This is a genomic window from Kitasatospora sp. NPDC004614 (genome assembly GCF_042873675.1).
Classification (GTDB): domain Bacteria; phylum Actinomycetota; class Actinomycetes; order Streptomycetales; family Streptomycetaceae; genus Kitasatospora.
Genome location: NZ_JBIALR010000001.1, coordinates 652,690 through 709,288 on the forward strand (window position 1 = coordinate 652,690; position 56,599 = coordinate 709,288).

Below are 56,599 nucleotides of genomic sequence, written 5' to 3' on the forward strand. Positions count from 1 at the left end.
CATGGCGAACGTCCTGAAGCTGCAGAAGATGGTCACCGTCGAGGGCAACCCGATCGAGGACCAGGAGTCCATCAGCGTCTCGTCCTGCGACTCGCACTCCTGCTGACCCGAAGGGGCCTGACGGGCCCCGCGGAGCACTGACGCCCCACCGCACCGGCCGACCGGACGGCGGAAGAAAGAACCCACACAGAAGAGGAGCACACCATGGCGAACGTCCTGAAGCTGCAGAAGATGGTCACCGTCGAGGGCAACCCGATCGAGGACCAGGAGTCCATCAGCGTCTCGTCCTGCGACTCGCACAGCTGCTGACCCGAAGAGGTCTCCTGGGCCCCGGCGGAGCCGCGCCGCCGGGGCCCGCCCCTTTTCCCCGCACCACCCGTACGGAAGGGAAACGCCCGTGCTCTCCTGGCAATCGCTCCAGTACTACCTCCAGTTCGACCGGCGCTGGTACGAGACCGCCGAGCGCCACCGCCCCGCCCCGGCGCACCTCGCGGCCTTCCGTGAACTCGTCCCCGACGGCTGGGCCACCCGGCGGCGCGGCCTGTGGTTCATCGCCGACCCGCCCGGCCGCAACACCCCCGCGCAGGGGTGGAAGCTGCACGTCACCGCGGCGGCGGGGGAGAGCGAGGAGGTGCTGCGGCTCGCCCTGCCGGTGCTGTTCGCGCACAACGTGGCGTTCAAGTTCCTGATCGACCCGTGGTCGGTGGAGCTGACCAGCGGCAAGACCTTCTCCCGCACCGCCAGCGGCAAGTTCATCACCGTCTACCCGGCCGACGACGCCGAATTCCACGCGGTGGGCAAGGAGTTGGCCGAGGCCCTGGAAGGCCGCACCGGCCCGTACATCCTCTCCGACCGGCGCTGGCCCGGCTCGACGGCCGTCTACTACCGCTACGGCGGCTTCGCCGCGATCAAGCGGCTGCGGGCCGACGGCATCAACGACCTGATGATCGCCACCCCGGACGGCACCCTGGTCCCCGATGTCCGCAACCCGTACTTCGAGACGCCGCCGTGGGTCACCGACCCGTTCCCGCCCGAACAGGCCGAGGAGGAAGACGCGCTGAACGGCCGTTACGTGGTGACGGGCGCGCTGATGTTCGGCAACCGGGGCGGCGTCTACCTGGCGACCGACCGGGAGACCGACGCGCAGGTGGTGCTCAAGGAGGCCCGCCCGGGCGTGCTGGTCGGGCGGCCCGGACGGGCGGCCACCGAGGTGCTGGAGAAGGAGTACCAGGTGCTGTCGGAACTCGCCGACACCGGGTACTACGTGAAGCCGCTGGACTTCTTCCACGAAGCCGGCCACGCCTTCCTGGTCGAGGAGTACGTCGACGGGCCGCACTACAGCCGCAACTGCATCGCCACCAACCCCGTGATCACCGGCAAGCTGGACGGCGAAAGCCTGCGCACCTACTACCGCGCGCAGCGCGCGGTGTGGCGGCAGATCGCCGAGGCCGTCGCCGCCGCCCACCGCCGCGGCATCCTGCTCGGCGACCTCTCCTACACCAACGTGCACATCACCAAGGACGGCCGGGCCGTGCTGCTCGACCTGGAGGCCGCCGTCCGCGAGGGCATCGACCCGCACCTCGGCGTGCACACCATCGGCCTGGCCAGCCCCCGGCTGCGCGCCACCAACCGCTACGACCGGGCCAACGACTGGCACTGCCTCGGCGCGCTGATCTTCTCCTCCGTCATGGTGGTCAACAACACCATCGGCTTCCACCGCCCCGCCCAGGAGCGGTTCCTGGACGCGCTCACCGAGGACCTCGCGCTGCCCGCCGAACTCGCCTCGCTGATCCGGGACCTGACCGACCCGGAGGCCGTGGACGGCGACTTCGACCCGGACGAGCTGCTGAAGCGGATCGACGCGCTGCCGTTCGACGACCCCGCGCTGTGGACGTCCCCCGTTCCGCTCACCGAACCCGCCGACCGCCGCTACCGCGACCCCGAGGCCCTGCCCGGGCTGCGGGACGCCGACCTCGCCGCCACGGTCGAGGGCATCGCCGCCGAGATCGAGGCCGCCGCCGACGCGCAGCGCGCCGACCGGCTGTTCCCCAGCAACCCGCTGGTCCACCAGACCAACCCGCTCTCCCTCGCGTACGGCGCCACCGGCATCCTGTACGGCCTGCACCGGCTGCGCGGCAGCGTGCCCGACCGGCTGCTCGGCTGGGCGCTCGCCAAGGACGTCGACCCCGCCGCGTACCCGCCCGGCCTGTACCTCGGCCAGTCCGGCCTGGCCTGGGCGTTCGATGCGCTCGGCCACCCCGCCGTCGCCCGCGCCCTGATGGCCTCCGCCCGCCGCCACCCGCTGCGCAACGCCCTCCCCGGCATCCTGCACGGCACCGCCGGCCACGGCCTCGCCGCCCTGCACCTGTGGCACCGCCAGCACGACCCCGAACTGCTCGCCGACGCCGTCGCCGACGGCGAACACCTCGCCGCCACCGCCGTCCACGGCCCCGACGGCCCGCACTGGCCGCAGCCCATCGTCGGCGACGACCGGCTCCACACCCGGCTCGGCCACGGCCACGGCGGCAGCGGCATCGCCCTGTTCCTGCTCTACCTGCACCTCGCCACCGGCGAGGAACGCTGGTACACCCTCGGCCGCGCCGCACTCGGCCACGACCTCGCGCACGCCGCCACCCTCCCCGGCGGCACCCTCGGCTTCCCGTCCCGCACCGGCCCCGCCGAAGGCCGCACCATCCTGCGCAACTACTGGGACGAGGGCACCGCCGGCGTCTCGGTGGCCGTCGTCCGCTACCTCACCGTCCGGCCCGACGACGAGCAACTCGCCGCCGTCACCGAGGACCTGCTGCGCGACTCGGCCCGCCGCTACGCCGTCTTCCCGCACCTCGCGCACGGCCTCGCCGGACTCGGCAACGTCCTGCTCGACGCGGGCGAACTGCTCGGCGAACAGCGGTGGCTGGACGAAGCCCGCCGGGTCGCCGACGGCATCCTGCTCAGCCGGATCGAACAGGACGGCGAGATCCCCGGCGGGATCGGCTTCCCCGGCGAACAGGCCCTGCGGGAGAGCTGCGACCTGGCCACCGGCTCGATCGGCGTCGCGCTCTTCCTCGACCGGCTGCGCCTCGCCCGCCCCGGCACCCGCACCGACTTCCACTTCACCGTGGACGGACTGCTGCCGTGACCAGCGACGTGGCAACCGATGTACGACCGGCCCGGGACCGGCGCTTTCTGCGCCGGTTCCGGCTGGTCGGGGCGAACCCGATGTTCCGGCGGCTGTGGATCGGCCAGTTCACCTCCGAACTCGGCAGCTCCATGAGCGTGCTGGCGGTCCCCCTGCTGGCCGTCGCGGTCACCGGATCGCCCGCCAAGGCCAGCCTGCTCGCCACCCTCGGCTTCCTCGCCACCTGGCTCACCGCCGCCCCCTGCGGCCAGCTCGCCGACCGGATCCCGCCGCGCCGGCTGATGCTCGCCTGCGACACCGTCCGGCTCACCGCCGTCACCGCCGTCGCCGTCACCACCCTCACCGGCGGCCCGCCGCTGTGGCTGCTCGCCGTCACCACCGTCGTCTCCGGCACCGCGATCACCGCGTTCGGGCCCGCCGCCGGGAAGATGCTGCGCACCATCGTCCCCGCCGAGCAACTGCCCGAGGCGGTCGCCGCCAACCAGGTCCGCGGCTACAGCGCCTCCATCGTCGGCCCCGCCGCCGGCGGCGCCCTGTTCGGCCTGGCCCGGGCCGTGCCCTTCGTCGCGGACGCCATCAGCTACCTGGTCTCGCTGGCCTGCGTGCGCGGCCTGCCGTCCGGCGCCGGTGACGGCCCGACGGCCCGCGGCTGGCCCCGGCTGCGGGAAGGCCTCGCCGTCATCCGCCGCACCCCGTTCCTGCGGGCGTCCCTCGCCTACTCGGTGCCCGGCAACCTCGCCGTCTCGATGCTCATGTACATCCTGCTGCTGCGCCCCGGCGCGGCCGGCGGCGGCACCGGACTCGCGTTCAGCGCCGCCGCCGCCTGCGGACTGGTCGGCTCGCTGTTCGCCGCGGGCGCGCACCGCCGCTACGGCCTGTGGCGGCTCATGGCCGGCACGGCCGCGCTGCGGCTGCTCGCCACGCTCGCCGTCGGCCTGAGCGCCGGCCGGCTCGGCCCCGCGGCGGCCCTCGCCCCCGTCCTGCTGCTCGCCCCCGTGGTCGGCGCCGCGCTCGGCACCACCACCCTGCTGGTCGTCGACTACGACGTCTACGGCCGGGTCAGCGGCACCACCTCGTTCATCGGCGGCGCGCTCCAGCCGATCGCCCCGCTGGCCGCCGGCGCACTGCTCCAACTCGGGGGCACCGGCGCGGCGCTGGGCGTGGTGGCCGCACTGTTCGGCCTGGTGCTGGTCGCGGTCCTGGCGGGACGGCAGAGCCTGGACATCAGACTGGAGGGGAAGACCATCGTCCCGGCGGGCCGGGGAGCGAAGCCCGCACCGGTGACATGACGACCACCCCGGCCACCGAGGTCGGCGGCCGGGGCGGTCAGGGTCTTTCAGGCGGGCTGCTTCGCCGCCCCGTGCAGTTCGGCGGTGAGCGTCGGGTCGTGGATCAGGATGCGCTGGGTGAGGTGGGCGAGCTCGGGGCCGGGGTGGACGCCCAGTTCGTCGCGCAGGGTGCGGCGGGCGGTGTGCAGGACGGCCGCCGCCTCGGCCTGGCGGCCGCTGCGGTAGAGGGTGCGGGCGCGCAGGGCCCAGCCGGACTCGCGCAGCGGGGCCTCGGTGGTGAGCAGGGCGCACTCGGTGATGGCGAGATGGTGGGCGTCCAGGGTGAGCAGCGCCCAGGCGCGGATCTCCCGCGCGGTACATCGCAGTTCGGTCAGCCGCCAGCGCTCCGGGTCCAGGAAGGCCAGGTGGGCGAGGTCGGCGTAGGCCGGGCCGCGCCAGAGGACCAGGGCCAGGTCGGTGGCGGCGAGGGCCTCGGTGGGGCGGTGGGCGCGATGGGCGATGCCGGCCCGCTCGACGAGCGCGGCGAACTTCCGGGCGTCGAGCGCGTCCGGGGCGAGCCGCAGGCGGTAGCCGCCGGGCTCGTGGCGCAGCACGGCGGACTCCCGTCCGGCCGGGCGGTGGGGGTCCAGGGCGCGGCGCAGGTCGGCCACGCAGGTGTGCAGGGCGTGCCGCGGGCTGGCCGGCAGGCGGTCCTCCCAGACGGCGTCGATCAGATCCTGTTCGGGGACGACTGCGCCGCCCGCCGCGGCCAGCGCGGCCAGCACCGCGCGCGGCCGGGGCCCGCCGAGCCGCACCCGTACACCGTCGACCGTGGCGGCCATCGGGCCGAGAACCTGCACCGCTGTCTCTGTCGTGGTCGCATCCATGTACTGAGCCTGGCGCCGCCCGCCCCCTGGGCCCATCCGGCCGGACCCCCGTATTCCGCATCCCGCCCCCGGGTGCCCGCCCCCATTCCCCCGGGGGGTCGCCCGCCCCGCCGCCGGAATATGGGGGCCGGCCCCCATGTGGTGGGGGCTGCCGCCCGCCCATGCTTGCCAACATGACGGATTCCACAGCCACCTGGGGCCGGCCCGGCGAAAGCGCCTGGTGGGCACCGGCGTTGACCCTGACCGAACGCGTGACCGGCCCGGCCGGCGCCGCGCCGGGCCCCGTGCCCGACGGGGCCGCGGCGTCGGTGGATCGCCGGCTCGCCGTCTGGGAGCGGGAGCTCGACGGCCGCCTGGACGCCTGGCTGGCCGACCTGGGCGCGGACCGGGACCGGCTGCGGGCGCTGCTGGCCGAGCCGGCGGACCGCCTGGCGGCACGCGCCGGGGAGCAGCCCGACTGGGCGGTCTTCGTCCGGCGCGCGGTGGCCGCCGCGTCCGTCGGCCCGGAAGTGTCCGGCGACGGCTCGCGGCCGCGGGCGGAAGGGTTCGCGGCCGTGGTGGCCCCGTTCACCGCCACCGCGCTGGCCGCGCTGCGCGACGACCCGGACTGGAAGGCCGTCGGCGACCACGCGGAACTGGCCGCCCTCGAAGGGGACTTCGAGCAGAACCTGACGGCCCGGCTGGCGCGGATCGCCGGCCGGACCCTGGTCCTGGAACTGAACGTGGCCCGGATCGGCGGCGCGCTGCACGGGACGGACGGCACCGAGCGGTTCGCCGACTTCGTCCGGCAGGCCGCGACACCCGAACGGCTGGCCGCACTGGTCACCGAATACCCGGTGCTGGCCCGGCTGCTGGCGCACTGCTGCCAGGACACGGTGGCCGCCTGGACCGAACTGGCCGGCCGGTTCGCCGCCGACCGGGCCGCCCTGGTCGGGGAACTGTTCGACGGCGTCGACCCGGGCCGGCTGGTCCGGGTCCGGACCGGGGCGGGCGACCGGCACGCCCACGGCCGGACGGTGGCCGTCCTGCGGTTCGCCGACGGGCGGCGCGCGGTGTACAAGCCGCGCCCGCTCGGCGTCCACCGGCACTGGAACCGGCTGCTGCGGCTGCTCGGCGAAACGGCGCCGAACACCGCGCTGCGCACCCTCACCGTCCTGGACCGGGACGCCTACGGCTGGCTGGAGTTCGTCGAGCCGGGGCCCTGCTCGGACCGGCGCGGCGTGGAACGCTTCTACCGGCGGCTCGGCATGCAACTGGCGCTGCTGCACGTGCTCGGCGGCACCGACATCCATTACGAGAACCTGATCGCGGCCGGTGACCAGCCCGTCCTGGTCGACCTGGAGACGCTGTTCCACCCCGACCTCCGGCCGGCCGAGCCGCTCGGCGACGACCCGGCGCGCCGGGTGCTCGCCGACTCGGTGCAGCGGATCTCGCTGCTGCCGTTCCCGATGTTCGGCGAGCACGGCGCACTCGACGTCTCGGGCCTCGGCGGGGACGACGGAGCGCCGCTGCCGATGTCCGTGCCCGGCTGGGCGGACGCCGGCACCGACCGGATGCGGCTGGTGCGCGAGCAGGGCCGGCTGCGGCGCGCCGACAATCGGCCCCGGCTCGACGGGGCGGACGTCGACCCGCAGGAGTACACCGAGGCCCTGGTCGCCGGATTCCGGTCCGGCTACCGGGCGCTCGCCGACGCCGCGCCCCAACTCCTCGCCCCCGGCGGCCCGGTGGAGAGCTTCGCGGCCGACACCGTGCGCGTCGTGGTCCGCCCCACCCGGCGGTACGCGACGCTGCTGGAGGAGTCCACCCACCCCGACGCGCTGCGCGACGGCCTCGACCGCGACCGGCTGCTCGCCCTGCTCTGGCGCGAGTCCGCCGACGACCCGCACCGCCGCCCGCTCGCCGCCTCCGAACACGCCGAACTCTGGCGCGGCGACATCCCGCTGTTCACCGCCACCGTCGCCGACGGACGCCTGCACGCCGACGGCCGCCCCTGCGGCCCGGCCCCCGCCGACAGCGGACTCGACCGGACCCGGCGGCGGATCGCCGCCCTCGACCGCACCGACCTCTACGACCAGGAGTGGATCGTCCGGGCCGCGCTGGCCACCCGCTCCGCCGGACCCGGCGCGGCACCGGCCGCCCCGGCCGCGCGCTCGCGCCCGCCCGTCGCCCCCGACCCCGACCGGCTGCTCGCCGCCGCCTGCGACCTCGCCGACCGCATCCTGGCCCGCGCCCACGGCGACCGGCAGCGCGTCAACTGGCTCACCCTGGAACCGATCACCGACCGCCAGTGGGCCCTGATGCCGCAGGGCGCGGCCCTCGAAGGCGGCTACCTCGGCACCGCGCTGTTCCTCGGCCAGCTCGCCGCCCTCACCGGCACCGCCCGCTACGCCGAGACCGCGCGCCGCGCCGTCCGGGCCCTGCCCCCGCTGCTCGACGCACTCGCCAAGGACCCCGCCCACCTGGACGCCGTCGGCGCGGGCGGCTTCACCGGACTCGCCGGCATCGCCTACGGGCTGGCCCGACTGGACGCGCTGCACCTCGACGACACCGGCGTGCTCGCCGAGGCCGCCCGGGCGGCCGTCCGGCTCACCGCCCGCGCCGCGAACGCCGCACCGCCCGAAGACCCCGACCCCGACGGGCAGTTGCTCTCCGGCGACGCCGGATGCCTGGCCGCCGTACTGGCCGTCCACCGGCTCACCGGCGACCCGGCCGCCGCCGCCGTCGCCGACCACTGCGCCCAGCGGCTCGCCGCCACCCCCGACCCCACCCCCGACGGCGCCGCCTACCGCCGCTGGGCCCTGCACCGCTACGCCGCCACCGGCCGGAGCGTCCCGCTGCCCGAGCCCGCCCCCGCCGGGGCGCTCGGCCCCGGCGCCCGCCTGGCGGCCGCCCGCACCCCCGGGACGGCACTGCCCCCGGCGCCCGCCGGACCCGCCGCCGACCACAGCCTGCTGCACGGCGACAGCGCCACCCTGGAACTCCTGCTCACCGACCACCCCACCCGCGCGGCCACCCGGGCCGCCACCCTGCTCGGCGAGCTCGACCACGCCGGGCCCCGCTGCGCCACTCCCTCCGGCATCCCCACCCCGGCCCTGCTCACCGGCCTCGCCGGCATCGGCCACACGCTGCTGCGCCTCGCCCACCCCGCCGACGTGCCCTGCGTCCTGCTGCTGGAACCACCCCGCAGCTGACCGTCCGCGAGCCGTGGCAAAGCTCCCGCACCACCCCTGGTCCGACGCCCGTCGGACGGAACTTGCGTCACGGCAGCCCCACCCGGCCTGCCGATCACCTCACCACCCAGGAGGACCACCATGACCACCGCCACCCTCGTCGCCCCGTGGGAGCTCTCCGAGACCGCTGCCGCCGAGCGGACGCCGCACCCCGCCGGCGAGATCGTCCCGGCCCTGCGCGGAACCGAACTCCCGCGCATGCGGCGGGCGTTGGTGCTGGCCGGCTGGGTCTCGCCGGACCTCGGCACGATCGACATCGGCACCAACGACACGACCACCCCGTCCACTCTCACCTCCCTCTCGTTCACCCAGGACTGACGGGGTGCGAAAAGTCCCCATGGCCCGATGACGGCGCGGGCGGTTAGCCTGCGTGAATGCTCACCTCCTCCCCTTATGTCGTGGGTCGCGCCGAGGAACTGCGGGTCCTGCTCGACGGGTTGATCGACGCCCGTCGGCGGCAGGGGCGCGCGGTGTTCGTCGGCGGCGAAGCCGGTATCGGCAAGACCCGGCTGGTGGCCGACTGCGCCTACCGGGCCGTCGCGGACGGGATGGCGGTGCTGCGGGGCCGGGGCAGCAGTGCCGGGGCGCCGGTGCCGTTCCGGCCGATCGCCGAGGCGCTGCTGTCGCTGTTCCGGGTCAGCGGGCCGCCGCAGGACCCGGCGCTCGCACCGTACCGGTCCGCGCTGGCGGCGCTGGTCCCGGACTGGCGCGGTGAGCAACGCCCCGCCGCACCACCGTCGTTGACGGACATCGCCGAGGCGCTGCTGCGGCTGCTCGGCGCGGTCGGCCGGGAGGACCCGGAGCGGCCGCCGCGCGGCTGCCTGCTGATCGTCGAGGACCTGCACGAGGCGGACGCGGAGACCCTCGCCGTGCTCGACTACGTGATCGACAACCTCGACGGCCTGCCCGTCCTGCTGGTCGCGACACTGCGTCAACACCCGTGCCCCGCACTCGACCTGGCGCTCGACGCGGCCGCCCGCCGGCAGGCCAGACGGCTCGACCTGCACCCGCTGGACGGCGGACAGACCGCCGAACTCGCCGCCGCCTGCCTGTCCGCCGCACCCGGCGCACTGCCCGCCGCCGTGGTCGAACGGGTGGTCCGGGACGCGGGCGGAAACCCGTTCGTGATCGAGGAGTTGCTCAGCGGAATGGTCACCGCGGGGGCGCTGCGCCGCGACCCCGAGCGCGGGTGGGAGGTGTTCGGGGACCTCGGCATCGAGGTACCCACCACCGTGGTGCGCAGCGTCGTGCAGCGGGCGGCCCGGATCGACCCGGCGGGCCGCGAGATGCTCAACGTCGCCGCCGTGCTCGGACGGCGGTTCGCGCTGCCGGTGCTGCAACTGGTCACCGGGCTGGACGACCGCAGCCTGCTGATCCACCTGCGGGCCGGGATCGACGCCCGGCTGCTGTCGCCCAGCGGGCCGGTCGCCGACCGGTACGAGTTCCGGCACGCGCTGGTCGCGGACGCGCTGCTGGCCGACCTGCTGCCCGCCGAACGGGCCGCGATCGCCCGGCGCGCCGCCGGCGAGGTGGAGCGCGCCTACCCCGGACTGCCCGGCGAGTGGCGGCAGTTGGTGGCCGTGCTGCGCCAGTCGGCGGGCGAACCCGAGGCCGCCGCCCGGCTGTTCGCCGAGGCCGCCGAGGAGGCCCGGCAGGGCGGGGCGACCGAGTCCGCCGTCGCCCTGCTGGAACGCGCCCTGGAACTGGTCGGCGGGGACGGCGCCGCCACGGCCGCCGCCAGCGGGATCCGCGAGCAGCTGGCGCACGCCCTCGCCGACAGCGGCCGGTTCGACCAGGCCCGCGAGCTCGCCCGGACGCTCCCGCTGGGCGGCCCGGCCGCGCTCGGCGACGACCGCACCGCCGCCCTGCACCTGCGCCTGGCCCGCGCCGCCGTCACCGCCGGGCGCCTCGCGGACGCCGCCGAACAGGCCGCCCTGGTCCGCACCCTGCTCGGCCCGGCGGCCGGCTCCGAGCGGACCTGCGCACTCGAGGTGGTGGAGGCGCACCTCGCGCTGGCGGGCGTCGACGGCCCCACGGGCGACGGCGAGACCCGGACCGCCGTCGCCGAACGGCTGGCCCGCCGCGCCGCCGAGCGGGCCGAGGCCGCCGGACTGCCCGAAGTCGCCTGCCAGGCATGGCAGTTGCTCGCCCTGCTGGAACGCCGGAACGGCTTCGACCGCGCGGACGCCTGCCTGCGGCGGCTGCTCGAGCTGGCCGCCCGGCACCGGCTCCCCGGCTGGCAGGTGGACGCCCAACTGCGGCTCGGCGTCAACGAGTTCATGCAGGTCGGGGAGTCCGTCCAACTGGAACGGGCGCACCGGGCCGCGCTCGACCTGGGCGCGCTCGACCTGGTCCGCTCCGCCGAGGCGACGCTCGCCATGCACGCCGTCCTGCGCGGCGACTACGCCCGGGCCCGCGCACTCACCGACCAGGGCCTGGAGGCCAGCGCCCGGCTGCGCAACGTCGACCACCACCAGTTCCTGCTGCTGACCCGGGCGATGGTCGCCGCCCACCAGGGCCGACGGGCCGAAATGGCCGAGGTGCTGGCCGAGTTCGACCGCTGGGACGGCGCCGAGTCGCTGCAGCTGCCGCTCGCCCACGGCAACTGCCGGGCGGTGTGCGCGCTGCTGGAGGAGGACCGGGCGCTGGCCCTCGCCGAGTTCGACCGGGCCCGCCGCTGGGAGGCCCGGCACCCGTCCGTCTTCTACCTGAACGGCGCGCACGGCCTGCACCCGCTGCTGCGCGCACTGGCCGGCACCGAGACCGCCGAGGAACACGCCCGGACGGCCGCCGACCACGCCGCCGCGCTGGCCTGGAACCGGCAGTTCGAGCGGCTCGCGCACGCCGTCCACCTGGGCCGCGCCGGGCAGGCGGGCCCGGCCGCCGAGGCGGTCGCGGAGGCCGCGCGGGCGGCCCGCCCGTTCGAGATGGCCCGCCACCTGGGCCTGCGGCTGGTCGCGGAGGCCGCGCTCGCCGACGGCTGGGGCGAGCCGGTGGCGTGGCTGCGCAGCGCCGAGGAGTACTTCCACCGCGCCGGCGTACCGGCCGTCGGCGCCGCCTGCCGCCGCCTGCTGCGCGAGGCCGGGGCGAGCGTCCCGCAGCGGCGCACCGGCACCGAACAGGTCCCGGAGCAGCTGCGCGGGCTGCGGGTGACGGTGCGCGAGTACGAGGTGGTGCTGCTGGTCGCGCAGCGGCTCGGCAACCAGGAGATCGCCGCCCGCCTGAGCATCTCGCCGCGCACGGTGGAGAAGCACGTCGCCAGCCTGCTGGAGAAGGCCGGCCGCCCGAACCGGGCGGCCCTGGCGGACTGGGCGGCCGGCGTCACCGCCCCGTGATCAGAGCTCCGCCGGGCGCCCGATCGAGCAGACCAGTTCGCCGTCCTGCGCGTCCGCGACGATGGTGTCGCCGGGCTGGAGGTCGCCGGAGAGCAGCATGGTGGCGAGCCGGTTGTCCAGCTGGGTCTGGATGGTGCGGCGCAGCGGCCGGGCGCCGAACTCGGGCTGGTGGCCGCGGTCGACCAGCCACCGCTTCGCCGCCTCGGTGACGTCGAGTTCGAGGCCCTGGGCCCGCACCCGCCGTTCGGAGTTGGCGAGCATCAGGTCGACGATCCGCAGCAGGTCGTACTCGCCGAGCGCGTCGAAGACGATGATGTCGTCGATCCGGTTGAGGAACTCGGGCAGGAAGCGGGCGCGGAGTTCGGCCATCAGCCGGTCGCGGATCTCTTCGGTCTCGCCGCGGTGGGAGAGGATCAGCTGCGAGCCGATGTTGGAGGTCATGATGACCACGGTGTTGCGGAAGTCGACGGTGCGGCCCTGGGCGTCCGTCAGCCGCCCGTCGTCGAGGACCTGGAGCAGCGCGTTGAACACGTCGGGGTGGGCCTTCTCCACCTCGTCGAACAGCAGCACGCTGTACGGGCGGCGGCGGACGGCCTCGGTGAGCTGCCCGGCCTCCTCGTAGCCGACGTAGCCGGGCGGGGCGCCGACCAGGCGGGAGACGGTGTGCTTCTCCTGGAACTCGCTCATGTCGAAGCGCACCAGCCGGTCCTCGTCCCCGAAGATCAACTCGGCCAGGGCCTTGGCGAGTTCGGTCTTGCCGACGCCGGTCGGGCCGAGGAACAGGAACGAGCCGACCGGCCGGTTCGGGTCGGCCATGCCGGCCCGGCTGCGGCGGACCGCCTCGGAGACCGCGACCACCGCCCTGTCCTGGCCGATCACCCGGTTGTGGAGTTCGTCCTCCAGCTTGAGCAGCCGGGCCTTCTCGTCCTCGGTGAGCTGGGAGACCGGGATGCCGGTCTGCCGGGACAGCACGTCGGCGATGTCGTCCACGGTGACGGAGACGACGCCCTCGCGGCGCTCCTCGATCTCGGCGTTCTGCGACTCCAGGTCGGCGATCCGGGTCTTGAGTTCGGAGGCGCGGGTGAAGTCCTCGGCGGCGACCGCCTCGTCCTTCTCCCGGCGCAGCTTGGCGAGTTCGTCCTCCCGGCCGATCACCTCGGTGGAGCGGCCCAGGCCGCGCAGCCGGACCCGGGCGCCGGCCTGGTCCATCAGGTCGATCGCCTTGTCGGGCAGGAAGCGGTCGGAGACGTACCGGTCGGACAGGTCGGCGGCGGCGCGCAGCGCCTCGTCGGTGAAACGCACCTGGTGGTGGGCCTCGTACGAGTCGCGCAGGCCCTCCAGGATCTGCACGGTCTCCTCGATGGACGGCTCCGGGATCAGCACCGGCTGGAAGCGGCGCTCCAGGGCCGCGTCCTTCTCGATGTGCTTGCGGTACTCGTCGATGGTGGTGGCGCCGATGACGTGCAGCTCGCCGCGGGCCAGGGCCGGCTTGAGCATGTTGCCGGCGTCCATCGCGCTCTCGCCGCCGGCGCCCGCGCCGACCACGGTGTGCAGTTCGTCGATGAACAGGATGGTCGAGTCGGCGGCCTCGCGGACCTCGTCGATGACGTTCTTCAGCCGTTCCTCGAACTCGCCGCGGTACTTGGCGCCCGCCACCAGCCCGGACAGGTCCAGGGCGACCACCCGGCGGTCCTTCAGCGTGGCCGGGACGTCCCCGGCGATCACCCGCTGGGCGAGGCCCTCGACGATGGCGGTCTTGCCGACGCCGGGCTCGCCGATCAGCACCGGGTTGTTCTTGGAACGGCGGGACAGGATCTCGATGGTCTGCTCGATCTCCTCGGCCCGGCCGACCACCGGGTCCAGCTTGCCCAGCTTGGCGTCCTCGGTCAGGTCGCGGCCGTACTCGTCCAGGGTCGGGGTCTTGCTGTCCTCCTTCGCCGGGACGCCGCGCTCGCCGCGGGCCGCCGCCGCCTCGGCCCCGCGCCGCATCCGGGAGGCGTCGGCGCCGTGCGCGGCCAGCAGGCGGCCGGCCCCCGAGTCCGGGTCGTCCAGCAGGGCGGCCAGGATGTGCTCCGGCCCGATGTACGAGACGCCGGCGGCCTGCGAACGGGCGTGCGCCCCGATCAGCACCCGCTTGGCGGCGGGCGTCAGGCCCGGCTCCACGGACGGGTCGGCCTCGCCGGCCGGCAGCGTGCGGTCGATGGTCTCGGCGAGCGCGTCCGGGTCCGCGCCGGCCTGCGCGAGCAGCGAACGGGCCGGGTCCGTCAGGGTGGCCGCCCACAGCAGGTGCGGGGTGTCGAGGTCGGCGCTGCCGTCCTCCTGGGCGCGCAGTTCCGCGCGGGCGATCAAGTCCCGGGCGGACTGGGTGAGCAGCCGCCCGATCGGCACCCGCTGCACTGCGGGCGGGGAAGCGGCCGGGTTCAGGCCGAAGAAGCGATTCAGCAGTTCGGAGAAGGCGTCGTTGGAGCCGAGCGAGCCGAAGCCGGGCATGGTCATCGAGGGCACTCCATGGGCGGACGGGCAGCAGTCTCCAGAACTATGTCAATCCGTGCTATATGCCGCAAAACGGTGCGATCCGGACAGGCGGCGACTGCCGGGGACCCGCCCGCTCCCAGGAAGCTTCCAGGAACTTGGGACAGGCATTACCGGAGCATGGGACGCTGATGACCCGAACTCCGACGGGCACCCCGGGCCGACCGTCCGGGGTGCCCGTGCGTGCACCGGCCGAGGGGGAAGCCATGCCGACCACGGATCGCGCCACCCGGCGCCGTGGGATCGACGCACTCCTGCGACACTCCCCGCTCCAACCCGTCTTCCGCGCCCGCGCCGCCCACCGCCTCGCCGTCCTCGCCTACCACGGCATCGACGACCCCGCCGCGTTCCGCGCCCAGATGGAACGCCTGGCCTCCACCGCCCACCCCGTCAGCCCCGAACAGGTCGCCCGCGCCGCCGAACACCGCCGCCCACTCCCGCCCCGCAGCGTGCTCGTCACCTTCGACGACGGCGAGCCCACCGTCCTCACCCACGCCCTGCCGGTCCTCGCCCGGCTGCGCATCCCCGCCGCCGCGTACGTCATCACCGACCTGATCGACACCGACCGCCCCTACTGGTGGACCGAAGCCGCCCAGCTGATCCGGCGCGGCGGCCACACCCGCACACTGCACGGACTCGACTCCGGCGCCGCCGTCCACCACCTGAAGACCGTCCCCGACGCCGAACGCCTGCGCGCCCTCGCCGAGTTGCGCGCCACCGCGAAGCGACAGGCGCCCCCGCAGCGGCAGTTGACCGCGGCCGAGCTCCTCGCGCTGGTGTCCGGCGGTCTGACGGTCGGCAACCACACCGCCTCGCACCCCTGCCTGGACCACTGCTCCGACACCCAGCTGGACGCTCAACTCGTCCGCGCCCACGGCCGGTTGACCGAATGGCTCGGCCACCCGCCGACCACCTTCGCCTACCCCAACGGCAACCACGACCCGCGCGCCGAGACCGTGCTGCGCACCCTCGGCTACCGCACCGCGTTCCTCTTCGACCACCGCCACACCGCACTCGCCCCCGCCGAACGGCTGCGGATCAGCCGCCTGCGCGTCAACTCCCACACCGGCCGCGACCGCTTCGACACCATCCTGTCCGGCCTCCACCCGGCCGTGCACCGCCTGCGCGGCGGGCGGTGAGAAGGTGGGTGCTCCGGAGGGACCGACCGGCGGGTGGATACGGGACAACTCGCCTGCGGGCCGGAGGCGTTGCGCACTCGGGCCCGCCGGCCGGCTGCGGGTCGACGCGCGATTGGTTCGGGATCGCTCCGACACCGTTCCGCCCGGGCCGCGTCGCCTGCGTGACGGCGACCGAAGAGAGGGGGCCACATCGTGAAGGACGCGCCGGAGATCTTGCGCACACCCGAGCTGGACGGCGAACTCATCTGTGAATGGCGGCAGTTGATCGCCGACGACCCGGACGGCTCGTGGTTCGCCGGGCCGGACTGGGTGCTCGCCTGGTGGCGCACCCTCGGGGCCGGGCAGCGCGGCGAGATCGCCGTGTGGCGCGGAGCGGACGGGCGCGCCGAGGCGGTGGTGCCGCTGGCTCTCGCCCGGTTGCGCCCGCACCACCGGGTGCCGCTCGCGCTGCCGGTGCTCACCCTGCTCGGCGCCGGGCCCGGCGCGGCCGACCACTGCGGGCCCGCCGTCCGCCCGCACCGGCGGGGCGAGGTCGCCGCCTGGCTGGCCCGCCGCGCCCGCCGCCGCACCCTGTGGCTGCCCGCGCTGGACCCCGCGCACCGCGACCTGCTGCCGCCCGGCGCCCGCCCCGTTACCCGCAGCGCCTGCCCGCGACTCGACCTCACCGCCGGACCGGACCGGCTCGGCTCGCGCGACTTCCGCGCCGCCAACCGCCGCGTCCACCGCCGCCTGGCCGCTGCCGGCGTCACCTTCCACTGGGCGCCGCCCACCGCCGCCCCGCCCGCCGTACTGGACGAACTGCTGCGCCTGCACCGCCTGCGCCGGCAGGCCGCCGCCGGCGGGGTCAGCAGCTTCGACGCCGGCCGGCTCCCGCTGCACCGGGCGCTGCTGGAGACCGCCCGGCCCGGCTGCGGACCTTCCTTCCAACTCGCGTACTTCGAAGGCGAGTTGATCGGCGTGCTGTACGGCTTCCGGTGGGCCGACCGGTTCGCCTACTATCAGATCGGCTGGGACCAGCGGTGGGCCGCCGAATCGCTGGGCACCGCCCTGATCGACGCGGCGGTGCGCAACTGCGCGGCGGACGGCGTGCGGGTCTTCGACTTCCTGCGCGGCGACGAGCCGTACAAGTACCGGTTCGGCGCGCAGGACCGCACCGACACCGGGTGGCTGCTGCCGCGAGGCGCCGGCGGGGCGCTGCTCGGCGTCAAGTACCGCCTGCTCAGCCCTCGATGACGCCGTCCACGTACACCCACTCGCCCTGGTGACGGACGAACCGGCTGTTCTCCTGCATCGAACCGGCCCGCCCGCGCTCGCGGTAGTGGGCCCGGAACTCGACCGTGCCGTCCTGGTGGAACGGCCCGCCGTCGGTGGCGCCCAGGATCTCCAGCCGCTCCCAGCGCAGCGACGGATCCAAGTCGACGGACGCGGGCCGGGTGTCCGGGTGCCAGGAGCGCAGCAGGTACGGCTCGTCCCGCACCGCGAACGCACTGAACCGCGACCGCATCAACTGCTCGGCACTGCTCGCCGCGGCCTCGCCGCGGTGCAGCCGCCCGCAGCAGTCGGCGTACGCGGCGGGCAGTCCGCACGGGCAGGTGGTCGGAGCGGCGGCGGGGGACTGGGATGCGGAGGGGGTGCGTCGGCGGGCCATGGCCACCATTATCGCCGCCGCCGAGGCCGGCTCCCGCCGTCGCGAGGACGGCCCGGCGGCGGGCCCCCGAGAGGTGGTCCTCGCCGGTGGCCGCGCGTCCGCGACGTCACCCGCCCGGCCGCCGGCGCCGCCGCCGCTGGGCATGTCGAGGGCCCGGGGCGGACGAAGGTGAAGTCCATCGGCCGGGGGAAGGCGACCATCCACTTGCTTGCTCACCGACCCGCCCGCCTGCGTCGGTCGCCGGCGGTGTGGCGCGGTCAGACGCCGGTGGGCGCCTCGGAGGCGGGGACGCTCGGGGGAAACCCGCAGGCGTCGATCAGGTCGAAGACCAGCTCCTCGACGAACGGATCCGCCCGCTTGGCCAGGACCTCCGCGAGCGCGACCGGGTCGGCGGCGAAGCCGGCCTCGGCGGCCCACCGGGTGATCTGCTCGGCGGCGCCGGGCTCCGGCTGGGGGATCCCGTAGTCGGCCGCCATGACGGGGTCGAGCATGGTCGACCACCGCGCCCCGGACGGCGCCAGGCCGACGACCTCGCACACGTCGCTGTCCATGACGTTCGCGAGCAGGACCGGAGCGCCGGAGGTGTCGACGAGCTGCCGGAACGGCCGAAGTGAGTTGTCCCGGAGGCCGTGGAGGATCTGCAAGGTCTGCCAGCCGCCGGGGCGCGGCCAGCAGTCGGTCACGCAATCCGCGTGGCCCTCCGCGCAACCGGCCGCGAACATGGCAAGCTCGCGAAGCGGCCGGTCGCTGCGTGCCAGGACGAACTCTCCGGTGAAACCCATGTCTCCTCCTTGATCGATTTCTTGATCGATGCGCGGAGGCTAGGTGCTCGCAGTGACAGCCCGGCGCGCTGCGGCCGCGCTGCCACGCGGACGGGTGTGCCGGGCGGGCGTGGGGTGGGCCCTGCGGGGCAGGATGGGCGGGTCCGTGTCCGGACGGGGCGGACGGCGACCGGTCGGCGAAGGGGAATGCGATGAGCGACCACCACCACAACGTGCTGCTGCTCGGCTTCACCGACCAGGGGGCGGCCCGGCGGGCGTACGAGGATGCGATGCACCTGCCGGGGCTGCGGCAGCTCGCGGTGCTGGAGCGCAGTGCCGAGGGGATCGTCGACATTCCGGAGAGCCACATCCGCGGCGCCGGTGTGCCGACCGTCGGCTCGGGGCTGGTGGGCGGGCTGGTCGGGCTGCTCGGCGGGCCGATCGGGGTGCTGCTGGGCTTCGCGGCGGGGGCGGCGATCGGCAACGCGGCCGAGCAGACCGAGATGACCGACGGCGGCGCGGGCCTGATCGTGCTGTCGTCGCGGGTGGAGAGCGGGCGGGCGCTGCTGGTGGCCGACCTGGTGGAGCACGACAGCGCACCCGCCGACGAACTGGCCGCGAAGTACGGGGCCTCGGTGGAGCGGATCACCGCGGAGGAGTTCGCCGAGCAGGTGCGGGTCGCGAAGGAGAGCGCCAGCTGAGATCGGTCAGAAGTAGGGGCGGTAGCCGTCGCGGAGCTTGTCCAGGTCGCGCCGGTCGCGCTTGGTGGGGCGGCCGGTGCCGCGGTCGCGGAGGCCGATCTCGGCGGGGCGTTCGGTGCGGGGCGGCGGCGGGGGGCTGTGGTCGACGTAGCAGGTCTCGGCGACGGGGGCGCCGACCCGTTTGGCGATCGGCCGGACCACCTGGACGATCCGTTCCCGGCCCTCGACCCGCACGCGGACGTCGTCGCCCGCCTTGACGTGCTGCGCGGGCTTCGCGGTGGCCCCGTTCACCTTGACGTGCCCGGCCCGGCAGGCCGCGCCCGCCGCCGAGCGGGTCTTGATCAGCCGGATCGCCCAGATCCAGCTGTCGATCCGTACGCTCGCCTCGTCCGTACTCATGGGCCCGAGCCTAGCGCCGCGCGGTCCCCGCCATGGTTTCTGCAACTAGTTGCAGAGTTGGCCGGGCGCCCCCTACCGTTGGGTAACAAATCCGGACCGGAGGCGTCGATGACTGCTGCGTACCCCCACCTGCTGGCCCCGCTCGACCTGGGCTTCACCACGCTGCGGAACCGGGTGGTGATGGGTTCCATGCACGTCGGCCTGGAGGAGGCCGCGAACGGCTTCGAGCGGATGGCGGCGTTCTACGCGGAGCGCGCCCGCGGCGGCGTCGGCCTGATCGTCACCGGCGGCATCGCGCCCAACGAGGCCGGGCGGCCGTGGGGCGGCGGCGCCAAGCTCACCACCGAGCAGGAGGCCGCCGAACACCGCGTGGTCACCGACGCCGTCCACGCCGAGGGCGGCAAGATCGCCCTGCAGATCCTGCACTTCGGCCGGTACGCCTACCACGAGGACCTGGTCGCCCCGTCCGCCCTGCAGGCCCCGATCAGCCCGTTCGTCCCGCACGAGCTGACCGAGGAGCAGATCGAGCAGACCATCGAGGACTTCGCGCGCTGCGCCGAACTCGCCCGCTCCGCCGGGTACGACGGCGTGGAGATCATGGGCTCCGAGGGCTACCTGATCAACGAGTTCATCGCCCGGCAGACGAATCACCGCACCGACGGCTGGGGCGGCTCGTACGAGAACCGGATGCGCTTCCCGATCGAGACCGTCCGCCGGGTGCGCGAGCGGGTCGGCGCGGACTTCATCCTCGTCTACCGGCTCTCCATGCTCGACCTGGTCCCCGGCGGCTCCACCTTCGACGAGGTGGTGCGCCTCGCCGGGGAGATCGAGGCGGCCGGCGCCACCATCATCAACACCGGCATCGGCTGGCACGAGGCCCGCATCCCGACCATCGCCACCTCGGTGCCACGCGGCGCGTTCGCCTGGGTCACCAAGAAGCTGATGGGCAAGGTCGGCATCCCGCTGGTCACCACCAACCGCATCAACACCCCGGAACTCGCCGAGGAGTTGCTCGCCACCGGCCACGCCGACCTGGTCTCGCTGGCCCGTCCGATGCTCGCCGACGCCGCCTTCGTCAACAAGGCCGCCGCCGGCACCCCCGAGGCCATCAACACCTGCATCGGCTGCAACCAGGCCTGCCTGGACCACACCTTCAGCGCGAAGATCACCTCCTGCCTGGTCAACCCGCGTGCCTGCCACGAGACCGAACTCGTCCTCGCCCCCACGCAGTTGCGCAAGCGCATCGCCGTGGTCGGCGCCGGCCCCGCCGGCCTCGCGTTCGCTGTCTCCGCCGCCGACCGGGGCCACCACGTCACCCTGTTCGACGCCGCGAGTGAGATCGGCGGACAGCTGAACGTCGCCCGCCGCGTCCCCGGCAAGCAGGAGTTCGACGAGACGCTGCGCTACTACCGGTACGAACTCGCCCGCACCGGCGTCGAGTTGCGCCTCGGCGCGATGGCCGACGCGGACGCCCTGACCGGCTGGGACGAGGTCGTGCTCGCCACCGGCGTCACCCCGCGCACCCCCGAGATCGACGGCATCGACCACCCCAGCGTGCTCGGCTACCTCGACGTGCTGCGCGACGGCGCCAAGGTCGGCGACCGCGTCGCCGTGATCGGCGCCGGCGGCATCGGCTTCGACGTCGCCGAATACCTCACCGACCCGGGCACCGACTCCGACTTCCTCGCCAAGTGGGGCGTCGACGCCGACCACACCACCCCCGGCGGCCTCGCCACCCCCGCCCGCCCCGCCGTCCCGCGCAGCGTCCACCTGCTCCAGCGCAAGACCGGCAAGGTCGGCGCCGGCCTCGGCAAGACCACCGGCTGGATCCACCGCACCGAACTGCGCCACCGCGGCGTCGTCATGGTCCCCGGCGTCGAATACCGCCGCATCGACGACGCCGGCCTGCACGTGACCGTCGACGGCACCGAACAGATCCTCCCCGTCGACACCATCGTCCTCTGCGCCGGCCAGGAACCCCGCCGCGACCTCCTCGACACCCTCCGCGAGCGCGGCATCGAACCCCACCTGATCGGCGGCGCCGACCTCGCCACCGAACTCGACGCCAAGCGCGCCATCGACCAGGGCACCCGCCTGGCGGCGGCGCTCTGAGCCGACGTCAGCTGGAGTGAGCGAGTGGGCCGGGACGCGACCGCGTTCCGGCCCACCGGGCGTTCCGGGGCCGTGGTTCGGGCGGTGGTTCGGCGCGCAGGGCGGTCAGCGGGCCGGGTCGCCGGCCGGGCGTTCGAGGATCAGGCGGCCGGCGCGGTCGAGGACTTCGGTGCGGGTGCGGCCGGGGTGATCGGCGGCGAGGAAGTGGTTGCCGATGGCGAGGCAGAAGGCGAGCAGGCTACGGGCCTCGACCTCGTCAGGGTCGGTGCAGACAGTGCCGATGGCCTCGCGCAGTAGGTCCATGCGCCTGTTGTCCACGCGGCGCAGGCGTTCGGCGACGGCCTGATCGCGGCGGGCCCAGTCGCGGACGGCCAGGTCAATGGGGCGCAGGCGGTCGGAGAAGGTGAGCTTCCCGGCGCGGCGGGCCCTGGCGCGAGGGTCCGCGTCCTCGTGCCCGATCCGTTCGAGGACGTCGTCGGTGGCCTCGCGTTCCCAGGTGTCCAGCATCTCGGTCAGCAGGGCGTCGCGGTCGGCGAAGTAGCCGTAGAACCCGCCCTTGGTCACGCCGAGGGACTTGGCCAGGGCCTCGACGCGCACGGCGTCCACGCCGCCCGAGGCCAGGGTCTGCAGGCCGGTCTCGACCCACTTCTCGCGCGGTGTGCGCAGTGCGCCCATGGTGTGATCCACCTCATGATCTCCGCCGTTGTGCGGTGGCGTACAACGGGTCTAGCTTCGTTGTACGCCATCGTACAATCCGGGGAGGGCATCACCATGCCGTTCGGTTTCGTCGCCTACCACTACCCGAAGTCCGAGTACGTCGAGGAGTTCGTCGACCGCTGCCACCAGGTCTGCGAGGTGCTGACTCGGCAGCAGGGATTCCTTCGGGCCGAGGTCTGGGTCACCCCCGAGGGCGACGCCGTCGTCACCACCGGCGCGTTCGAGTCCCCGCAGGCGTTCCAGGGCGCGTTCGCCGCCGTGGGCCGTGAGTGCCCGGAGGTGGTCGTGTTCGACGAGCGCGAGCTCAAGCCCCGCCAGGTCCACACCCTGCTGTCGCGTCAGCAGTAGCTGAGCGGGCGACCCTGTCGCAGGCAGGCCGCGCCGGGAAGCCATGCCCGCGCCCCCTCGGACCGGCAGGTCCGAGGGGCCGCAGGTGTGCGGTCAGTACAGCGAGACGCCGTACGCGGCGGCGGCCGCCGTGACGGGCTGGAAGAAGGTGGTGCCGCCGGAGGTGCAGTTGCCGCTGCCGCCGGAGGTGAGGCCGAGGGCCTTGGTGCCGTCGTAGAGCGGGCCGCCGGAGTCGCCGCCCTCGGCGCAGACGTTGGTCTGGATCAGGCCGCGGACGGTGCTGCCGTCGGAGTAGCGGACGGTGGCGTTCAGGGCGGTGACGGTGCCGCCGTGGGTGCCGGTGGTGGAGCCGGTGCGCTTGACGGATTCGCCGACGTACGCGCTGGCCGCCGTGTAGCCGCCGGGGTGGCTGGTCGAGCTGTACTTCACCAGCGCGTAGTCGGTGCCCGGGAAGCTGGAGCTGACGGTGGAGCCGACCGCCGTGGACTGGCCGGAGTTGCTGTACCAGGTGCTGGCGATGTTGCCGCAGTGCCCGGCGGTCAGGAAGTAATAGACGCCGCCCTTGACCACGTTGAAGCCCAGCGAACAGCGGTAGCCGCCACCGTAGATGGCCGCACCCGCGGAGAGCAGTGGGTTGAATGTTCCTGCGGTGCGCTCGATCTTGAGGTGCTTCGTCCCGGCGGCCTTGCCGAGTTTGGCGAGCGCGGCGGGGCCGACGCTGCTGTCGGCCGTCACGACGACCTGGCCGGTGGCCTGGTCGGTGTGCCAGGCGATGCCGTTGACGCCGGCCTGCTCGACCGCGGTGCTGACCTGGGCCAGCGTGCCGGCGTCCGCGACGCCGTCGGCCGCGACGGCGCTGGGCGCCGCGAGCGCGGTCGCCGCGGCGAGGGCGACGGCGACGGCGAGCAGGCGTCCGCGGGACGGCGACGTGGGGGTGGTGCGCATGGTCCTCACAGTTCTCCTCCTGAGGGGTGGGGGAGGCCCGGGCAAGTGACGGGCCGTGAGGCGCGGGCAGGCGGCGATCGCGGACCGGTCGACTCGTGGCCCCAGTTCTGATCTGCCCCTGACAAGCGCTATCCCGGGAGTATTCGCCAGGAGTTGGAGCGGCACAAGACCCCCGACCGAGCTTTCCGGCCACCCGCACCGCCGCGCACCGGGGCCCACCAAGGCGCCGAGGACCGCCCAGCGAGTGGCGGCCCGTACGATCGCCGCATGTCACTGCCGCACGCGATCCTCACCGCCCTGCTGGAGAAGCCGTCCTCGGGGCTGGAGTTGACCCGGCGGTTCGACCGGTCGATCGGGTTCTTCTGGTCGGCGACGCACCAGCAGATCTACCGCGAGCTGGGGCGGCTGGAGCGCGAGGGGCTGGTGCGGGCGTCGGGGCCGGGGGCGGGGCGTGGGCAGCGCAAGGAGTACGAGGTGTTGCCGGCGGGGCGGGAGCGGCTGCGCGAGTGGGTCGGGCAGGCGCAGGACCCGAAGCCGATCCGGGACCCGCTCCTGCTGCGGCTGCGCGCCGCAGCGGTGCTCGGTGTGGACGGCTTGGAGGAGGAGCTGGCGCGTCACCGGGAGCTGCACCGGGCGCAGTTGGCCGAGTACCTGGAGATCGAGCGCCGCGACTTCCCGCCGGAGCGGGCGGAGGCGGAGAACCGCCTGCAGCACATGGTGCTGCAGGCGGGCGTCCAGCTGGAGTCGTTCTGGCTGGCCTGGCTGGACCAGGCGCTGGAACGGAGTTGAGCGAGGCCCGGGTGCCGGACGGCAGTTGGGCGCCGGTCAGACCAGTCGCGCCAGGTACCCGTTGTCCACCAGCCACCCGACGTTGATCCGCTCCGGCGCGCCGGGCACCAGTGCGGCGTCCAGCTGGTACTGGAGGCCGAGGCCGGGCTGCCCGAACCAGGGGGCGATCGGGCCGGAGTGCACGGTGAACGCCTTGAGCACCCGGTAGTCGTGGTAGTTGCAGCCCGCGGCCGGGTTGCCATCGAGGCTGGACGGCGGGATCGAGCGGGTGGCGTACGGCAGGCCCTCGGGGGCGAGGAAGGAGCCGTACTCGCTGCCGTAGCGGTCGATCGCCTGGCCGGGGTCGAGGGTGGTGTTGTACTCGATCGGGGTGCCGTCGGGCATCAGCACGTAGCCGTTGGACGGCGGGTACTTCCAGCTGCCGGCCGCGCTGTCGTAGTACGTGTTGAGGAACTGCTGCTCGCTCATCAGCCCGGTGCGCAGGTAGCCGAACAGCTGGCGGCCGACCGCTCCGGCGTTGGGCAGTTGGGCCGGGCCGAGCCGGGAGTCGCCGTGCCGGAAGTCGGCGGAGCACTCGGTGGTGACGGTGATCCGCAGCTCGGCGGGCGTCGCGGCGGACGCGACGGGGGCGGCGGTCGCGATCAGGGCGACGGCGGCGACGAGCGGGGCGAGGAACTTGCGCAGGCGCACGGACACTCCGGTGGGGGCGGCTGGACGGCAGGGGCGCGGCCGGTGACGGTCCGCACCTGAAGGCGTGCACCAGGTAAGCGGAATGTCTGACCATCAGTCAACTCTGCGTATCCGATCGACTGCCGAGAGTGTCGGCGTTTCGGTCAACCGCCGAGGAATCCTGGCGGGAATAGGCCGGGGTGGCATCCCGTTGCACGGGCTGGTTGAATGTTGAATCAACCGAGAAGGAGTTGAGAGCGGTGCAGTTCGGCATCTTCAGCGTCGGCGACGTGACCACCGACCCCACCACCGGTCGGACCCCCAGCGAGCACGAGCGGATCAAGGCGATGGTCGCCATCGCGCTCAAGGCCGAGGAGGTCGGCCTCGACGTGTTCGCCACCGGCGAGCACCACAACCCGCCGTTCGTCCCGTCCTCGCCGACCACCATGCTCGGCTACATCGCGGCCCGCACCGAGAAGCTGATCCTCTCCACCTCCACCACGCTGATCACCACCAACGACCCGGTGAAGATCGCCGAGGACTTCGCGATGCTCCAGCACCTCGCGAACGGCCGGGTGGACGTGATGATGGGCCGCGGCAACACCGGCCCCGTCTACCCGTGGTTCGGCAAGGACATCCGCCAGGGCATCCCGCTCGCCATCGAGAACTACGCGCTGCTGCACCAGCTCTGGCGCGAGGAGAACGTCGACTGGCAGGGCCGCTTCCGCACCCCGCTGCAGTCCTTCACCTCCACCCCGCGCCCGCTCGACGACACCCCGCCGTTCGTCTGGCACGGCTCGATCCGCAGCCCCGAGATCGCCGAACAGGCCGCCTACTACGGCGACGGCTTCTTCGCCAACAACATCTTCTGGCCCAAGGAGCACTTCCAGCGCCTGGTCAACCTCTACCGCGAGCGGTACGCGCACTACGGCCACGGCACCGCCGAGCAGGCCGTCGTCGGCCTCGGCGGGCAGGTCTTCATGCGCAAGAACTCGCAGGACGCGGTGCGCGAGTTCCGCCCGTACTTCGACAACGCCCCCGTCTACGGGCACGGGCCCTCGCTGGAGGAGTTCACCGAGCAGACGCCGCTGACCGTCGGCAGCCCGCAGGAGGTCATCGAGAAGACCCTGAGCTTCCGCGAGACCTTCGGCGACTACCAGCGCCAGCTGTTCCTGATGGACCATGCCGGACTGCCGCTGAAGACCGTGCTGGAGCAGCTCGACCTGCTCGGCGAGGAGGTCGTTCCGGTCCTGCGCAAGGAGTTCGCCAAGAACCGCCCCGCCGAGGTCCCGGACGGGCCCACCCACGCCGCGCTGGTGGCAGCCGGGCAGCAGGAGGAGGTCGCCAAGTGAGCGCGCTGAAACTGGTCGTGGTGACGGCGGGGCTCTCCGTCCCGTCCTCCACCAGGCTGCTCGCCGACCGCCTGGCCGGCGCCGCCGCCCGCGAACTGGGCGGTGCCGGGCGGGAGGTGGACGTCCGGGTGGTCGAACTGCGGGAGCTCGCCCGGGACATCGCGGACAACCTGGTCACCGGCTTCCCGCCGCCCGCGCTGCGCGACGCCGTGCGGGCGGTCGAGGAGGCGGACGGGCTGATCGCCGTCACGCCGATCTTCTCCGCCTCCTACAGCGGGCTGTTCAAGTCCTTCGTCGACGTGCTCGACAAGGACGCGCTGACCTGCACCCCCGTGCTGATCGCCGCCACCGGCGGCACCGCCCGGCACAGCCTCGCCCTCGAACACGTGATGCGGCCGCTCTTCGCGCACCTGCGCGCGGTGGTGGTCCCCACCGCGGTCTTCGCCGCCTCCGAGGACTGGGGCGCGAACGGGGCCGACGGCTCGCTGGCCGGCCGGATCGACCGCGCCGCCCGCGAACTCGCCGCCCTGCTGGCCGGGCGGCCCGCCGCGACGCACCAGGACGAGCAGGTTGTGCCCTTCGCGCAACAACTCGCTGCGCTACGAGGACAGTGACGGGCCCTCGATGCCCTATCTTCCGACCGAGAGCCCCGACACCCAGGAACCCCGACACCCAGGAGCGTGCGCCATGGAACCCCAGGTCACCGACAACACCGAACAGTCCCGCTTCGAGATCACCACCGACGCCGGACCGGCCGGATTCGCCGAGTACCAGCTCCGTGACGGCGGGCAGATCGCCTTCGTCCACACCGTCATCGACCCGGCCTTCGAGGGCCAGGGCCTGGGCGGCAAGCTGGCCCGCGCCGTCCTCGACACGGCGCGCGAGCGCGGCCTGGGCGTCCTGCCGTACTGCCCGTTCATCCGCGGCTGGATCGCCAAGCACCCCGAGTACGTCGACCTGGTGCCGGAGGACAAGCGCGCCAAGTTCGACCTCTGAGCCGTCGCGCGGACGGCGGACGGCGGGTGCCGGGGACGAGACCGGCGCCCGCCGCAGCATTTCGCCCGTCGCGCGCGACCCTGTATGCCGCTATGCCGCGGAACTTGACGGAATGTGTCAAACCGGGACTCACCGTGGACGAAACGTTCCTGCACAGCTATCGTCGCCGCTCGTGACCTTCTCCATCGTCGCTCGGCACGGAAACGCCTATGGCGTGGCCGTGGCCAGCAAGTTCCTCGCCGTCGGCGCCCTCGTTCCGGCCGCCGAGATCGGCACCGGTGCCCTCGCCTCCCAGGCCTGGGCCAACCTCGCCTACCGCCCGCAGGGCATGGCCATGCTGCGCAGCGGCGCCTCGCCCGCCGACACCGTCGCGGCGCTGCTCGCCGCGGACGGCGGGCGGGTGCACCGCCAGCTCGGCGTGGTCGGCCCGGAGAGCGCCGTCAGCTGGACCGGCGAGGAGTGCCTGCCCTGGGCGGGCGGGGTGTCCGGCCCGGACTACGCGATCCAGGGCAACATCCTGACCGGGCCGGAGGTGGTCGGCGAGATGGAGGCCGCCTGGCTGGACTCCGCCGAACTCCCGTTCGCCGAGCGACTGTTGGCCGTTCTCACGGCGGGTGACGCGGCCGGCGGCGACTCCCGCGGCCGGCAGAGCGCCGGGCTGTACGTGGTCGAGCCCGGCAAGGGCGTCGGCGGCTGGGGCGACACCTCGCACGACCTGCGGGTCGAGGACCACGCGGACCCGGTCGGCGAACTGCGCCGCCTGCTCGCCCTGCACGAGATCCTGCACGGCACCCCGGACCCGGACTCGCTGCTCGCGCTCGACGGCGAACTCGCCGACGAGGTCGGCGCGTTGCTCGCCAAGCTCGGCTACGACGAGCTCGACCGCTGGGCCGGGGTGGAGAACCTCGAGGGCCGCCTGGTCGAGGGCCGGATCGACCCGCTGGTGCTGAACCACCTGCGCACCGTCGCCGCGGGCTGACCGCGGCCGGGTCGGGGCGCAGTCGGGTTCAGGGCGTCAACTCCCTTGCGGCCGTCACCTCGTGCAGGTGGACCAGGACGTCGTATGCCGCGCCGACGGCGAGTTCCGGCAGGGGCGTCGTGAAGGTGGTCCCCGCGTCGTACGTCGGGCGCGGGGTCGCCAGCCAGTTGCTCGCTGCGGCGGGCAGCCGGCGCAGCGGCACGTAGTAGTCGACGTGGCGGACCTGGTCGAGGACGTACTCGACGCTGCCGGGCGCGGCGGGCGGGAGGCTGACCGGCCCCCACGCGCCGCCCGCGCCGTCGCCGGTGGTGAGGAAGGTGCCGCGGTCGAAGGTGGTGCCGATCGCGGTGTAGCGGTCGCCGAGGGCCTGGCGCAGCTGCGCGCCCTGCGGGTGCGGGTAGAGCTCCGGCATGGTGGAGGCGTAGCCGGCATGGCCGTTGTGCGCGGAGACCAGGATGCGGTGGCCGGTCCGCTGCTGCCACCACAGGACGTTGTGCGCCATGGCGCGGTCGCGGAGCTGCTCGGCGGCCGCGACCGTCGCCGGGTCGCCGGGGTCGATGGTGAGGAAGGCGAAGGTGTCGGCGATCACCCGGGCGTGCTGCTCGGCCCACGGGTCGCCCGCCGAGGACGCCAACTCGAAGGCCTTGCGGGCGAGTTCGGCGTTGGCGCGGCGCTCGGCGAGCGGGCGGCCGAGGTAGCCGAAGACGTCGTCCAGCGGGCGCAGCGGCGCGTACAGGTCGGTGAGCCGGGCCCGATCCTGGGGGCGGGCGAGGTCGAGGACGCGTTGGAAGACCCGGTCGCCGAGGCCGGGCAGGCCGAGGTCGTCGCCGAGAAAGTGGACGGAGCGGCCGGGGTGGCGGCGGTTGTGGTCCCGCATCCAGCCGATCAGGTCGGCGAACTCCTCGCGGTGCCACGGCGATCCGGCGAAGGCGCGGTCGGCGACCTGGCGGGCGTCGCCCTCGCCGCCCTGGAGGAACTCGTCGATCTCCAGGCCGGTGGTCCAGCTCGCCTCCAGGGCGAAGGCGGTGAAGCCGCGCTCCTCGACCAGGTGGCGGAAGAGCCGGTGCTTGAGCGTGAAGAACTCGTGGGAGCCGTGGGTGGCCTCGCCGAGGCCGACGACCAGCGAGTCGCCGATCAGGTCGCCGAGCGCCGCCAGGTCGGTGCTGCGGCCGCCCGGCGCGGTGGTGCGCAGGGGGTGCGCCGCGGCCTCCAACTGCTTGACCACGAGCAGTTCCTGGCGGTCCGTACGGTCGGCCGCGGCGGCGGCCGGGATGCGCAGCGCGGGGACGGCGAGGGCTGCGGTGGCCGCGGTGGTGGCGGCGAGCAGGCCGCGCCTGCTGAGGTGTCGGTGGTGAGCCGTCATGGTCGTGTCTCCGTGTCCGGGCCGCCGGGTGCGGCCCTGGTAACGATCATGGTTCGGCGGGGCGGTGCGACGCGCTGGGGCGTGCCGCCGGAAGGGTGCGGGGGAAATCCCCCGCACCGGGGGGTGGCTGCCCGGTGGGCCGACGTCACCGGCTCGGGGATGGCCGACGTCGGCCCGGGGGTCGTGCTACCGGAGCAGCGCCTTGGCGAGGTCCGCCTCCAGGTCGGCCGGGTCCTCCAGTCCGACCGACAGCCGCAGCAGGGCGGGGACGGGTTTGTGGGCGGCGGCGACCGGGCGGTGGGTGAGCGAGGCCGGGTGCTGGATCAGGGTGTCCACGCCGCCGAGCGAGACCGCGTGGGTGATCAGCTCGCAGTGCTCGGCGATCGCCGCCGCGTGCTCGAAGCCGCCCGCCGCCTCGAACGCCAAGGTGCTGCCGCCGCCGAGGAGTTGACGTCCGAGCAGCGGGGAGCCGGAGCGGCCGGGGTAGTGCACGGCCGTCACCTCGGGCTGCTCGGCGAGCCAGTCGGCGAGCCGGGCGGCGCTCTCCGAGGCGGCCCGCACCCGCAGCGGCAGGGTCTGCAGGCCGCGGTGCAGCAGGTAGCCGGCCAGCGGGTGCAGGATCGCGCCGGTGACGGCGCGGACCCGGCGCAGCCGCTCGGCCCACTCGGTGGTGCAGGCGACGGCGCCGGCCAGCACGTCGCCGTGGCCGCCGATCGACTTGGTCGCGGAGTGCAGCACCAGCGCGGCGCCGAACTCGGCGGGGCGCTGCAGCACCGGGGTGGCGAAGGTGTTGTCGACCATCAGCGGTGCGTCGCCGCACTGGTGGGCGATCGCGGCCAGGTCGACCAGGTCCAGGGTGGGGTTGCCGGGCGTCTCCACCAGGACGAGCCCGGTGTCGGGGCGGACGGCGGCGGCGACGGTGTCCGGGGTGGCCCAGGTGACTTCGGTGCCGAGCAGGCCGGAGTCCAGCAGGTGGTCCGAGCCGCCGTACAGCGGGCGCACCGCGACCACGTGCCGGCGGCCCTCCGAGGCGGCGGCCAGCAGGCAGGCGGTGAGCGCGGCCATGCCGGAGGAGAACGCCACCGCCTGGGCGCAGCCCTCCAGTTCGGCCAGCGCGTTCTCGAAACGGGCGACGGTGGGGTTCCACAGCCGCTGGTAGACCAGCCCGCCCTCGGCGGGCGGCCGTCCGCCGGTGGCCAGCGCCTGGTAGGCGTCGCCGCCGGCGGCGAGGTCGGGCACCGGGTAGGTGGTGGACAGGTCGAGCGGGGGGACGTGCGTGCCGAGGCCGGCGAGGTCGTCGCGGCCGGCGTGCACGGCTCTGGTGTCGAGTCGGCTCATGGCCGTTGATGGTGAAGTTGATGCCGCGAGAAGGCCAGAGGGACAATCGATCATTCGGTTCGGAGGGGGTGCGGTCTTGCGAATATTCGACCCGGGCCGCCACGCTGGTGGCGTGCCGAACATTCCACGGGCCCGCGCGGCGCTGGACGAGACCGACCGGGCGATCGTCCGGGCGCTGCTGGCGAACGCCCGGATGGCCAACAACGCGCTGGCGGAACTGGTCGGGATCGCCCCGTCCACCTGTCTGACCCGGGTGCGGGCGCTGCGCGAGCGCGGGGTGATCCGCGGCTACCACGCGGAGGTCGACCTGCCGGCCGTCGGGCTGTCGCTGCAGGCGATGATCTCGGTGCGCCTGCGGGCGCACACCGTGGAGCAGAACGGCAGTTTCCGGGCGGCGGCGCCCCAACTGCCCGGGGTGCTGGCGGTGTTCCACATGGCGGGCAGTGAGGACTACCTGCTGCACGTGGCGGTGGCCGACCCGGAGGCGCTGCGCTGCTTCGTGGTGGAGCACCTGACGACGCATCCGGCGGTCGCCCAGACCCGCACCAACCTGGTGTTCGAGCGGATTCCGGGCGCCACGCCCGCGATCTGAGGTCCGATACCACGCGCCGTCGGTCGCCCCCGCCGCAGGAGCCGTGCGGGGGTGGCGAGTTGTGGCCACTGTCCACCATCCGCCGCCGCATCCGGGGCCTTTCGGCCTTACCGTACTGGTTGACGGTAATCTGTCCGGTCCGTCCGGACGGGGCAGGGCTGCCGAGCCCCGGCGCGGCCGGACGACGGCGCTCCCGCTCCGACCCCGGTCGCCCCCGCTGTGAAGGGACCGACCATGGCTGTCGCGGACCCACCCCAGACTGTGCGGTACTGCCTGAGCCTGGCGACCGTACCCGCGTCCGTGCCCGAGGCGCGGCGCGGTGTGCGCGCCGAACTGGCCGCCCGCGGCCTGGACGCGGACCATCCGCTGACCGACACCGTGCTGCTGGTGGTCAGCGAACTGGTCACCAACACGGTCCGCCACGCGGCCGTGCGCTCGCCCCGCACCACACTCCAACTGGACTTCGCGGCGGACGAGTTGACGGTCCGGGTGCACGACCGGCACCCGCACTGCCCGCACCGCCGGGAGACGCCGCACCCGGACGGCAGCGGTGGCTGGGGCCTGAACCTGGTGCACGAGCTGGCGCAGCTCGCCGGCGGAGGCACCGCGACGCTGGCCGACGCGGACGGCGGCGGCAAGACCATGCTGGTGCGGCTGCCGCTCGGCTGAGCCCGGGGGAGGGGAGTTGGCGCGGGGCCGGCGCCGTGTCCCGGCGGACGCCGGTTGGGAAGACGATCGGAGGACGACCCCGCGGCCCCACTCTGCTGCATGCTCTCTGTTATTGCAAGTAAGTCGCAATAAGGACCGTGCCCGGCGACGGCCTCAGCAGCGGCGCAGCGCCCCCGGCACCCGCAGCGACTCCAGCGACGGATAGCCGTCCACCGCCATCAGCAGATCCGCCTCCGCCAGCAGCGACCGCAGCACGTGCACCACCCCCGCCTCGCCGCCCAGCGCCAGCCCGTACACGTACGGCCGGCCCACCCCCACCGCCGTCGCACCCAGCGCCAGCGCCTTCACCGCGTCCGCGCCGCTGCGCACCCCCGAGTCGAACAGCACCGGCAGGCCGTCCGCCGCCGCCACCGCCCCGGCCAGCGACTCCAGCGCCGGCAGCCCGCCGTTCGCCTGTCGGCCGCCGTGGTTGGAGCAGTAGACGCCGTCCACGCCCGCGTCCTTCGCCCGCCGGACGTCCTCCGGGTGACACAGGCCCTTCAGGATCAGCGGCAGCGAAGTCAGCGAACGCAGCCACGGCAGGTCGTCCCAGGTCAGCGGGTTGCCGAAGATCTGCACCCAGTCCATCACCGCGCCGCGCGGATCCCCGTCCGGGTCCTTGAGCCTCGCCCGGAACACCGGGTCCGAGGTGTAGTTCGCCAGACAGTGCCCGCGCAGCTGCGGGAAGCTGCCACTGCCCAGGTCGCGCGGACGCCAGCCCGTCACCCAGGTGTCCAGCGTCACCACGATGCCCTTGAACCCGGCCGCCTCCGCCCGGTGCACCAGCGACTCCGCGAGCGCCCGGTCGGTCGGCGTGTACAGCTGGAAGAACCCCGGGGTGTCGCCCAGCTCCGCCGCCACCCGCTCCATCGGATCCACCGACAGCGTCGACGCGACCATCGGCACCCCCGTGCGGGCCGCCGCCCGGGCCGCCGCCAGATCCCCGTGCCCGTCCGGCGCGCACAGCCCCAGCACCCCGACCGGGGCCATGAACAGCGGCGACGCCAACTCCAGACCGAACAGGTCCACCCGCAGGTCCCGCTCCTTCGCGCCCACCAGCATCCGCGGCACCAGCCCCCAGCGCTCGAACGCCGCGACGTTCGCCCGCTGGGTGTGCTCGTCGCCCGCGCCGCCCGCCACGTACGACCACACGTCCGGCGCCAGCGCCTGCTGCGCCCGCTCCGCCAGGCCCGCGAACGTCATCGGGAGCCTGGGCGCGACGCCGAACAGCGCCTCGAAGTAGATCTCGTTCTGGTAGTCGCCGAACTGCGGGGCCATCCGCGCTCCTCAGGGCTGGTTTCCGGTGGCGGCCACCCTCCATCCGCTACCGGCGGGTAGTCAAGGGCTCGCCGTCACGGGCCTGCCATCACGGGCCTGCCATCACGGACTCGCCGTCACGGGCTTGCCGCGCAGCACCAGCCGGGTCGGGACCGTCTCGGTGCGCGGCGGCGAGTCGTCCCCGTCCAGCCGGGCCAGCGCCAGCCGCACCGCCGCCGCACCCAGCTCCGCCGGGGCCTGCGCCACCGCCGACAGCGGCGGATCCAGCACCTCCGCCAACGGCAGGTCGTCGAACGCCAGCACCGCCACCTCGCGACGGCCCGCCCGGCCCAGCGCCAGCACCGCACCCGTCGCCGCGTTCACGTTCGACGCGAACAGCGCCGTCGGCGGATCCGGCAGCGCCAGCAGCCGCAGCACCGCGTCCGCCGCGTCCGCCGCCGTCCGGGCATCCGCGACCAGCACCTCGTCGACCGGGACGCCGGCCTCCGCCAGCGCGTCCCGGTAGCCCGCCAGGCGCTCCCGGCGGGTGTACAGCTCCGGCGGCAGATCACCCAGGAACGCCACCCGCCGGTGCCCCGCGCCCAGCAGCTGGGCCACGCCCTCGCGGGCACCCGCCCGGTTCGACGACACCACACAGTCCGCGTCCGGCCCCGGACGGTCCACGAACACCAGCGGCACCCCCGCCGCCCCCGCCTGCGCCAACGCCTCCCCGCCCGCCGCCGGCACCACCAGCAACGCCGCCGTCCGACGCGCCAGGAAAGCGCCCACCACCTCCGCCTCGCGCACCGGATCACCGCCCGAACACCCCAGCAGCACCGTCAGCCCACGCGCCCGCGCCGCCTCCTCCACCCCGCCCGCCAGCGCCCCGAAGAACGGATTGCCCAGATCCGGCACCACCAGCCCCACCGTCGAATCCGGGCCGCCCGTCCGAATGCTCCGCGCCAACAGGTTCGGCCGGAAACCCAACCGCTCCGTCACCGCCAGCACCCGCGCCCGGGTCGCCGCCGCCACCGGACCGTCCCCGTTCACCACCCGCGACACCGTCTTCGCACTCACCCCCGCCTCACGCGCCACATCGTGCAAGGTCGAACGCCGCTCCATCCCCACTCCCCGTTCCCGTCCCGCCGGCCCCACTGTCCCGCTTTCCCGCCGACCGTACCGCCGCCCTCCCGGCGGAAGATCCACCGGAGGTAGCCTGGCTGCGGGTGGTGACCATGCGAGCCAGCGACAACCCGACGTCCGGGACGACGATCCCCGAGGTCCCCTTCGCCGCGCCACCCGGCACACCGGCCGGCGTCGAAGTACTGACCCTCGCCGAACTGCGCGCCCGCCGCGACACCGCCGCCGACCGCGCCTTCCACCGCCCCCAGCGGCCCGCCTTCCACCACCTCCTCACCCTCGACAGCGGCACCCTCCACCACACCGTCGACTTCACCGAACACGCCGTCCACCCCGGCAGCTGGCTCTGGGTCCGGCCCGGACAGGTCCAGCAATGGGGCGAGCTCGACGACGCCGACGGCACCCTCGTCCTCTTCGAACCCGGCTTCCCCGACCCCGCGACAGTCGCCGCCGCCCGCCTCGACGACCCCTTCGCCGCCGCCGTCCTGCACACCACCGGCACCTCCCGCGACGCCCTCCGGCACGCGCTCCGCCACCTCGAACACGAATACGCCTCCGGCACCGACCTCCCCGCCGACATCCACCACGCCCTGCTCCGCCACTTGCTCGCCGCACTCCTGCTGCGCCTCGCCAACCCCGCCACCCCCTGCGGCAGCGCGACCGCCGAACCCGGCGAGACCTACCGCCGCTTCCGCCACGCCGTCGAACACCACTTCACCCGCACCCGCCGCGTCGAGGACTACGCCAAAGCCCTCGGCTACTCCCCCCGCACCCTCTCCCGCGCCACCCTCGCCGCCGCAGGCATCGGCGCCAAGGAATTCGTCGACCGCCGCGTAGTTCTCGAAGCCAAACGCCTCCTCGCCCACAGCGACACCCCCGCCGCCCGCATAGCCGACCACCTCGGCTTCGCCGACGCCGCCAACTTCGCCAAGTTCTTCCACCAACGCACCGGCACCACCCCCATCGCCTTCCGCACAGCGGTCCGTGGGACCGCGGAAGAGCCGTAACGGCGTGCCTTCGGCGGGGTGGGGGATTGGGGAGTTGTGCGCCTTCCGCACGGCGGTTCGGGGCACTGCGGAAGAGCCGTAATGGCGTGCCTTCGGCGGGGTGGGGGGTTGGGGAGTTGTGCGCCTTCCGCACGGCGGTTCGGGGCACTGCGGAAGAGCCGTGACGGCACGCCTTCGGCGGGGTGGGGGGTTGGGGAGTTGTGCGCCTTCCGCACGGCGGTTCGGGGCACTGCGGCAGAGCCGTGACGGCACGCCTTCGGCGGGGTGGGGGGTTGGGGAGTTGTGCGCCTTCCGCACGGCGGTTCGGGGCACCGCGGAAGAGGCGTAACGGCATGCCTCCGGCGGGGTGGGGGGTTGGGGAGTTGTGCGCCTTCCGCACAGCGGTTCGGGGCGAGGTGGAGGGGGCGTGGCAGTGCGCCTCCGGCGGGCGGTAGGGGGAGTTGCCCGTCTTCCGCGCAGCGGTGCGGCCCTGCGTGTGCGGCGTGGCGCTCCCCGCCGCCCTATGGCTGCGCGAAGCGCTGGGTTGTGGTTTCGGACGGCGGCGGGGTGCTCGGGTGGGTGGGGCGGGGCGGGTGAGGTCAGAGGGCGTTGCGGATGCGGGCCGCCGTCTCCGCCGCGTGAGCGTCGTCGCGGTAGTGGGTGCGGGGCCAGAAGAAGCCGCGCAGGCCGTCCTTGGGGTTGCGGGGGACGATGTGGGTGTGCAGGTGGGGGACGGACTGGCTGATCCGGTTGTTGGCCGCGACGAAGCTGCCGGCGGCGGCCGTGCCGCGTTCGACGGCGGCGGTGAGCAGGCGGACGCGGGTGTAGTAGGGGCCGGTCTCCGCGTCGGTGAGGTCGGTGAGGGTGGGGACGTGGCGGCGCGGGATCACCAGCAGGTGGCCGGGGAACAGTGGCCGGTGGTCGAGGAAGGCGTGGACGACGTCGTCGGCGAGGACGGTTTCGACAGTGACCTCGCCGGCCACGACACGGCAGAACAGGCAGTCCATCGTCCCAGCATCACGGCCGGGGCACGCCGCCGCGGGAAACGGCGCGCCCCGGCAGGACCTCTCGTCAGGCGTGCGCCCAGGACGGGGCGGCGACCAGCGCGACCAACTGTTCGTCGCTGAGTGCCGGGGCGGAGATTGCGTCCTGGTAGTCGGACCCGTGCGTCCACATCTTGATGGTGACCACGGTGTCGTCGGGGAGCAGCGCGCCCGCGATCCGCTCGGTGCTCCGGGCGTGAGCGGGGCCGTTGGGGCCGTCGACGAGGTGTCGCTGGACGAAGGTCAGGGTTCCGTCCGGGGTCCGGTTGATGCTCGCGGCGAACCCGAGGGTGTTGCGGAACCTGGTGGCCGGGTCGGCGGGGAAGCCCCGCTGCCAGCCGTGTTCGACAGAGACCACCACCGGGGTGGTGAGCCCCTGGTACGAGACCGTTCCGTGCACTCGTCCCGGGGTGTTCTGCGCGCCCGTGCCCGGGTCGAAGGTGGCCCCGGCGGGCAGCGCGGTGTGCAGGGCGGCGAGCACGGCGGGGCCGCCGACGGGCGCGGCGGGCGGCACGGTGGAGGCGGGCAGGACGGTGAAGGCCGGCCGCCAGGCGTCGGAGCTGGCCATGGCCAGCAGTCGTTCCAGGGTGAGTGGCGGTTGCTCGCGGGCCGGCTTGGTGCCCGGGTGGGCGGTGAAGCCGAGGCCGATCTCGGTGACGCTGACCACCCGGCCGTCGGGGGCGGCATATGTCACCGTCCAGGCGCGGTCGTCGCCCTCCCAGCGCGGGGCGGTCGTGGTGGTGACCACGCGCGAGCCGTCGGGGCGGGTGGCGAGTTGGCAGGTGGTGGTCGGCTGGGCGAGGGTGTCGGGGCACTGCAGGGCGGCGGCGCCGTCACTGAGCGGGGTGGGCAGTCGGTCGGTGGTCACCAGGACCGTGGCAGGACCGTTGCCGTCGTCGTAGTCGAGCCAGGCCATCGGGGTGAGGGCAGGCCGCAGCTCGTCGGGGGAGGTTCCCGAGGCCTTGCTGACCTGGCCGTCGGCGGGCATCAGCGAGATCAGGGTGTCGGTCATGAACGTCTCCCCGACGGGCGTGGCGGCTGGTGCGGGACGCGCGGGGGAGCGGTCGGGCAGCAGGGCCAGCGCGCAGCCGGCGGCGGCGACCAGGGCGAGCGCGGAGGCGCTGGCGGCCCGGCGGCGGCGCACCCGGGTGCGGCCTCGGCGTTCGGCGGCCAGCGCGAACAGCTCGGTGGGCGGTTCGGGGGCGGTGGCGGCGGAGGCCCGCAGGGCGCGGGCGAAGTCCTCTTCGGAAGTCATCGGCATTCTCCGGGAACGGTGCGGAGGGAACATCAGGGAGAGGAACCGGCCAGGAAGCAGGCGGCTCCGGAAAGAAAGGAGCGTCAGGGCCGGACGAGCTCGTCGAACTGCCCGCCGAGCCGGGTGCGCAGGCGGCTGAGTGCGCGGGAGGCGCGGGAGCGGACGGCGCTCGGGGTGAGGCGCAGCGCGGTGGCGGCCTCCTCGACGCCGAGGTCCTCCCAGTAGCGCAGGACGAGCACGGCCCGGTCCTGCTGCGGGAGTTCGGCGAGTGCCTGGAGCAGGGTGACGCGCAGTGCGGGGTCGGCGGTGGGTGCGGCGGATTCGGCGAAGGTGTCGGTGACGTGTTCGCGGCTGCTGCGCCGGCGCCGGTGGCTGAGGAAGGTGTTGACCAGGACGGTCCGGGCGTATCCGGCGGGGTTCGCCATCCGGGAGACCCGCCGCCAGCTGCCGTAGAGCTTGCCGAGCGCCTCCTGCGCGAGGTCCTCGGCGAGGTGGGCGTCGCCACCGGTCAGCAGGTAGGCGGTGCGTACCAGGTCGCGGCCGCGGGCGGCTGCGAAGTCCCGGAACTCGAGGGGTCCGCCGTCGGCCCCGATCGTCGTCGTGCTGTCCATGCCCCTCTAACGCGGTGGGCCGGTGTTCTTGTCGCACCGTCGAATAATCGGCAGCCGATTGGCAGTTGAGCACGACGAGGTCGCGCGGGGTGTCGAAAACGGACACCGGTGGGCAAAGTGTGACGATGTCGCGGTGACCACCACCAGCGAGCCCAGCCAGGCGGCGGCCCCGCCCGTCCTCGACCGGCGGCAGCGGAACGTCGTGTTCGGCACCATCGTGCTCGGCATGCTGCTGGCCGCCCTCGACCAGACCATCGTCGGCACCGCGCTGCCCACCATCGTCGCGGACCTCGGCGGCGCCGCGCACATGTCCTGGGTGGTGACGTCCTATCTGCTCGCGGAGACCGTCACCACCGCCCTGGTCGGCAAGTTCGGCGACCTGTTCGGCCGCAAGGTGGTCTTCCAGGTCTCCGCGATCGTCTTCATCACCGGCTCGTTCCTGTGCGGCCTGGCCACCAACATGACGCTGCTGATCGCCTGGCGGGCTGTTCAGGGCGTCGGCGCGGGCGGCCTGATGGTCACCTCGATGGCGCTGATCGCGGACGTCATCCCGCTGCGCGAACGCGGCAAGTACCAGGGCGCGATCGGCGCGGTGTTCGGCGTCGCCACCGTGATCGGACCGCTGCTGGGCGGGCTGTTCACCGACCACCTGTCCTGGCGCTGGGCGTTCTACGTCAACGTGCCGATCGCCGTCCTGGTGGTGATCGCGGCGGCCCGGAACATCCCGGTGGTCCGCTCCGCCGCACGCCCCGTCATCGACTACGCGGGCATCGCGCTGGTCGCGGTCGGCGCCAGCTCCCTGATCCTGGCGACCAGTTGGGGCGGCAACGAGTACGCGTGGAGCTCGCCCGTCATCATCGGCCTGTTCGTCGGCGGCGTGGTCGCGCTCGGCCTGTTCTGCTGGGTGGAGACCCGCGCCGCCGAACCCACCCTGCCGATGCGGCTGTTCCGCAACCCGGTGTTCACGGTCTGCTCGGTGCTCAGCTTCATCGTCGGCTTCGCCATGCTCGGCGCGATGACCTTCCTGCCGACCTTCCTGCAGTACGTGGACGGCGACTCGGCGACCGTCTCCGGCGTGCGGACCCTGCCGCTGGTGCTCGGCCTGCTGATCGCGTCGATCTTCAGCGGCAACACGGTGTCCAAGACCGGCCAGTACCGGATCTTCCCGATCGTCGGATCGCTGGTGATGGCGCTCGGCCTGTACCTGCTCTCGCTGCTCAACGCAGGCACCAGCGCCTGGCTGGCCAGCCTCTACATGTTCGTGCTCGGCACCGGCATCGGCCTGTGCATGCAGGTGCTCACCATCGCCGTGCAGAACACCGTCGACTACGCCGACCTCGGCACCTCCACCTCCGGCGTCACCTTCTTCCGCACCCTCGGCTCCTCGTTCGGCACCGCCGTGTTCGGCACCATCTACACCAACGCGCTGCGGACCAACCTGGCCAACGGCGTCGCCGCGGCCGCCCGGGCCACCGGCGAGAGCCCCGAACAGCTCGCCGTCCGCGCACAGAGCCCGCACGGCGTCCAGGGGCTGCCGCCCGGCGCGGCCGAACCGGTCATCCGGGCCTACGCCGACTCGCTGCACACCGTGTTCCTGTGGACGGTGCCGGTCGCGCTGCTCGGCTTCGTGGTCGCGCTCTTCCTCAAGCAGGTCGAACTGCGCGACTCGGCCCGCGCCACCTGCACCGACATGGGCGAGGGCTTCGCGCAGCCGTCCTCCGGGGACTCCGCCAAGCTGCTCGAACTCTCCGTCGCCAAACTCCTCGCCGGCGTCGGACTGGACACCGCCCGGCAGGTCGTCGGCTCCTCCGGCACCCGGCTCGACATGGCCGGCGCCTGGGCCGTCATGCAGGTCGACCTGTTCACCCGCAGCGTCGGCCACGCCACCCTCAACCTGATCGCCGGGCGCCGCCGGATCCCCCCGGAGGTCCTCCGGCCGGTGTTCGACCGGATGGTCACCGAAGGCTTCCTGGACGTCCACGGCGGCTTCTACGCGCACACCGAGGCCGGTGAGCGGGAGGCCCAGACCATCGGCCACGCCTGGTCCCAGTGGCTGTGCCAACGCCTGGAGCAGGACCGCGGCCGCCCCCGCAGCGCCGAACTGCGGGCCGCCGCCGACGCGATCGCCAAGCGCATGATCGTCGAGGACCTAGCCGAAGGGTTCCCGCAGAGCGGCGTGCCGACCGGCTCGCGCGCCTGAACCGCCGTCACGTCACCTCGGTGTTCGTCGGATCGGTGCCCCCGGCCTCACAGGGCGTCAGGCCGACCCGGCGGCGCCGTTCTCTAAGCTGGCCCCCATGCTCCTGTACGCCCCCGCGATCTTCTTCCTGCTGCTGACCGCCCTCGGCGTACGGCGCGACCGCCGCCGCTTCAGCAATGCCGTGTACCTCGGACTCGCCCTCACCTTCCTGGCGTTCGCGCTGCTCGCCACCCTCGGCCGGACCGACTCCGTGCTCGCGGAAACGGTCGTGATCGCGGTCGTCCTCGCCCCCGCCCTCGGCGTCCTGGTGCTCTCCGGGCTGCTGATCGCCAACGGCTTCAAGATGCTCCGCAAGGAAGGCCGCCGCCTCGGCAACCTGCTCTCGCTGCTCTGCGGCCTCGGCATCCTGGTGGTCGTCGCCCTGCTGATCGCCGCCACCCAGGCCGACTCGCCCGTGCTGGCGGTGATCGCCCGCACCACCTTCCTGCTCGCCAGCTACTTCTCCTTCCTCTTCCTCTGCTTCATCGGCTACGCCTACCTGTACGGCCGGCTGATCCCGCGCCAGGACGTCGACTACGTCGTGGTCCTCGGCTCCGGACTGATCGGCGGCACCCGCGTCCCGCCGCTGCTCGCCAGCCGCCTCGAACGCGGCCGCGCCCTGTACGAGCGCCAGGCCGCGAACGGCCGCCCGCCGCTGCTGATCACCTCCGGCGGCCAGGGCCCCGACGAGAAGCTGCCCGAGTCCCACGCGATGGCCGCCTACCTCACCGAACGCGGCTTCCCCGCCGACCGGATCGTCCTGGAGGACCGCTCCCGCACCACCGAGGAGAACCTCCGCTTCTCCCGCGAGCTGATGACCGCCGCGAACCCCGACTACCGCTGCATCGTGGTCACCAACAACTTCCACGCCTTCCGCGCCGCCATCCTGGCCCGCCAGGAATCGGTCAACGGCCAGGTCGCCGGCTCCCCGACCGCCGCCTACTTCTGGCCGAGCGCCACCATCCGCGAGTTCGTCGCCGTGACCGTCACCCACAAGTGGATCAACCTGACGGTCTGCGGGCTGCTCACCCTGGTCTCCGTCACCGGGTAGCGCAGGTCCGGGCGGCGGAGTGGTTCGGGGGCAAAGTTATGCTGGTCGCCTGCACCGTTCAACGCCCGGGGGATCTGTCGTGCCGCCCACCTACGCAAGTCTCCCGGGGCCGCCCCCGCGGCGCCGCCTGCGGACGCTGCTGGGTGCGGCGGCGGGGGTGCTGCTGCTCGGGCTGATACCCGCCGTGCGGCACGAGGCCGAGGCGATGGCCGGCGAAGGCGGGCCGGACGGGCCCCGGCTGACGGTGGCGACCTGGAACATGTGCGGGGAGACCGTCTGGGGCTGCGGCAAGTACGGCGGCGGCGACCAGAAGATCAAGGTGATGCGCTCGATGGCGCAGGACCACGGGGCCCGGGCGATCCTGGTGCAGGAGGCCTGCCGGGGCGACCTGGACCAGGCCCGGGCCGGGCTCGGCGCCGCCTGGCAGCTCGCCTTCCAGCCGTACGAACAGGCGGACGAGGCGGGCGCGACCACGCCCGTGGACTGCGGCGGCGGACGCGGCGACGCCGGCATCGGCATCCTGGCGGCCGCCCCGCTGACGGACATCGCCCCGGTCTCCGCCCCCCAGCCCGAAAAAGGCCTGCGCCGCGGCATCCTGTGCGCGACGGCCGGCAGCGGCCCGAGGCTCTGCGTCGCGCACCTCTCGCTGCCCCCCGCCGACCGGTCCGACCGCGCCGCCGAACTCCGCGACGACCAGCTGTCGGCACTGCTCAAGGCGGCCGGGACGGGCGGTTCGGTGTTCGGCGGCGACTTCAACTCCTCGCCGCCCGGCCCGAACAACAAGGACGCCTGGATCTGGCCGGCCGGCTACTTCGACACCGTCCAGGAGTGCGCCCAGCAGTCGCCGGACCAGCGCACGGGCTTCGCGCCCACCCACGAGAACGGGTTCAAGCTGGACTACCTGTTCACCGCGCTGCCCCGGCACGGCTGCTCCCGGCTGGACACCGGCTTCTCCGACCACCAGGCGGAGCTGATCACCGTCGCCGCCGCCCTCTGACGGGGCGTCAGCCGCCGTAGCGCTGCAGGAGCGTGGGGTTGCGGGCCAGCGCACCGGCCACCACGAAGCCGACCTGCCCGGGGCTCGACACCCGGCCGTCGGCGTAGGCCGCCCGGACCTCGACGGTGTGCCCGCCGCCGCGCCACCCCCACTCGGGCTGCCAGGTCCACAAGCCGTCCTCGACCGGGGCGCTGCCCAGCGCGTGCTCCCCGATGGCGAGGTCGACCCGGACCGCGCCGGGCGCGTGGCCGCTCAGCCGGACGACCGGGCCGGGGACGTAGCTGTTGTCCACCGGTTCGGTGACCACCGGCGCGGGCAGCGGTGGCGCCGCCTCGGCGATGGTGTGCTGGGTGCGGGGGGCCTGTCCGTCGATGGTGAACACCACGTCGGAGCGTTCGCTCTGGATGTTGCTGGCGTCGGCGGCGAACACGCGGAGCAGGTGCCGGCCCGCGGTGAAGGCCCGGTCGGCCTGCCAGGACCAGCTGCCGTCGGCGGCGACCGGGGCCGAGGCGACGTACTTGCCGTTCTCCCAGATGCTGACCCGCACGCCGCCCGGCGCGAAGCCGGTGATGGCCACGCCGTTCGGCGGGAGCACCGCCTCCGCCGGAGGAGAGGTGATCACCGGGCGGGGGAAGGAATCGCCCCTGACCTGCGAGGTGTCCTTGAGGAACTGCTCGATCGCGGCGAGGTCGGGCTCCGGAACCTCGCCGCCGTTGGTGATCAGGCCGATCCGCGGGACCACGCCGTCCACCAGCAGGTTGAGGATGCCCATGAGGGTGGGCAGGTTCCGCAGCGTCACCTTGCCATGGCCGGTGATCAGCACCGAGTCGTTGTAGATGAAGTTGAAGTTCGAGTAGCCCTGGAAGAGCTGGACGAACGGCTGCACCTGTCGCAGGTACTGCTCGTCCTGCGGGGAGGTGATCAGGTAGATGTTGGCGTTCCGGTGGGGGCTGGCCATCACCAGGTTCGGCAGGACGGCGTCGAGGACCGCGACGTTCTGCTCGGTCACCTCACCCATCATCAGCCGGGCCGCGCTGGGGATGCCGTCCAGCACGTAGGAGCCGATGTTGAACTGGGGCACGCTGGCGACGATGTTGCCGAAGCCGTACTTGAGGCCGTAGAACAGCGCCGCGCTGCCCCCCTTGGAGCTGCCGAAGACGGTGACGTCCTGCGGCGTCAGGTGCAGCGAATGCATCACCCGGGTGATCACCCCGGCGACGGACTGCTCCAGCGAGAAGTCCATCCGCTTGCACAGGTAGTAGCTGTTGGCGCCCTCGAAGGAGTCGCGGATCCACAGGATGTTGCCGCGCACCTTGTCCAGGACGCCGTTGCCCCAGCCGTACTCGTCCGGTGCGGTGAAGTTGGCGAACACCACGACCAGGTGCCGGTTGCCGTTGCGGGCGTGCGAGAAGCGATACTCGATCGGGACGGCGCCCGTGGTGTCCACACCGGTGAAGATGCGGCGGGTGTGCTTGGCCTGATCAGCCATTTGCCGGGTCCAATCGTCTGCGCAGTTCTGCCTGGAGGTCGCGTGGCGGCTCCACCGCCGCCGCCGTGACCTCGTCGAGGTCGCGGAAGGAACGGGAGCCCGGCTGGGTGCTGCCGAGCGAGCGGGACGAGGGTGCCGACACGTTCTGCGGCGGCTCCGCCAGGTCGCCGCCCGCGACCAGGATCCGGTCCGCCAGGCGGACCGAGGCGTACCCGTCGTCCAGGTCGCAGAAGGCCTGCTGGAAGCGCCGGTAGCGCTCGGCGTAGCGGGCGTGCACCCCGTCGGCGTAGCGGATCGCGGTGATCAGCTGGGTGGACTCGGCGAGCAGCGGCCCGGGGGCGCTGGTCTCGAAGTCGAAGTAGAAGCCGCGCAGGGTGTCGCGGTAGTGCTCCAGGTCGTAGGTGAAGAACAGGATGGGCCGGCCGGTGTTGACGAAGTCGAACATCAGCGAGGAGTAGTCGGTGATCATCACATCGGTGATCAGCGACAGGTCGGCCATGTCGGGGTAGTCGGAGACGTCGTGGACGAACCCGTCGCCGGCGCCGGGGACCGGGTCGACCACGTTGGGGTGGCGGCGGACCAGCAGCACGTGGTCCGCGCCGAGCCGGGCCCGGGCGTCGTCGAGGTCGATCCGGAAGTCGAGCTTGTACCGGCCGGGCGCGTAGTACTGGTCGTCGCGCCAGGTCGGGGCGTACAGCACGACCCGCTTGCCGTCGGGGATGCCGATCCGCCGCCGGATCTCGGCGGCGCGCTGCTCGGTGCCCGGGCGGCGCAGCACGTCGTTGCGGGGGTAGCCGCATTCGACGATCTCGCCGGGGAAACCGAAGGCGCGGCGCAGGATCGGGGTGGAGAAGGTGTTCGGCGAGACCAGCAGGTCCCAGTTCTCCACCTCGGTGGCGAGGCGTTCCAGGTAGCGCTTGTCGGCGAAGTGGACGGCCTCGATGTCGTGGCCGATCTTCTTCAGCGGGGTGCCGTGCCAGGTCTGCACGACGACCTGGCCGGGGCGCTTGCGGAACCAGTCGGGCAGGTGGTTGTTGGCGACGATGTACCGGCTGGTGGCGAGCGCCTCGTACCACTCGGGCGACCACATGCGGACGGCGCGGGCGGTGGCGGGAACGTCCACCTGGTCGTCCTTGACCACCCACAGGTGCTCCAACGGGACCTGGCGGCGCACCAGTTCCTCGTGGACGGCGCGCGGGCTGTCGGAGTACTGGGTGCCCTTGAACGCGTCGAACAGCACGGCGGGCCGGACGGGCTGCTGGCGGGCGGCGGGGTACGCCTTGGTGCGCAGCAGCTTCTGCCGGTAGGGGCCGCGGGCGTGGTCGGGCATCGCGGAGTGCACCTGGAGCGAGAGCCGGTCGTAGCTCTCGGCCTGGAGTTCGTAGCCGCGCCCGTCGCTCTCGACGGCCTGCGGGAGGCCGGGGATGGCGTCCTGCTCCAGCTTGAGCATCAGGTCGGGCAGCCGGTCGGCGGGTGCGGTGCGGGCGGGGTCCTGGCGGCGCAGGTAGAGGTCCCAGCGGCCGGCGGAGAGCGGGACGGTGCCGGCCAGGGTGCGGATCCGGGCGGGGGCGAAGCGGGCCCGGAAATAGTCGTCGATCAGGTCGAGCGGGACGACGCGTTCGGTGCCCTGGGCGCGGGAGCGCAGCACCAGGTGGACCTGGTGGCGCAGTTCGGCGGGGACCAGGTGCAGGGCCGGGTAGCGGCCGACGATCTCCAGGGTGCCGTCGTCCTCCCAGGCGTACCGGGTGACCAGCGGGAGGGTGGCGCGTTCGAACAGCACCAGGTAGCCGGAGCCGTTGCGGTGGACGACGAGTTCGCGGTCGCCGTCCGCGGTCTGCAGGCTGTCGGGGAGGCGGTGGTGGCCGTCGGGGGTGTCCTCGGCCATCACCGGATACATCGTCATCTTGCGCCCGGCGACGTGGAAGGTGGTCTTCCAGCCGTTGGCGCCGAGGTCCCAGGACTGCGGAACGGCCTCGTCGGCGCCGTTCGCGCGGTGCGCGGGCACCAGGGAGCGCAGCGGGACGCGGACGGTGAAGGTGCACCAGCCCTCACCGCCGGGGGTGAAGCGGACCGGAGCCTGGGTGCGGCCGGCGCCGCCGAGGCTGACCAGCCGCAGCTGGCCGCTCTCGGGGACGGTCGGGCCGAGGTAGACACCGCGCAGTTCGAGGTGCTCGCCGGTGATGCGGTGCCCGGTGATCCGGCAACGGACCACCTCCACCCGGAGCTTGAGCCGGTTCTGCACGAACAGCGGCAGCACCCGGGTGTTCTTGTCGACATACCGGTAGGGCGGGTTGGCGGCACTGCCGACGCCGCCGCGGTCCAGGCCGCGGTAGCGGAACAGGCCGCGGCTGAGCACACCGGCCGCGACGTCCCAGGTGCCCTCGGCCCACTGGCCCTTCTGCTTGAGCCGGTTCGTGTCGAAGGCGGCGCTGAAGCCCGACCAGTCGTAGCAGTAACGGTTCTGGTTGGAGTGCTCGGTGGCCTGCGGGGCGTAGACGGTGCGGGTGGGGACCAGCAGCATCCGGTCCTGCTTGGTGTTGCGCAGGGCCAGCGCCTTGACCGACATGTGCCGCTTGTGGACGTTCACGAAGCGGATGTACGCGCTGCCGGAGAGCTCCAACCGGTCGCCGTTCCAGCGGACTTCACCGATCGAGCCGTGCAGCGAGAGCTCCTTGCCGAGCCGGTACGCCTTGCGGCCGATGCCGACCCGCCGGTCGCCCAGGTGCGGGTACTTGAGGTAGCGGCGGAAGCGGCGCTGGACCGGCATCGGGCCGCCGCGCCGCTCGAACTCGACCACGTCGAGCAGTTCCTGGAGCAGCCGGCGGCGCACCAGCAGCCACTTCACCCTGGCCTCGGCGGGCAGTTCCTCGATCAGGTCCTCGCCGGCCTCGTCCAGGAACTCGTTGGTCCACTGGATGAAGGAGAGTTGGTACTCCTCGTCGCCGTCGGGCAGTGCCTTCAGATGGAGCATCAGGTCGGAGGTGAGGCAGGCCAGGTCGTACTTGCGCTTGGACTCGGCGAAGCTCTTGGAGCGGTGCCCGCCCAGGAAGCGGCTGACGGACAGCACGGCGGAGACCCGGTCGCGCAGGTTGTCGATCTCGTGGTGGCGCTGGGTGATGGAGGGCGCGGCGTTGCCCTCGCGGCGGCGCCAGTAGTAGACGACGTCCGTGATGGTGTCGACCTTGGCCGCCCGGAAGTGGGCGAACATGTTGACCCAGGAGTCCTCGTACAGGACCCCCTCGGGGAACTCGATGTAGTAGTAGTCCCAGAAGCTGCGCCGGAACAGCTTGTTCCACACCGTGCGGTCGTAGATCAGCTTCTCGAACCTGGTGATGTGGGTGCCGCGCCGGTTGGCCTCCATCGGGCCCTTGTGTAGCGGCGACTGCCACTTCTTGGTGGAGTTCATCATCTGCACGTTGCCGGAGACGAAGTCCGAGCCGGACTCCTCCAGGGTGCGCAGCAGCGTCTCGTAGGCGTGCTCGGGCACCACGTCGTCGCCGTCGGCGAACACCAGGAACTCGGCGTCGGGGTGGAGCGCGCGCAGACCGGTGTTGCGGGCGTGGCCCGGGCCGTTCGCGTCCTGCCGGATCAGCCGGAAACGCGCGTCCCGGGCGCACATGTTCTGCGCGATCGCGATGGAGGCGTCGGTCGAGCCGTCGTCCACCAGGATCACCTCGAAGTCGCGGAACGACTGGCGGGCGATGGACTCCAGGCATTCGGCGAGGTACATCTCGACGTCCTGGAACGGGACGACGACGCTCAGCCTCGGCGGGTGGGCAAGCACGGATCCGCTCCTCCGTCAGCCGGTGGCGGCCGGGACGGGCTTGTCCTCGCGCAGCGCCTGCCAGAGCTTCTGCGCGCGGGGCTCGTCGGCGATCACCCGGTCGTGGTCGATCCGGTCGGTGACCACCGGGAGCATCACGGTCTTCATCCGCTCGGGCTGCAGGCCCTTCATGCTCTGCGCGAAGTCGAGCAGGCCGTTCACCGAACCGAGGTCGGTGTCGGTGGTCAGCGCCTTGGTGGCCGCGTTCGCCACGCCGTACGCCTTGGTCGGGCTGGAGAGGGTGCCCTTGCGCTGGAGCTGGGAGAGGACGGAGAGCAGGAACTTCTGCTGGAGGCCGATCCGGCCGAGGTCGCTGCCGTCGCCGATGCCGTGCCGGGTACGGACGAAGGCCAGCGCCTGGGTGCCGTCCAGGGTGTGGGTGCCGGCCGGCAGGTGCAGGCCGCTGTACTTGTCGTCGATCGCGACGTCGGTGGTGATCTCCACGCCGCCCATCGCGTCCACGAGTTCCTTGAACCCGGCGAAGTCGATCTCGACGTAGTGGCTCATCCGCAGGCCGGTGATGGTCTCGACGGTCTTCACCACGCAGGCCGGACCGGCCGTGGTGTACACCGAGTTGAACATCACCCGGGGCGCGGCGGGCACCTGCTTGCCGTCGGCGGTGGTGCAGGCCGGCCGGGCCACCATGGTGTCGCGGGGGATGCTGACCACGGTGGCGTTGGCGCGGCCCTGCGGTATGTGCACCAGCATCGCCGTGTCCGAACGGGCGGTGCCGCCGGTGTCGCCGCCCGCCAGTTCGGCGTTGTCGCCGCCACGGGAGTCCGAGCCGAGCACCAGGATGTCCTGCGCGCCGGTGGGCAGGACGGCCGGGCGGTCCTCGCCGAGCGCCTTGTCGATGTCGACGGTGTCGAGGTTGCCCTCCAGGTGGTGGTACATCCACAGCCCCGTCCCGCCGACGGCCAGGCCGAGCGCGAGCACCACGCCGCCGCCGATCAGCAGGACCCGCCGGCCTCGGCGACGCGGCTTCGGCCGCCGGCCCGGTGCGGCGGCAGCGTCGGTCTTCGGTCCGGCCGACACGCCGTCAGTCTGCGCCATGGATCGAGCATCCTCCCAGTTCACGGGCTACGGTGCGTGCCCGGAGGGGTCATGCTCTCACGCGTTGTTCATGTCCTGTCGGTTTTTTGATCACAGACCTATACCGACTCTTTGCGTTTCCATCACATTACCCTCCGTGACCATGCGCCTTTTTCGTTGCACGGAGGGTGACATTTGATGATGCCGCGTCAGGTGGTCGGGAGGTGCCCGGTTCTGACTGGGGGTCGGCTGCGTCAGGGGCCGGTGTCCGCGGCGACGAAGGTGTACGCGCCGAGTTCGAGGAACAGGGCGTCCTCGAGTTCGGGCACGCCGGTGAGCGGGACGGCGAGCCGTCGTTCCAGCACCCCCGGGTTGTTGGTCACCGGGTTGTAGGCCCGCAGCACGATCCGGGCGTCGCACGGCAGGGGCTGGTCGAGCTGGATCACCACCGTGACGGTGCCGGAGTAGTTGGCGGGCAGCAGGATCGAGCGGGTGTACCCCTCGTCGGTGCCGGGCGAGTAGATCTGCGCCGTCAGGCTGAACGGGGCCTGCTGGTCGGTGTTGGAGAGGGTCGCGGTGCCGTTCGGCAGGTCGGTGCCGGAGACCCCGAAGACGAACCGCGTCGGGTAGTTGTTGAGGTTGCAGATCGCCAGGTTGGCGAGCACGTAGTTGGTCTGCCGGCACGGGATCACGTCGATGTTGCGCCAGCCGACGTTGGGGTTGTACCTGACCCAGTTCAGGTAGTCGACGATCGAGCTGAACGTGGGCAGGGTCGCGGACATCGGGTGGGCGGGGGTGTCCACGGTGGTGATCGTGCAGTAGTGGCCCGGCGGCGTGTCGCTCGGGAAGAGGAAGGCGGACCTGCTGACGCAGATCCGCCCGGGTGGGATCTCCCGCGAGCCGCCGCGGACGGTGAACGGCGCACTGGTGCCGCCGCCCTCCGCGTTGATCGGCGTCCAGGCCCGCGGGTCCAGGAGCAGTCCGCCGGGGGCGAAGTAGAGCCTGACGTTGCCGGAGCTGGGGCAGTTGGCTCGCAGGTTCTTTCCGCGGACGTAGATGCGGTTGAGCCTGCCCTGCACGATCGGATGGCGAATCCCGAGGTCGGGGCCGGGATAGCTGGACTCCAGCAGGTCGAAGTCGAGGATGTCGCTCCCGAAGGGGATGATGTCCGGCGACTCCCAGACCGGGTCGGCGGTGGGCGTCTGTCCCATGTCCTGGAAGTTGTCCCGGACCAGGATGTCGTCCCAGTTGGCGGCTGCGTTCATGGTTCCTCCCGAGAATCTCTTCGCGCCGACGGGCATGCGTCGGTTCCGCGTGGGCGGGCAGGTGGATGGCCGTGGTCGTCGGGACGGTGAATGCGCCCGTTCGGGGGAACGTCCCGGTGCAGTCAATGTACGTGCCCGAACCATTCGGCCCAATCCATCGGAAGGGTGAACGTGCGTCACGCCGTGTTGCCGTCAGAGGCCCGCGGCCAGGCCCTTGGCCAGCGTGAGCAGGCCGCCGGCCAGGGCCAGACCGAGGACCAGATGCCGGAGGGGGCGGTCCGGGACGCGGCCGGACAGCAGGTGGCCGACGGCACTGACGGCGGCGACGGCGCCCGCGGCGACCGTCCACTGCGCGCCCGACAGCGCGGGCACGCCCTTCGCGGTGAGGGACATCGCGTTCACGGCGAGGCCGAAGAACTGGGCGTTGGGGAGGAACTCGCGGGCCGACCAGCCGCAGTTCGCCGCGTACAGCGACACCGCCGGCCCGCCGACACCCGCCGCCGCGTTCAGCAGCCCGCCGGCGGCGCCCGCCGCGACCGCGCCCGGCACCCCGCGCAGCGCCGCCGCCCGCACGCCGAGCATCACCATCACCGACGCCGCGCTCACCACCAGACCGATCGCCACCAGCAGCACCGCCTCGGGCGCGGCCGCCGCCAGCCGGGCCCCGAGCGGCACGGTGAGCGCGGCCGCCAGGACCAGCGGCACCATCCGTCCGGGTCGCACCCCGCGCCACCCGGCGGCCAGCCCGAGCACGCTGATCGCCCCTGACGCGCAGTTCGACAGCCCCACCCCGCCCGCCGGCCCGAGGACCAGCACCAGCACCGGCGCGGCGATCAGCGCGAACCCCACCCCGGACAGCCGCTGCACCGCCGCCGCGGCCAGCACCACGACGCCCATCGCCGCGATGCCCATGCCTACGGAAGTTCGGGACGCACCAGAGCCTTCGCGAAGGGCTCGCCCGTACGTCGGGCGTGGGTCATCCGCTCGCGCACCTCGACGAGGGTGCGCGGGCGGTAGCCGGGGCCGCCGCAGCAGCCCTTGTGGAAGCGGATGCCGGCGTGCAGCAGGACCGACAGGGTCCGCCAGGCGGCGGTGTCGCGCCGTCGGGGTGCGGCGAAGGCGGAGCCCACGTGGATCATCGGCTCGGCGCAGCGCGGGCAGCGGCGGTCGTGCCGCTCGTGCATGTCCCGGTAGGGCTGCTTGTAGGAGGCGCGGCAGGGCAGGCAGACGTAGGAGGTCTTTCCGGCGGGCATGGTGGTCAGGGTAGGGCCTGCCGTGCCGGATTTCCCGTCAATATTCGGGCGGGAGAAGGTGGTTACCAGGTGAAGGGGGAGACCCCCGCGCCGAGGCGGGTGGCGGTCAGCGAGTGGCGCAGGCGGCGGTAGGCGGCGTCGTCGAAACGGCCGGCCCGGGGGTGCAGGACGGTGGCGGCGGACAGTGCCACCGCGTCGGGGAGGATCGCGGACCAGCCGGCGTGGCCGGACAGTCCGGCGGCGAGGGCGGCGACGGCGGAGTCCCCGGCGCCGGTGGGGTTGCCGGTGACGGGGGCGGACGGGGCGCAGCGCCACGCGCCGTGGGCGTCGACGGCGAGCAGGCCGTCGGGGCCGAGCGAGGCGAGGACGGACTCGGCGCCGCGGCGGAGCAGGGTGCGGGCGGCGTCGTGCGGGTCGGGCAGGCCGGTGGCGGCGGTGAGTTCGGCGGCGTTCGGCTTGATCGCGGTGGGCCGGGCGGGCAGTGCGGCGAGCAGCGCGGGGCCGTCCGCGTCGAGCACCACGGGGATGCCGAACCCCCGTCCCAGCGTGACGAGTTGGGCGTAGCCGTCGGCGGGGGCGCCGGGCGGGAGGCTGCCGGAGAGGACCAGGACGGCGGCCTGCGGGAGGTGCCGTTCGGTCTCGGCGAGCAGGGCGTCCCACTCGGCGCCGGCGAGCTCCGGGCCGGGCTCGTTGAACATGGTGGCGTCGGCGGTGTCGACCACGGCGACGGTGCGGCGGGTGTCGCCGGCCACCGGGACGGCGGCGTGCTCGAGGCCGGCGGCGGCGAGTTCGGCGCGCACGGCCTCGCCGGTGGGGCCGCCGAGCGGCAGCACGCAGCGGGCCGGGTGGCCGAGCGCGGTGAGCACCCGGGCCACGTTGACGCCCTTGCCGCCCGCCTGGGTGGCCATGCCGGTGACCCGGTGGCTGGTGTACGGGCGGACGTGGGGGACGGAGTAGGTGACGTCCAACGCCGGGTTCGGTGTGACGGTGAGGATCATGAGGGACGCCCCGTGAAGTCTTGGATGACTGAAAGTGCTTGATCATAGCCATGTTCGAGCAGCTTCGATCATCCCGGTCCATGAATGCGGGGGTCTCACTTGAGCAACCGGGACAGTCGCCGGTCGGCCAGCACCCGGCCGCCGGTCTGACAGGTCGGGCAGTACTGGAGCGAGGAGTCGGCGAAGTTCACCGAGCGCACCGTGTCCCCGCACACCGGGCAGCTCTCGCCCGCCCGGCCGTGCACCGCCAGGTGGGCCTTCTTCTCGGACTTCAGCCCGCCGGCCGGCGCCGCCCGCAACTGCTCCAGCGCGCCGCCCAGTTCGCGTCCGACGGCGGCGTGCAGCCGGGCCAGTTGCCCGGCGTCGAGCGAGGACGCCAGCGCGTACGGGGAGAGCTTGGCGGTGTGCAGGATCTCGTCGGAGTAGGCGTTGCCGATCCCGGCCAGCACGCTCTGGTCGGTGAGGAAGGTCTTCAGCCGGTGCCGGGCCCCGGCGGCGAGGGCGGCGAGCTGCTCGGGGGTGACGGCGAGCGCGTCGGTGCCGAGCCGGGCGATGCCGGGGACCTCGCGAGGGTCCGTCACCACGTAGGCGGCGAGGCGCTTGGTGGTGCCCTGCTCGGTGAGGTCGAAGCCGCTGCCGTCGTCCAGCACCAGCCGCAGCGCGAGTGGGCCGCGCCGGCTCGGCGGCCGGGCCGGGAAGGACTCCCGCCGGTGCACCCAGCCGGCCCGGGCCAGGTGCACCACCAGGTGCGGGCCGCCGTCGGTGGCCAGGTCGAGGAACTTGCCGTGCCGGGAGACCCCGCTGACGGCCCGCCCGGCGAGCGCCCGCACCGGCGGGTCGAAGGTCTTCAGGGCGGTGATCGACAGCACGTCCACGCGCTCCAGCACGCGGCCCGCGCAGACGGTGGTCATCCACTCGGCGAGCGCCTGCACTTCGGGGAGTTCGGGCATCCGTCCAGTCTGGCCCGGCCCCGGCCGGGCGGGCCACCGGGGCGGTTGACGGGTGGCCGCCGTCGCGCGCTAAGTTGTCTGTACAAGTCGGCGATGGGGAGCTGTGGGAGGGGGACGCCGGTGAGCCGGGAAGCCGTGCCGTTCGTGGTGTTGGCGGCCGCGCTGCTGCACGCGGTGTGGAATGCGCTGGTGCACGGAGTACGCGACCGGTTGGCCGGGGTCGCGCTGATGAACGTGGTCTTCGTCGCGTTCGGCGCGCTCTTCGCGCTGTTCGTGCCACTGCCCGGGGTCCGCGCCGTGCCGTACCTGCTGGCCTCGACAGCGCTTCAGGTGGGCTACCAGCTGCTGCTGGCCCGGGCCTACCGGCTCGGCGACTTCGGCCAGATGTACCCGATCGCCCGCGGCACCTCCCCGGCGGTGGTCGCGCTGCTCGCCGCCACCGTGCTGCACCACCCGATGCCGGCCGGGCAGGTGGTCGCCGTCGCGGTGATCTCGCTCGGCCTGGCCGGGCTCGCGCTGGTCGGCGGGTGGCCGCGCCGCGAACAGCTGCCGGCGCTGGCCGCCGCGCTCGGCACCGGCGTCCTGATCGCCGGCTACACCGTGGTGGACGGGAGCGGGGTGCGGGCCGCGGCCTCCACCGGCGGCTACATCGCCTGGATGTTCCTCCTCCAGGGGCTGGCCGTCCTCGCCGCCGTCCTCGCCGTCCGCGGCCGCACCCTGCGGCCCGCGCTGCGCGAGGGCCGCACCGCCGCGCTGGCCGGCGGCCTGATGTCGCTCACCGCGTACGGCCTGGTGGTGTGGGCGCAGACCGTCGGCGACCTGCCCACCATCGCCGCCCTGCGGGAGACCTCGATCGTGATCGCCGCCCTGATCGGCACCCTCGTCCTGCGTGAACGCCTCGGCACCCTCCGGCTGGCCGCCAGCGCGACCGTCCTGACCGGGATCGCCCTGCTGGAGTTCGCGCACTGAGGTCTCGGGACAGGGCGAACGGCGGGGGCCGGGTGCGGCCCCGCCGTCGGACGGTGTCAGGCGGTGTCAGGCGGTTTCTAGGTGACGATGGCGCCGGAGCGGGCGGTCGCGTTCGTGGCGGCGTACCTGGACTACCTGCTGCCGCACCTGGCGCTGGTGCGGATGTCGGAGACCGCCGCGCCCGGCGCCCGCTACCGGATCGGCGCGTACCGGTTCTGGCACCGCCACCTGACGGTGCTGTTGGCGGGCACCCCGGCTCCGGAGCACACCGCGCACGCCCTGCCGGCGGCGCTGGCCGCCGAACACGTCACGGCGCTGCTGCCCGGGCTCGGCGAGCAGCGGCTGCGCGCGGGTGCCGAGCGGCTGGCCCGCGCCGCGTTCGCCGGGCCGGCCTGACGGCCCGTCAGGACTCCGTGCCCGAGCGGTAGTACAGCCATTCGCCGCCGGCCACTGCGCGGCGGGCCAACTCGGCCAGTGCGGGCAGGAGTTCGACGGCGGAGGCGGGAGTGTCGGGATCGTGCGGGCGCAGCGTGCCCAGCTCGGCCGGGCTCGCGGTGGCCAGGGCGTCACGGACGATCGGGGTGAACTCGAACGTCCAGGGGTCTTCCGTGTAGTTCGGGGCCGCCGACACGAAGCAGCCCCAGGCGGCCAGGTCGATCTCCGGCCAGACCAGCCCGGTGATCAGATCGGCGTCCGACTCGGCGTCGATCAGTTGATCCAGCAGCCAAAGGACGTCGGCCGGCCCGGTGACGCCGTCGTACGTGGGCAGCGCGGTGCCGCCGCCGAGGGTGGTGAGGACGGCGGCGGCACTCGGGGCGCGGAAGAATTCGAGGTCGTCGGACACGCGGTCAGCCGGAGAGGCTGCAGTAGAGGTGCTGCTCGGCCTTCTTGGCGCGGCGGGCCAGGACGCCCAGGCGGTGGATCAGCTGGACGAGTTCGGCGGCCGGGACGGGCCGGAGCTCCTCGGCGCGGGCCCAGCGGGCGGCGAGTTCGGGCAGCCGCTTGCGTTCGATGGTGGCGAGGGCGTCGCGGGTCTCGTCGGAGAGTTCCACTACCCAGGGCCCGGTCATCCAGGGGTCCTCCTGGTCGACCTCGGTGACCGCCTCGTCGTCCCCCGTCGTCCAGGGCTGCGGCCCGGTCGGCCAGATCGAGCGGTCGGGGGCGCCGCCGGGCTCGAACTCCTTGGCGTCAATGGCGGCCACCAGCCGGCGCAGCACCGTGGTCGGGTCGACCCGCTTGGCCCGTACGGATTCGAACGACTCGGCGGGCTTGGCCGTCTTGTCGGCCATCACCGTCCGCACCGCCGTGTCGTCGGCGGCCCGGAAGTAGTCGGTCTGGAAATCAAGGTCCAGGTTCATGTCGCTCGCTCCCCTCGCTCGGCAAGATGCCAAGTGGACCACGGCGAACGGACGCTTGGGTACCGGGCCTCCGGTTCGCCACCGTCCTGTGATCTGCCCGCCACCCCGGGGGCGCCTCCCCGACAGCCGACGGGGGGAGCGGGCCGCGCGACGCCACCGCACTGGACGTATGCGCGGCCCGTCCCGGTCAGTAGTTGCCGGGGATGTTCGCGGACCGGCAGGCCTGCGCGAACTGCGGGGTGCAGATCTCCTCGGCCTTGTACAGTCCGGCCGCGACGATGGTCTCGGCGACCCGCGCCTTGGTGACGACCACCGGGCTGAGCAGCCTGGACGGGATCTGGGCGCCGCCCGATTCGGTGATCGTGGAGGCCACCGAGGTGACGTCGATGCCCTTGACCAGGTAGACCGCCATGTTGGCGGCGGCCTCGGCCTCCGGCAGGTACGGCTTGTAGATGGTGTAGGCCTGCTCGCCGGTGAGGATCCGTCGCACGGCGTCCAGCGAGGCGTCCTGACCGCCGACCGGGACGTCGCCCCGCCCGGCCTTGCGCAGCTCGTCGATGATCGCGCCGGCCATGCCGTCGTTGGCGGAGTAGACGGCCTGGAAGCCGTTCTTGCCGAGCCTGTTGATCGCCTCGTTGACCTTGGCGGCGGCCACCTCGGGCTTCCACTCGCCGGACTGCTCGTAGGCGATCCGCTTGACCTTGCCGTCCAGCGCGTGGTGCGCGCCGGCCTTGAAGTCGGCGGCGTTCGGGTCGGTCTCCGCGCCGTTGATCATCACGATCTCGGCGCCGGCCGCCTTGTTGCCGAGCGCTTCCAGCAGGGCCTGGCCCTGGAGTTCGCCGGTGCGCTTGTTGTCGAAGGAGATGTACGCGGCGACGTTGCCGGCGGCCAGCCGGTCGTACGCGATGACCTTGGTGCCCTTCCGGGTGGCCTCGT

49 protein-coding genes (1 of these 49 cut by a window edge) are annotated in these 56,599 nt (G+C 73.4%); 23 read left to right on the forward strand and 26 right to left on the reverse strand.

The features are described 5' to 3' along the window. Window positions 1-397: 397 nt before the first annotated feature. Window positions 398-3,139 carry a class III lanthionine synthetase LanKC gene (lanKC, locus tag ACFYST_RS02740; protein ID WP_387859401.1) on the forward strand — a complete coding sequence of 914 codons (2,742 nt, stop codon included), beginning with the start codon at window positions 398-400 and terminating at the stop codon, window positions 3,137-3,139. Then, a complete protein-coding gene (locus ACFYST_RS02745) occupies window positions 3,136-4,428 on the forward strand; it encodes an MFS transporter (protein WP_387635321.1) in 1,293 nt (430 codons plus the stop codon). The genes lanKC and ACFYST_RS02745 overlap by 4 nt, the downstream gene beginning before the upstream one ends. A 47-nt stretch (window positions 4,429-4,475) precedes the next feature. On the opposite strand, the gene ACFYST_RS02750 is transcribed toward ACFYST_RS02745, so the two are convergent. Next, complete coding sequence (locus ACFYST_RS02750) at window positions 4,476-5,294, reverse strand: BTAD domain-containing putative transcriptional regulator (RefSeq protein ID WP_387859402.1); 819 nt, start codon at window positions 5,292-5,294, stop codon at window positions 4,476-4,478. A 173-nt stretch (window positions 5,295-5,467) separates the two neighbouring features. Here ACFYST_RS02750 and lanM point away from each other — a divergent pair, with 173 nt between their 5' ends. From lanM to ACFYST_RS02765, 3 genes are all read left to right on the forward strand, one after another. Beyond that, window positions 5,468-8,485 (forward strand): type 2 lanthipeptide synthetase LanM, encoded by a 3,018-nt coding sequence (lanM, locus tag ACFYST_RS02755; RefSeq protein WP_387859404.1) that lies wholly within the window; start codon window positions 5,468-5,470, stop codon window positions 8,483-8,485. A gap of 120 nt (window positions 8,486-8,605) precedes the next feature. Beyond that, window positions 8,606-8,842: a hypothetical protein gene (locus tag ACFYST_RS02760; protein ID WP_387635311.1), complete on the forward strand. Its 237-nt coding sequence runs from the start codon at window positions 8,606-8,608 to the stop codon at window positions 8,840-8,842. 56 nt (window positions 8,843-8,898) lie between these two features. Continuing rightward, on the forward strand, window positions 8,899-11,859 hold the full coding sequence (locus ACFYST_RS02765; RefSeq protein ID WP_387859406.1) for a helix-turn-helix transcriptional regulator: 2,961 nt from the start codon (window positions 8,899-8,901) through the stop codon (window positions 11,857-11,859). Here ACFYST_RS02765 and ACFYST_RS02770 read toward each other — a convergent pair whose 3' ends face one another. Continuing rightward, the gene (locus ACFYST_RS02770) at window positions 11,860-14,355 is read right to left on the reverse strand and encodes an ATP-dependent Clp protease ATP-binding subunit (RefSeq protein WP_387859408.1); all 2,496 of its coding nucleotides are present in this window, start codon (window positions 14,353-14,355) and stop codon (window positions 11,860-11,862) included. A gap of 242 nt (window positions 14,356-14,597) precedes the next feature. Between ACFYST_RS02770 and ACFYST_RS02775 the strand changes: the two genes are divergently transcribed. Next, complete coding sequence (locus ACFYST_RS02775) at window positions 14,598-15,530, forward strand: polysaccharide deacetylase family protein (protein ID WP_387859409.1); 933 nt, start codon at window positions 14,598-14,600, stop codon at window positions 15,528-15,530. A 213-nt stretch (window positions 15,531-15,743) separates the two neighbouring features. After that, window positions 15,744-16,763, forward strand: coding sequence for a GNAT family N-acetyltransferase (locus ACFYST_RS02780; protein ID WP_387859410.1), 1,020 nt, complete (start codon window positions 15,744-15,746; stop codon window positions 16,761-16,763). On the opposite strand, the gene ACFYST_RS02785 is transcribed toward ACFYST_RS02780, so the two are convergent. Continuing rightward, entirely contained in the window at window positions 16,750-17,178 is a 429-nt protein-coding gene (locus ACFYST_RS02785; protein ID WP_387859411.1) for a YchJ family protein, read from the reverse strand. The two genes, ACFYST_RS02780 and ACFYST_RS02785, sit on opposite strands and share 14 nt — an antisense overlap. 257 nt (window positions 17,179-17,435) lie before the next feature. Further along, window positions 17,436-17,960 (reverse strand): hypothetical protein, encoded by a 525-nt coding sequence (locus tag ACFYST_RS02790; protein ID WP_387859412.1) that lies wholly within the window; start codon window positions 17,958-17,960, stop codon window positions 17,436-17,438. Between the two features lie 191 nt (window positions 17,961-18,151). Here ACFYST_RS02790 and ACFYST_RS02795 point away from each other — a divergent pair, with 191 nt between their 5' ends. Beyond that, a complete protein-coding gene (locus ACFYST_RS02795) occupies window positions 18,152-18,640 on the forward strand; it encodes a hypothetical protein (RefSeq protein ID WP_387859414.1) in 489 nt (162 codons plus the stop codon). A 6-nt stretch (window positions 18,641-18,646) separates the two neighbouring features. Here ACFYST_RS02795 and ACFYST_RS02800 read toward each other — a convergent pair whose 3' ends face one another. Continuing rightward, on the reverse strand, window positions 18,647-19,039 hold the full coding sequence (locus ACFYST_RS02800) for an RNA-binding S4 domain-containing protein (RefSeq protein WP_387635285.1): 393 nt from the start codon (window positions 19,037-19,039) through the stop codon (window positions 18,647-18,649). Between the two features lie 108 nt (window positions 19,040-19,147). On the opposite strand from ACFYST_RS02800, the gene ACFYST_RS02805 reads away from it, so the two are divergent. Further along, window positions 19,148-21,151 carry an FAD-dependent oxidoreductase gene (locus ACFYST_RS02805; protein WP_387859416.1) on the forward strand — a complete coding sequence of 668 codons (2,004 nt, stop codon included), beginning with the start codon at window positions 19,148-19,150 and terminating at the stop codon, window positions 21,149-21,151. A 105-nt stretch (window positions 21,152-21,256) separates the two neighbouring features. Here the strand turns inward: ACFYST_RS02805 and ACFYST_RS02810 are convergent, their stop codons facing one another. Further along, window positions 21,257-21,826 carry a TetR/AcrR family transcriptional regulator gene (locus ACFYST_RS02810; protein WP_387860073.1) on the reverse strand — a complete coding sequence of 190 codons (570 nt, stop codon included), beginning with the start codon at window positions 21,824-21,826 and terminating at the stop codon, window positions 21,257-21,259. A 96-nt stretch (window positions 21,827-21,922) separates the two neighbouring features. Between ACFYST_RS02810 and ACFYST_RS02815 the strand changes: the two genes are divergently transcribed. After that, window positions 21,923-22,216 (forward strand): antibiotic biosynthesis monooxygenase, encoded by a 294-nt coding sequence (locus ACFYST_RS02815; RefSeq protein WP_387859418.1) that lies wholly within the window; start codon window positions 21,923-21,925, stop codon window positions 22,214-22,216. Window positions 22,217-22,309: 93 nt separating this feature from the next. Here ACFYST_RS02815 and ACFYST_RS02820 read toward each other — a convergent pair whose 3' ends face one another. After that, window positions 22,310-23,161 (reverse strand): S1 family peptidase, encoded by an 852-nt coding sequence (locus ACFYST_RS02820; protein WP_387635254.1) that lies wholly within the window; start codon window positions 23,159-23,161, stop codon window positions 22,310-22,312. A 267-nt stretch (window positions 23,162-23,428) separates the two neighbouring features. On the opposite strand from ACFYST_RS02820, the gene ACFYST_RS02825 reads away from it, so the two are divergent. Continuing rightward, on the forward strand, window positions 23,429-23,950 hold the full coding sequence (locus ACFYST_RS02825) for a PadR family transcriptional regulator (RefSeq protein WP_387859420.1): 522 nt from the start codon (window positions 23,429-23,431) through the stop codon (window positions 23,948-23,950). 36 nt (window positions 23,951-23,986) lie between these two features. On the opposite strand, the gene ACFYST_RS02830 is transcribed toward ACFYST_RS02825, so the two are convergent. Then, window positions 23,987-24,640: a TNT domain-containing protein gene (locus tag ACFYST_RS02830; RefSeq protein WP_387859422.1), complete on the reverse strand. Its 654-nt coding sequence runs from the start codon at window positions 24,638-24,640 to the stop codon at window positions 23,987-23,989. A 239-nt stretch (window positions 24,641-24,879) separates the two neighbouring features. Between ACFYST_RS02830 and ACFYST_RS02835 the strand changes: the two genes are divergently transcribed. The 4 genes from ACFYST_RS02835 (at window position 24,880) to ACFYST_RS02850 (ending at window position 27,946) form a co-directional block, all read left to right on the forward strand. Then, complete coding sequence (locus ACFYST_RS02835) at window positions 24,880-25,971, forward strand: LLM class flavin-dependent oxidoreductase (protein WP_387859423.1); 1,092 nt, start codon at window positions 24,880-24,882, stop codon at window positions 25,969-25,971. A 5-nt stretch (window positions 25,972-25,976) separates the two neighbouring features. Next, window positions 25,977-26,585: an FMN reductase gene (locus ACFYST_RS02840; RefSeq protein ID WP_387860076.1), complete on the forward strand. Its 609-nt coding sequence runs from the start codon at window positions 25,977-25,979 to the stop codon at window positions 26,583-26,585. 73 nt (window positions 26,586-26,658) lie between these two features. Continuing rightward, entirely contained in the window at window positions 26,659-26,967 is a 309-nt protein-coding gene (locus tag ACFYST_RS02845; RefSeq protein WP_387859424.1) for a GNAT family N-acetyltransferase, read from the forward strand. A 172-nt stretch (window positions 26,968-27,139) separates the two neighbouring features. Further along, on the forward strand, window positions 27,140-27,946 hold the full coding sequence (locus tag ACFYST_RS02850; RefSeq protein ID WP_387859425.1) for a DUF1028 domain-containing protein: 807 nt from the start codon (window positions 27,140-27,142) through the stop codon (window positions 27,944-27,946). A gap of 28 nt (window positions 27,947-27,974) precedes the next feature. Here the strand turns inward: ACFYST_RS02850 and ACFYST_RS02855 are convergent, their stop codons facing one another. Beyond that, window positions 27,975-29,309, reverse strand: a complete 1,335-nt coding sequence (locus ACFYST_RS02855) for an erythromycin esterase family protein (RefSeq protein ID WP_387859427.1) — start codon at window positions 29,307-29,309, stop codon at window positions 27,975-27,977. Window positions 29,310-29,495: 186 nt separating this feature from the next. Further along, window positions 29,496-30,647, reverse strand: a complete 1,152-nt coding sequence (locus ACFYST_RS02860; protein WP_387859428.1) for a trans-sulfuration enzyme family protein — start codon at window positions 30,645-30,647, stop codon at window positions 29,496-29,498. A 112-nt stretch (window positions 30,648-30,759) separates the two neighbouring features. Between ACFYST_RS02860 and ACFYST_RS02865 the strand changes: the two genes are divergently transcribed. Both ACFYST_RS02865 and ACFYST_RS02870 read left to right on the forward strand, forming a co-directional pair. Then, a complete protein-coding gene (locus ACFYST_RS02865; protein ID WP_387635235.1) occupies window positions 30,760-31,239 on the forward strand; it encodes an Lrp/AsnC family transcriptional regulator in 480 nt (159 codons plus the stop codon). A gap of 234 nt (window positions 31,240-31,473) precedes the next feature. Continuing rightward, window positions 31,474-31,908, forward strand: a complete 435-nt coding sequence (locus ACFYST_RS02870; protein ID WP_387635233.1) for an ATP-binding protein — start codon at window positions 31,474-31,476, stop codon at window positions 31,906-31,908. Between the two features lie 153 nt (window positions 31,909-32,061). Here ACFYST_RS02870 and ACFYST_RS02875 read toward each other — a convergent pair whose 3' ends face one another. Both ACFYST_RS02875 and ACFYST_RS02880 read right to left on the reverse strand, forming a co-directional pair. Beyond that, window positions 32,062-33,225 (reverse strand): alpha-hydroxy-acid oxidizing protein, encoded by a 1,164-nt coding sequence (locus ACFYST_RS02875; protein ID WP_387859430.1) that lies wholly within the window; start codon window positions 33,223-33,225, stop codon window positions 32,062-32,064. Between the two features lie 102 nt (window positions 33,226-33,327). After that, window positions 33,328-34,332 carry a LacI family DNA-binding transcriptional regulator gene (locus tag ACFYST_RS02880; protein WP_387859432.1) on the reverse strand — a complete coding sequence of 335 codons (1,005 nt, stop codon included), beginning with the start codon at window positions 34,330-34,332 and terminating at the stop codon, window positions 33,328-33,330. Window positions 34,333-34,439: 107 nt separating this feature from the next. Between ACFYST_RS02880 and ACFYST_RS02885 the strand changes: the two genes are divergently transcribed. Beyond that, entirely contained in the window at window positions 34,440-35,351 is a 912-nt protein-coding gene (locus tag ACFYST_RS02885) for a helix-turn-helix domain-containing protein (RefSeq protein ID WP_387859433.1), read from the forward strand. Window positions 35,352-35,929: 578 nt separating this feature from the next. On the opposite strand, the gene ACFYST_RS02890 is transcribed toward ACFYST_RS02885, so the two are convergent. The 3 genes from ACFYST_RS02890 to ACFYST_RS02900 form a co-directional block, all read right to left on the reverse strand. Continuing rightward, window positions 35,930-36,337 carry an HIT family protein gene (locus tag ACFYST_RS02890; protein WP_387859435.1) on the reverse strand — a complete coding sequence of 136 codons (408 nt, stop codon included), beginning with the start codon at window positions 36,335-36,337 and terminating at the stop codon, window positions 35,930-35,932. 64 nt (window positions 36,338-36,401) lie between these two features. Further along, complete coding sequence (locus ACFYST_RS02895) at window positions 36,402-37,628, reverse strand: hypothetical protein (protein ID WP_387859436.1); 1,227 nt, start codon at window positions 37,626-37,628, stop codon at window positions 36,402-36,404. Window positions 37,629-37,711: 83 nt separating this feature from the next. Further along, window positions 37,712-38,239, reverse strand: a complete 528-nt coding sequence (locus ACFYST_RS02900) for a SigE family RNA polymerase sigma factor (protein ID WP_387635220.1) — start codon at window positions 38,237-38,239, stop codon at window positions 37,712-37,714. 133 nt (window positions 38,240-38,372) lie between these two features. On the opposite strand from ACFYST_RS02900, the gene ACFYST_RS02905 reads away from it, so the two are divergent. From ACFYST_RS02905 to ACFYST_RS02915, 3 genes are all read left to right on the forward strand, one after another. Further along, a complete protein-coding gene (locus ACFYST_RS02905) occupies window positions 38,373-40,439 on the forward strand; it encodes an MDR family MFS transporter (RefSeq protein ID WP_387859437.1) in 2,067 nt (688 codons plus the stop codon). 97 nt (window positions 40,440-40,536) lie between these two features. Continuing rightward, a complete protein-coding gene (locus tag ACFYST_RS02910; protein ID WP_387859438.1) occupies window positions 40,537-41,529 on the forward strand; it encodes a YdcF family protein in 993 nt (330 codons plus the stop codon). Between the two features lie 79 nt (window positions 41,530-41,608). Further along, complete coding sequence (locus tag ACFYST_RS02915; RefSeq protein WP_387859439.1) at window positions 41,609-42,526, forward strand: endonuclease/exonuclease/phosphatase family protein; 918 nt, start codon at window positions 41,609-41,611, stop codon at window positions 42,524-42,526. Between the two features lie 7 nt (window positions 42,527-42,533). Here ACFYST_RS02915 and ACFYST_RS02920 read toward each other — a convergent pair whose 3' ends face one another. From ACFYST_RS02920 to ACFYST_RS02955, 8 genes are all read right to left on the reverse strand, one after another. Further along, on the reverse strand, window positions 42,534-44,015 hold the full coding sequence (locus tag ACFYST_RS02920; RefSeq protein WP_387859440.1) for a hypothetical protein: 1,482 nt from the start codon (window positions 44,013-44,015) through the stop codon (window positions 42,534-42,536). Then, window positions 44,008-47,799 carry a CDP-glycerol glycerophosphotransferase family protein gene (locus ACFYST_RS02925; protein WP_387859441.1) on the reverse strand — a complete coding sequence of 1,264 codons (3,792 nt, stop codon included), beginning with the start codon at window positions 47,797-47,799 and terminating at the stop codon, window positions 44,008-44,010. Before ACFYST_RS02925 ends, ACFYST_RS02920 begins: the two co-directional genes overlap by 8 nt. 15 nt (window positions 47,800-47,814) lie before the next feature. Continuing rightward, on the reverse strand, window positions 47,815-48,891 hold the full coding sequence (locus ACFYST_RS02930; RefSeq protein WP_387635203.1) for an LCP family protein: 1,077 nt from the start codon (window positions 48,889-48,891) through the stop codon (window positions 47,815-47,817). A gap of 233 nt (window positions 48,892-49,124) precedes the next feature. After that, the gene (locus tag ACFYST_RS02935) at window positions 49,125-50,135 is read right to left on the reverse strand and encodes a hypothetical protein (protein WP_387859442.1); all 1,011 of its coding nucleotides are present in this window, start codon (window positions 50,133-50,135) and stop codon (window positions 49,125-49,127) included. Between the two features lie 192 nt (window positions 50,136-50,327). Beyond that, window positions 50,328-51,047, reverse strand: coding sequence for a TSUP family transporter (locus tag ACFYST_RS02940; protein ID WP_387859444.1), 720 nt, complete (start codon window positions 51,045-51,047; stop codon window positions 50,328-50,330). 2 nt (window positions 51,048-51,049) lie between these two features. Then, window positions 51,050-51,388, reverse strand: a complete 339-nt coding sequence (locus ACFYST_RS02945; protein ID WP_387859445.1) for a deoxyxylulose-5-phosphate synthase — start codon at window positions 51,386-51,388, stop codon at window positions 51,050-51,052. 62 nt (window positions 51,389-51,450) lie between these two features. Continuing rightward, complete coding sequence (locus tag ACFYST_RS02950; RefSeq protein ID WP_387635193.1) at window positions 51,451-52,386, reverse strand: 1-phosphofructokinase family hexose kinase; 936 nt, start codon at window positions 52,384-52,386, stop codon at window positions 51,451-51,453. Window positions 52,387-52,481: 95 nt separating this feature from the next. Beyond that, window positions 52,482-53,336, reverse strand: a complete 855-nt coding sequence (locus ACFYST_RS02955; RefSeq protein ID WP_387859446.1) for a DNA-formamidopyrimidine glycosylase family protein — start codon at window positions 53,334-53,336, stop codon at window positions 52,482-52,484. A gap of 93 nt (window positions 53,337-53,429) precedes the next feature. On the opposite strand from ACFYST_RS02955, the gene ACFYST_RS02960 reads away from it, so the two are divergent. Then, window positions 53,430-54,305 carry an EamA family transporter gene (locus tag ACFYST_RS02960; protein ID WP_387859447.1) on the forward strand — a complete coding sequence of 292 codons (876 nt, stop codon included), beginning with the start codon at window positions 53,430-53,432 and terminating at the stop codon, window positions 54,303-54,305. Between the two features lie 81 nt (window positions 54,306-54,386). Further along, the gene (locus ACFYST_RS02965; protein WP_387859448.1) at window positions 54,387-54,701 is read left to right on the forward strand and encodes a hypothetical protein; all 315 of its coding nucleotides are present in this window, start codon (window positions 54,387-54,389) and stop codon (window positions 54,699-54,701) included. Window positions 54,702-54,708: 7 nt separating this feature from the next. Here the strand turns inward: ACFYST_RS02965 and ACFYST_RS02970 are convergent, their stop codons facing one another. From ACFYST_RS02970 to ACFYST_RS02980, 3 genes are all read right to left on the reverse strand, one after another. Continuing rightward, entirely contained in the window at window positions 54,709-55,149 is a 441-nt protein-coding gene (locus ACFYST_RS02970) for a hypothetical protein (protein WP_387635183.1), read from the reverse strand. A 4-nt stretch (window positions 55,150-55,153) separates the two neighbouring features. Continuing rightward, entirely contained in the window at window positions 55,154-55,663 is a 510-nt protein-coding gene (locus tag ACFYST_RS02975) for a hypothetical protein (protein WP_387635181.1), read from the reverse strand. A gap of 187 nt (window positions 55,664-55,850) precedes the next feature. Next, window positions 55,851-56,599, reverse strand: the 3' portion of a protein-coding gene (locus ACFYST_RS02980; protein ID WP_387635179.1) for a sugar ABC transporter substrate-binding protein. Its footprint extends 337 nt past the window's final position; only the last 749 of its 1,086 coding nucleotides appear in the window; the start codon falls outside the window, past its right edge — the gene reads right to left on this strand; the stop codon is at window positions 55,851-55,853.

Coding starts and splice junctions, on each gene's coding strand:
- ACFYST_RS02750 (WP_387859402.1), bottom strand. CDS start 5,294: ATGGATGCGACCACGACAGAGACAGCGGTGCAGGTTCTCGGCCCGATG.
- lanM (WP_387859404.1), top strand. CDS start 5,468: ATGACGGATTCCACAGCCACCTGGGGCCGGCCCGGCGAAAGCGCCTGG.
- ACFYST_RS02760 (WP_387635311.1), top strand. CDS start 8,606: ATGACCACCGCCACCCTCGTCGCCCCGTGGGAGCTCTCCGAGACCGCT.
- ACFYST_RS02765 (WP_387859406.1), top strand. CDS start 8,899: ATGCTCACCTCCTCCCCTTATGTCGTGGGTCGCGCCGAGGAACTGCGG.
- ACFYST_RS02770 (WP_387859408.1), bottom strand. CDS start 14,355: ATGACCATGCCCGGCTTCGGCTCGCTCGGCTCCAACGACGCCTTCTCC.
- ACFYST_RS02775 (WP_387859409.1), top strand. CDS start 14,598: ATGCCGACCACGGATCGCGCCACCCGGCGCCGTGGGATCGACGCACTC.
- ACFYST_RS02785 (WP_387859411.1), bottom strand. CDS start 17,178: ATGGCCCGCCGACGCACCCCCTCCGCATCCCAGTCCCCCGCCGCCGCT.
- ACFYST_RS02790 (WP_387859412.1), bottom strand. CDS start 17,960: ATGGGTTTCACCGGAGAGTTCGTCCTGGCACGCAGCGACCGGCCGCTT.
- ACFYST_RS02795 (WP_387859414.1), top strand. CDS start 18,152: ATGAGCGACCACCACCACAACGTGCTGCTGCTCGGCTTCACCGACCAG.
- ACFYST_RS02800 (WP_387635285.1), bottom strand. CDS start 19,039: ATGAGTACGGACGAGGCGAGCGTACGGATCGACAGCTGGATCTGGGCG.
- ACFYST_RS02805 (WP_387859416.1), top strand. CDS start 19,148: ATGACTGCTGCGTACCCCCACCTGCTGGCCCCGCTCGACCTGGGCTTC.
- ACFYST_RS02810 (WP_387860073.1), bottom strand. CDS start 21,826: ATGGGCGCACTGCGCACACCGCGCGAGAAGTGGGTCGAGACCGGCCTG.
- ACFYST_RS02815 (WP_387859418.1), top strand. CDS start 21,923: ATGCCGTTCGGTTTCGTCGCCTACCACTACCCGAAGTCCGAGTACGTC.
- ACFYST_RS02820 (WP_387635254.1), bottom strand. CDS start 23,161: ATGCGCACCACCCCCACGTCGCCGTCCCGCGGACGCCTGCTCGCCGTC.
- ACFYST_RS02825 (WP_387859420.1), top strand. CDS start 23,429: ATGTCACTGCCGCACGCGATCCTCACCGCCCTGCTGGAGAAGCCGTCC.
- ACFYST_RS02845 (WP_387859424.1), top strand. CDS start 26,659: ATGGAACCCCAGGTCACCGACAACACCGAACAGTCCCGCTTCGAGATC.
- ACFYST_RS02855 (WP_387859427.1), bottom strand. CDS start 29,309: ATGACGGCTCACCACCGACACCTCAGCAGGCGCGGCCTGCTCGCCGCC.
- ACFYST_RS02860 (WP_387859428.1), bottom strand. CDS start 30,647: ATGAGCCGACTCGACACCAGAGCCGTGCACGCCGGCCGCGACGACCTC.
- ACFYST_RS02870 (WP_387635233.1), top strand. CDS start 31,474: ATGGCTGTCGCGGACCCACCCCAGACTGTGCGGTACTGCCTGAGCCTG.
- ACFYST_RS02875 (WP_387859430.1), bottom strand. CDS start 33,225: ATGGCCCCGCAGTTCGGCGACTACCAGAACGAGATCTACTTCGAGGCG.
- ACFYST_RS02885 (WP_387859433.1), top strand. CDS start 34,440: ATGCGAGCCAGCGACAACCCGACGTCCGGGACGACGATCCCCGAGGTC.
- ACFYST_RS02890 (WP_387859435.1), bottom strand. CDS start 36,337: ATGGACTGCCTGTTCTGCCGTGTCGTGGCCGGCGAGGTCACTGTCGAA.
- ACFYST_RS02895 (WP_387859436.1), bottom strand. CDS start 37,628: ATGACTTCCGAAGAGGACTTCGCCCGCGCCCTGCGGGCCTCCGCCGCC.
- ACFYST_RS02900 (WP_387635220.1), bottom strand. CDS start 38,239: ATGGACAGCACGACGACGATCGGGGCCGACGGCGGACCCCTCGAGTTC.
- ACFYST_RS02910 (WP_387859438.1), top strand. CDS start 40,537: ATGCTCCTGTACGCCCCCGCGATCTTCTTCCTGCTGCTGACCGCCCTC.
- ACFYST_RS02920 (WP_387859440.1), bottom strand. CDS start 44,015: ATGGCTGATCAGGCCAAGCACACCCGCCGCATCTTCACCGGTGTGGAC.
- ACFYST_RS02930 (WP_387635203.1), bottom strand. CDS start 48,891: ATGGCGCAGACTGACGGCGTGTCGGCCGGACCGAAGACCGACGCTGCC.
- ACFYST_RS02935 (WP_387859442.1), bottom strand. CDS start 50,135: ATGAACGCAGCCGCCAACTGGGACGACATCCTGGTCCGGGACAACTTC.
- ACFYST_RS02940 (WP_387859444.1), bottom strand. CDS start 51,047: ATGGGCATCGCGGCGATGGGCGTCGTGGTGCTGGCCGCGGCGGCGGTG.
- ACFYST_RS02945 (WP_387859445.1), bottom strand. CDS start 51,388: ATGCCCGCCGGAAAGACCTCCTACGTCTGCCTGCCCTGCCGCGCCTCC.
- ACFYST_RS02950 (WP_387635193.1), bottom strand. CDS start 52,386: ATGATCCTCACCGTCACACCGAACCCGGCGTTGGACGTCACCTACTCC.
- ACFYST_RS02955 (WP_387859446.1), bottom strand. CDS start 53,336: ATGCCCGAACTCCCCGAAGTGCAGGCGCTCGCCGAGTGGATGACCACC.
- ACFYST_RS02960 (WP_387859447.1), top strand. CDS start 53,430: ATGGGGAGCTGTGGGAGGGGGACGCCGGTGAGCCGGGAAGCCGTGCCG.
- ACFYST_RS02975 (WP_387635181.1), bottom strand. CDS start 55,663: ATGAACCTGGACCTTGATTTCCAGACCGACTACTTCCGGGCCGCCGAC.